Here is a 55,878-nt window from a genome sequence, read left to right as displayed (position 1 = left end):
ACGATCGTGGCGAGGGCCCCTTCCCAGCCGTAGTCCTCGCCGCCGAAGGTCAGCCGCCAGTCCACCAGCCAGCCCGTTCCCGCCATCGGGGAATGCGGGGCGCGCTTCATCATCTGGGCCGGGTCCATGTTGGACCCGTACGCGGCGTACAGAGGCACGCCCAACAGGGTAGCGATCGACAGCCCGGGTGGCGGTGCGGACTACGTCACGAATGTGGGTGGGGGTCCCGGCCCGGGCGTACCGCGCGGCCCTGTCCGGAACGCCCGGAGTGGTCTGCGCCACGATGGTCAACTCGCGCGGCACCACCCGAAATGCCTGGACTCGTCGCAGCGTACGGTGAGTTCGGCGCCCACAAGGCAGGCGGACCGAGGAGGAGCGCGAAGTGACCCGCATCGTGATCATGGGAGGCGGCCCCGCGGGCTACGAGGCGGCGCTGGTCGCGGCTTCGAACGGGGCGGATGTCACGCTGGTCGAGCCGGAGGGCCTCGGCGGTGCGTGCGTGCTCTACGACTGCGTCCCGTCGAAGACCTTCATCGCGTCCGCCGGCGCGCGCTCCGCGTTCCGGGACGCCCGTGAGCTGGGCATCCGCACCAAGACCGAGGACTCCGACGTCGACGTCGCGGTGGTGCACGGCCGGGTCAAGGGCCTCGCGCTCGCGCAGTCCGCCGACATCCGCTCCAGGGTCCGCCGCGAAGGCGTGAAGATCCTGCCGGGCCGTGCGCGGTTCACCAACCCGACCAAGGGCATGGCGGTCCACCACATCGGGGTCGATCTCGCCGACGGCAGCTCCGAGGAGCTGTCCGCCGACGTCGTGCTGATCGCCACCGGCGCCACGCCCCGGATCCTCAAGGACGCCGAGCCCGACGGGGAGCGGATCCTGACCTGGCGGCAGCTCTACGACCTGCCCGAACTGCCCGAGCACCTGGCCGTGATCGGCTCCGGTGTGACCGGTGTGGAGTTCGCCTCCGCCTACACCGAGATGGGCGTCAAGGTCACCATGATCTCCAGCCGCGACCGGGTGCTGCCGCACGAGGACGCGGACGCCGCGGCGGTGCTGGAAGAGGTGTTCGCCGAGCGCGGTACCGAGGTCGTCAAGCACGCCCGGGCCGAGAAGGTGGAGCGCACCGACTCCGGGGTGCTGATCCACCTCGCCGACGGGCGGCAGGTCGAGGCCAGCCACGCGCTGATGACCGTCGGCTCGGTGCCCAACACCACCGACATCGGCCTGGAGCGGGTGGGGATCGAGCCCGACCGCGGCGGCTACATCCCGGTCGACCGGGTGTCGCGGACCTGCGTGCCCGGCGTCTACGCGGCCGGCGACTGCACCGGTCTGCTGCTGCTGGCTTCGGTGGCGGGCATGCAGGGCCGCATCGCGATGTGGCACGCGCTCGGCGAGGGCGTCACGCCGATCAAGCTCAAGACCGTCGCGGCGAACGTCTTCACGCACCCGGAGATCGCCACGGTCGGCATCAGCCAGCAGGCGATCGACTCCGGGGAGGTGCCCGCGCGGACCGTGACGATGCCGCTGGCGACCAACCCGCGGGCGAAGATGGAGGGCCTGCGGCGCGGCTTCCTGAAGGTCTTCTGCCGGCCGCAGACCGGTGTGGTGGTGGGCGGCGTCGTGGTGGCGCCGAACGCCAGCGAGCTGATCCTGCCGATCGCACTGGCGGTGCAGAACCAGGTGACCGTCGACAACCTGGCGAACACCTTCTCGGTGTACCCGTCGCTGTCGGGTTCGCTGACCGAGGCCGGCCGCCTGCTGATGCGCCACGACGACCTGGACTGACCCGCGCTGGCCGGCTGATCCGTCGGCCCGAACGCCGGCGCAAGCCTCGCGAGGCGGTTCACCGTGTGCCGACCGCCTGGCCGCGTCCATTGTTGGAGGCGACCGGCGGACCGGCGGAAAGGGGCGTGCGAGGCATGGCAGACCTGCCGGTGCTCATCTACGACGGCGACTGCGGATTCTGCACGCGCAGCGTGCGGCTCGCGGAGCGGCTGCCGGTGCGCATGCGCATCCTGCCGTGGCAGGAGGCAGATCTCGCCGCACTGCGGACCACATCGGACCGGGCCCGGCACGAGGTGCTGTGGGTGGCCAGGTCGGGCCGCGTGTTCGGCGGCGCGGCCGCGGTCGCGGAGCTGCTCAAGAACTGCCGCACGCCGTGGCCGGTGCTCGGTCTGCTCATGTCCGCCCCGGTGCTGCGGCTGCTGGCGGAGTGGGCTTACCGATGGGTCGCGGCGAACCGAGACCGGCTGCCGGGCGCCACCCCGGCCTGCCAGCTGCCGCCTGCGGAGCGTCCCGGCCATTCGGCTCGTTCCTGACCGCCGCCGACCTCGGCCAAAAGTACTAGAAGCGCTGCCTCCTTACTGGCCGATCGGTTGACCCGGCCTGCCAATTCGGCCGAGCCGCCGACCCCTCGCGACGCAATAGCTTTGGAGTCGTTCGGGGGTTCGGAGTGGCCCGCCCTCCGCTTCAGGGGATCGGCGGAGGGCGTGGCCGCAAATCAACTTTGGTGCGTCTTGAGCACCAACGCGGTGGAAAGGCCAGGTGGCTCGAGATGTACGGCAAGGCATTCGCTCCGGAGTACCAGGGGAAGCTCCGAGACATGTCGGTGAACGCGGCCCTCGGGGATGTGCTGGCGGCAGCGTTGGAGCGCGAGTCCCAGGCGGCGGAGGAGGGCGTCGGCCTGGCGCTCGCCCAGGCGCGGCTGGCGGTCGCGGAGGCGTACCGGCGCCTCGGCCGGCTCGACGAGGCGGATGCGGCGTGGCGGGCGAGCTACCGGACGGCCCGCAGCGCGGGGGAGCGGGGCGCGATGGCGTGGGCGCTGTGGAGCGGCGGCACCCTGGCCCGGCAGCGCGGGCAGATGGCCGCAGCGGTGCGATGGCTCAGCTACGCACGGGACCTCGCGAAGCAGTCCGGTGAACTGATCGCGTACGGCTACTCGGTCGCCGGGATCGCCGAAACGCTGCGGATCCGCGGGGATTACGAGGAAGCGCGCGAGCTGCACGTGCAGCTGCTGGCCGAGGCCCGCAAGCGGGGCGAGTGCCGGCACACGGTGTGGGCGCTGGAGGGCCTGGCGCAGCTCGACCGCAACGCGGGCGACCTGGGCTCCGCGTGGGAGCGGTTCGCGGAGGCCGCCGAGATCGCGGAGGAAGGCGGGGACGAGCGCGGCCTGGCCTGGGCCCTCAGGGGGATGGCGGACGTCATGTCGTTGCGCGGGGAGCACGACGAGGCGCTGCAGCTGTTGTCGCGAGCCGAGAGGATCTGCCGCCGGATGGACCTGGCCAGCGCGCTGGCCTACAACCGCAAGATGCGTGGCAACGTCCTCTTTCGCGCGTGCTGGTACGGGGAGGCCGCACGCACGTACCGGGACGCGAAGCAGATGTTCCAGTCCATCAACGAACCGCGCGGCGGCGCGCTGGCCGAGCTGGGTCTGCTGAAGAGCCTCGACAAGCTGGGGCGGCCGCGTCCCGCCACCGAGCACGACCTGTGCGCCTTGCGGGACCGGTTGGACAGCCGGGAACTGCGGCACACCAGGCGAATGGTGGAGGAGGCGATCAGCGAAATGGCGGAGATCGCAGCCTGAGCAAGCGCCTTCGGCGCGCAGCCGCTCGAGCCCGGCCGAACAGCGGCCTACACCGACGCTGTCGCGTCCTTCGGGCGCGGGGTCTGGGAACGAAAGCTGTGCCCCAGTTCCCGGCCGAGCCCGAAGTAGTGGCGGAAGTTGTAGATCAGGGGACTCCACGCCGTCGGGTCGATGTGGTTCGTGCCGGCAACGACGATGCGCGGATCGCAGTGCACCCGCAGAATCTGCGCCTCGATGATGCGGAAGCTTCCGGTCGCATCGGCTCGAACCCGCGTTGCGCGGGCCTCCAGCTGAACCGGGCACTCGGCGACGCGGGGCGGGCGCACCAGCTCCGAAGGCTCCGGGCGCAGCCCGGCGGCACCGAACTTGTCCGGTTCGAAGCGGAACACGCCGCGCTTCTGGTCCGGAACCGGGTTCCGGCCGGTCAGGGGTGCGAGGCGTTCAACCGCGGGCCACTGCTCGGGCGACGGGAAGTTGATCACGAGGTCGGGCCGGGCTTCGAGGTTGGACGCGGTGTGGGAGCCGCCGCCCATCCCGAGGACCATCACGTCGCCGAGGGCCCAGGCGGACGACATCGGCGCGAGGTTCGCGGTGCCGTCGGAGTTCTCGGTCGACAGCAACGCCACCGGCGTTCCGAAGTACAGGACGCTCGGCGCGATGGTCACGTGGTCGGCATCGGCACCGCTGCTGGTTCGGATGTCATTGCTGGGCGACGTGGTTTCCATGGGTGAAACGGTAAGGAGGTGTTGCTTCGGTGAGGAGCGAAGTGTTGTGGACTACGCCGTGAGTTGCTTCGCCGCCGTGCGAAGCCCGGAGCCGGCGTTGCCGATGATCGGCTCCCCGTGGCCGAAGCAGGCGACCTCGGTGTCGAGTTCCGCGAGGCGGTGGAACGACTCGATGGTTCGCGCGCGATCAACGTTGAACGTGCCGAGCATCAGCCGGCCGACGTTGGCGATGGTGTCTCCGGTGAAGAGAATTCGGCTCTTTGACAAGTAAACAGCGATGCTTCCATCGGTGTGCCCCGGGATGGGGAGAACCCGTGCGCCACCGCCGAAGTCCAGCACGTCGCCGTCGGCGAGCTCCTGGTCGACCGGGCAGGGCGGCGGAGGCGGGAGAGTCGGAGCGATGCGCGCGAAGCGGGGACGTTCCCAGTCGAGCAGCACCGGATCGGCCTGCTTCCGCTCGCCGCGCACGACGGGCGCGTCCGCGCCGTGGGCCAGCACGGGCGCGCCGGTCGCGGCACGGAGTTCGGCCGCGGAACCGGTGTGGTCCTCGTGCCCGTGGGTGATGACGATCCGGTCGAGCTCGGCGTCCAGTTCGGCCAGCAGCCCGGTGACGGCCGGGCCGGACCCGGCGATCCCGGTGTCGATGAGGGTTGCCGAGCGGCCCTCGCGCAACAGGTACGCCTGCCCGAACTCGAGCTGCAAGAAGTACAGGTTCGGCACCACTTCGGTCACGCCCATGCCGTCAACGTAAGGCACTTCTCGGTCGGCTCCCGCTGCTTTCGTTGCGGGCGAACAGGTTTGAAGCGCGAACCGAGGCGCAGCACGTGCGCTGCGAAAATCGGCGCGACATCAGTCGGGGCGGTCCGTTATCCTCGGCGCATGGCCCACGTGCAGTACTACCTCTGATCAGGACGCCGCGACGGCGGCGATCCCCGGGCGGCTACACCGCCTGGTTCCACCGCACTTCGGTGCGCATCATTCCCAGTCCGGGAATTCACCGCTCGCAACCTCCGAGCGCTGACCGCTGGTGTCCGGCCGTCCGCGCTCAGGTGTTCGGTGCGAGGCGGTTGCATGCGACCGGTGCGGCGATCCGATTACCTTTCGCGCTCCTCGCTGCGGCGAGGGCGTTCCTGATCAGGAGTAGAACAAGATGGCCGACACGGCTCAGAACAGCCACCGCACCAGGCCCGCGCACATCGCGTTCATGTCGATTCCGGCGCACGGGCACGTGAACCCGGGCCTCGGGCTGGTCGCCGAACTGGTGACCCGCGGGCACCGCGTCACGTACGCGACGACCGATGACTTCGCGACGCAGGTGGCGGAGGCCGGCGCGACGCCGGTCCGCTACACCTCGATGCTGCCGGGCCCATCGGCGGAGACGCAGGAATGGCCGGAAGAACAGGTCGCGGCCCAGGAGATGTTCCTCGAAGAGATGATGGCCGTGGTGCCGCAGCTCGAACAGGCGTACGCGGCCGACCGGCCGGACCTCATCGTGTACGACATCGCGGCCTTCCACGCGCTCGTGCTGTCGGAGAAGTGGCAGGTGTCCCGCCTCCAGCTGTCTCCGACCCACGTGTACTTCGAGGGTGTCGAGGAGATCTTCGGCATTGAGTTGTCGCCGGAGGCCCTTGCGGTGCGGGCGAAGTACGACGAGTACTTCGCCCAGCAGGGCACCGGACTGGTCTTCCACGACGTGGAGGCGTCGAACCGCTGCGTCGTGACCATTCCCCGCTCCTTCCAGTACTTCGGGGAACGGGTCGCGGACTCCTACACCTTCGTGGGGCCGATGCTGACCGAGCGCGCGTTCCAGGGCGATTGGCAGGCGCCGGACTCCCGTCCGGTGCTCGTGATCTCCTTGGGCTCGGCCTACAACGGCCGGGTGGAGTTCTACCGCAAGTGCGTGCGCGCGTTCGCCGATCTCGACTGGCACGTGGTGATGTCGGTGGGGCGGTCGACCGATCCGGCGGAACTCGGTGAGATTCCGCCGAATTTCGACGTGCGCCAATGGATTCCGCAGTTGCGGATGTTGTCGCAGGCGAGCGCGTTCATCACGCACGCGGGCATGGGCGGCACCATGGAGGGCCTGTACCACGAGGTGCCGCTGATCGCGGTTCCGCAGGCGGCCGACCAGTTCTTGAACGCGGCCCGGATCGAAGAGCTCCAGCTGGGCACGCAGGTCGACTGCGAATCGGTGACCCCGGAGCAGCTGCGGGCCGCTTTGGAGCAGGTCACCTCGAGTGAGGCGATCCGGCTGCGGTTGAAGGAGATGCGGCGGGAGATCCTGGAGTCCGGTGGCTTGCGGCGGGCCGCTGAAATCGCCGAGTCCCAGCTCTGACGAGGGCGGCCGAGGTGGGCTGCCGAACAATCGGGCAGCCCACCATCCGCCGCCGGGCGACGAGACAGGGTGGTGTCGCGTTCCGCGAGCGCCGAAGCCCGCGCTCGGTGTCGAGCCACTGCTCGGTCCCGGCCGGGCAAAGCAAGCCCGGCAATGCCGCAGCACGGTCACGGCGGGCTCCCGGCGGCCCAGTCCTCCTGGGAGTGGTCCACCTGCGGGTGAAACCGGCGATCGGTCCTCCTCGCCGACCCGGTACCGCACGCCGGATGCGAAGTGAATCTTGGAATTCGCTGTTCCGGTAGCTATACCTGAGGGCACGGCGTTGCCGGGAGGAGCGCGGACGTGCCCGAAACGAGGTGGACGTGATGGCTGGGGCGATCAGGGGGATTCGGACCTACGACATCCGGTTCCCCACCTCCCGTGAGCTGGACGGTTCGGACGCGATGAACCCGGACCCGGACTACTCGGCGTCCTACGTCGTGATCGACACCGATGCGCCGGACGAGGCCGAGGGGCACGGCTTCGCCTTCACCATCGGCCGCGGCAACGACGTGCAGACCGCCGCGATCAAGGCCCTGGAACCGGCCCTGGTCGGCCGGGACGTCCAGCACACCCTGGACGACCTCGGCGGCATGTGGCGAGAGCTGGTGCACGATTCCCAGCTGCGCTGGCTGGGTCCGGAGAAGGGCGTGGTGCACATGGCGATCGCCGCCGTGATCAACGCCCTGTGGGACCTGAAGGCCAAGAGGGCCGGCAAGCCGCTGTGGCAGCTGCTCGCCGAGCTGACGCCGGAACAGCTGGTCGACCTCGTCGACTTCCGGTATCTCAGCGATGCCCTGACCCCGGACGAAGCGCTGGACATCCTGCGCCGGGCCGAACCGGGCCGCGCCGCTCGTGCGGCGGAGCTCCGCGATGGCGGTTACCCGGCGTACACCACGACGCCGGGGTGGCTCGGGTACTCCGACGAGAAGTTGCGCAGGCTCTGCCGGGAGGCGGTCGACCTGGGGTTCCGGCAGCTGAAGCTCAAGGTCGGTGCGGACCTCGCGGACGACGTCCGCCGGATGCGGATCGCCCGCGAGGAGGCCGGTCCGGACATCCGCATCGCCGTCGACGCCAACCAGCGCTGGGACGTGGGAATCGCGATCGACTGGATCCGGGAACTCGCGCCGTTCGACCCGTGGTGGGTGGAGGAGCCGACCAGCCCGGACGACGTGCTCGGCCACGCGGCCATCGCGCAGGCGATCGCCCCGGTCCGGGTCGCCACCGGCGAGCACGTGGCGAACCGGGTGGTGTTCAAGCAGCTGTTGCAGGCGAACGCCCTGTCCTACCTGCAACTGGACGCCGCGCGGGTGGCCGGTGTCAACGAGAACGTGGCGATCTTGTTGCTCGCGGCGAAGTTCGGGGTGCCGGTGTGCCCGCACGCGGGCGGGGTGGGCCTGTGCGAGCTGGTGCAGCACCTGGCCATGTTCGACTTCGTCGCGGTGTCGGGGTCGATGGAGGACCGGGTCATCGAATACGTCGATCACCTGCACGAGCACTTCGTCGATCCGGTGACGATCCGCGGCGGCAACTACCTGGCACCTGACCGCCCCGGGTTCTCCGCACAGCTGCGACCGGAAACGCTGGTCGAGTACGCGTATCCCGACGGCCCGGTGTGGACGTCGAACGGGAGGGGACGGATGCATGAGTGAATTCGCCGGACGGACCGCCATCGTCACCGGGGCCGGTTCGGGCATTGGGCTGGCGGTTGCCACCGAGCTGGCCGCGCGTGGTGCCTCCGTCGCCGCCCTGGACCTCGATCCCTCCGGAGCGCCGGCGGACGTGCTGGGGTTGCGTTGCGACGTGACGGACGAGGAGTCGGTGTCCGCCGCCGTCGAACAGGTCGTGCAGCGGCTCGGCGGCGTGGACGTCCTGGTCAACAACGCCGGAATCGGTGCTCAGGGCACGGTCGAGGCCAACGCCTACGACGAGTGGAACCGGGTATTCGACGTCAACGTCCTGGGCATCGTGCGCACGACCCGGGCGTGCCTGCCGCACCTGCGCCGGTCCTCGACCGCGGCGATCGTGAACACCTGCTCGATCGCGGCCACCGCAGGACTGCCCAACCGGGCGCTCTACAGCGCGAGCAAGGGGGCGGTGCTGTCGCTGACCATGGCGATGGCCGCCGACCACGTGGCGGAAGGAATCCGCGTCAACTGCATCAATCCGGGCACCGTCGACACCCCGTGGGTGCGCCGGCTCCTCGAGGCGGCCGACGACCCGGAGGCGGAGCTGCGCGCGCTGCAGGCCCGCCAGCCCACCGGGCGGCTCGTGTCGGCGGCCGAGGTCGCGGGGGCCGTCGCCTACCTCGCCGGTCCGGCGGCCGGGGCGACCACCGGCACGGCGCTCGCCGTGGACGGCGGGATGCAGGGCCTGCGCCTGCGGAAGAGCTGAGGAGAAGCCGGAGATGCAGCGAATCGCCTTGCACACCAAGCTGAAGCCCGGCAAGGAAGCGGAGTACGAGCAGGTGCACGCGGTGATCCCGGCGGACCTGGATGCGGCTCTCCGCGCCGCGGGCGTGCACAGCTGGCGGATCTGGCGAGACGGCCAGGACCTGTTCCACGTCGTGGAGGTCGAGGACTACCAGGCGATGCGGCATGCGCTGCGCGACCATCCGGCGAACGTCGCCTGGCAGGCCACGATGTCCGAGCTGCTGGACGTTGAGGACGACTACTCGGGCACCGACACCGGCCTGACGCAGGTGTGGGAGCTGCCCGGGAGCGGGGGCGCATGAAGTCCGTTCGGCTGGGCGGATCGGCGGTTTCGGTCTCGGCGTTCGGATTCGGCGGCGCGGTGATCGGCAACCTCTACCGCGCGGTGGACGAGGACACCGCGTTCGGCGCGGTGCATGCGGCGTGGCACGCGGGCATCCGCTTCTTCGACACCGCCCCGCACTACGGGCTCGGGCTGGCCGAGCGCCGACTCGGCCGGGCCCTCGCCGGGCGGCCGCGGGACGAGTTGGTCGTGTCGACCAAGGTCGGCAGGCTGCTCGTGCCCGATCCGCGCGGCTCGGCGTGGCGGGACGACGCGGGCTTCGAGGTTCCTGCCGACCACCGGAGGGTGTGGGACTTCAGCGCGGACGGGGTGCGGCGTTCGCTGGACGCCAGCCTGCACCGGCTCGGCCTGGACCGGATCGACGTCGTGCTGATCCACGACCCGGACGACCACTGGGAACAGGCCGTCGGCGAGGCGTACCCGGCCCTGCACGAGCTCCGGTCGCAGGGCGTGATCGGTGCGATCGGCGTCGGCATGAACCAGTGGCGGATGCTGGAGCGGTTCGCCGCCGAAACCGACGTCGACGCGGTGATGCTGGCGGGCCGGTACACCTTGCTCGAACAGTCCGCAGTGGACACCATGCTGCCGACGTGCCTCCGGCGCAACGTGTCGGTGCTCGCGGCCGGCGTCTTCAACGGCGGGGTGTTGGCGACCGACGAGCCCGGCCCGGAAGCGATGTACGACTACGCCCCGGCCGCGCCGGAGGTGCGGGAGCGCGTGGCGCGGATGGCCGAGGTGATCCACCGGCACGGCGCGAGCGTGCCGCAGGTCGCGATGGCTTTCGTCGCTTCGCACCCGGCGGTCGCGAGCGTCGTGGTGGGCGCTCGAACCGCGTCGGAGGTCCGTGGCAACGCCGAACTGTTCGGCCGCGCGGTCCCGGCCGAGCTGTGGGGCGACCTGATCGCGGCGGGCCTGCTGCGCCCGGACTCGGTGCTTCCGGGCTGACGGCAATTCCGGGTTATTCAATTGACCTCGAGCGCGGTGGAGGTTCTAACTTGGGAAGTGATCACCGATCGCTCTGAGGGGATTTCTTCATGACCGTGTTGGTAACCGGTGCGACGGGGAATGTCGGGCGGCGCGTGGTGGATCGCCTGCTGGCCGCCGGGACTCAGGTGCGGGCGTTGACCAGGCGTCCTGAAGCGGCCGGGCTGCCGGGTGATGTCGAGGTGTTCCGGGGCGACCTCACCGATTCGGATGCGCTGGTGAAGGCGCTGGCCGGGGTCGGCAGCGTGTTCCTGTTCCCGGTGCCCGAAGGGATCGAGGCGTTCGTCGAGCGGGCGAAGGCGGCGGGTGTCCGACGTGTCGTCGTGTTGTCGTCGAAGGCGGTGGAGTTCGCCGACGGCAACGCGATCGGCGAGCGGCACCGGGTGATCGAGGAGGCCGTGGAAGCAGGCGGCTTCGAGTGGACGTTCTTGCGACCCGGCGCGTTCGCGACCAACACCCTGGCCTGGGCCGGCTCGATCCGCGCCGAAGGAGTCGTCCGCGAGCCGTTCGTCGATGCCCAGCAGACGCCGATCCACGAGGACGACATCGCGGCGGTGGCGGAGACCGCCTTGCTGGAGGACGGGCACGCCGGAGCGGCGTACGCGCTGAGCAGGCCGGAGGCGCTCACGGTGCGCGAGCAGGTGCAGGCGATCAGCGCCGCGATCGGTCGCGAGATCGGGCTTGAAGAGCAGACGCTGGAGCAGGCCCGCGCGCACATGATCGCCGAAGGCGTGCCGGAAGCCATCGTCGACGCACTGCTCTCCTACAGGGCGCGGAACGTCGAGAACGCGGAGCCGCCGGTGCGGACGGTTGAGCAGGTGACCGGGCGCCCGGCACGCACGTTCGCCCAGTGGGCCGTCGACCACGCGGACGACTTCCGTTGATGCGGCCCGGAAAACCGGTCGCCGATGGTGTTCCGGAACACCTAATCTCCTGATATGGCGATTGTTTCGGTTCCTTACCACCTTGACGAGCGGTTGCCGGAGCCCGGCCTCCCGCTGCCGTCCGACGCTACGACGGTGGAGATACCGCTGCCGGACGGCGACATGTGGCAGCGCCTCGGCGCGCTGTACTCCGTTGCCGTCGACGAGGTTGCCAGGGTCGCCGGCCGAGGCGAAGTGCCGACCGTGGTCTCCGGGGACTGCATGGTGTCGCTCGCCGTGCTCGCCGGACTGCAGCGCGCGGGAACCGACGCGGCGATCGTCTGGTTCGACGCGCACGGCGACGTGCAGACCGTCGAGACCACGGAATCCGGTTACGTCGGCGGGATGCCGCTGCGGATAGCGGTCGGCTACCGCCCCGAGCTGATCGCGGACCGGCTCGGGCTCCGCCCGCTGCCGGAGGACCGTGCGCTGCTGGTGGACGCCCGGGACCTGGACCAGGCGGAGGTCGAGTACCTGGCGACCTCGGACATCGCGCGGTGCGAGGTCGATGAGATCACCGAGGACGTCCTGCCGGACGGGCCGCTGCTCCTGCACATCGACGTGGACGTGATCGACACCGTCGACTTGCCCGGCATGAGCTTCCCGGTCGGCGGTGGGCCGTCGCGTTCGGCGGTGCTCACCGCGATCCGGCGGATCATGGCAACCGGGAGGGTCCGGGCATTCGACGTCGCCTGCACCTGGCGGCCCGACGAACAGCACGGCGAGGCCAGGGCACGAGTCCTGGAAGACCTGTTGGCGGTGAGCGAAGCGCCGCGCTAGGTCTTTCGCTGGACCGGCAACGATCTTCGTCCGGGTGCGGCCAGCCGCACCCGGGAGAGCCACACCGCCACGTCGCGACGCGTCGCCCCTCGACCGGCGCGCGGCGGTGCCATGAGCCGGGTGGTGCGTTCGGCGCGCACTACCCGGCCGCAAACCCATCCCGCAGGGCGGCCGCGAACCAGGGCCTCGGTGCGGTCGCCGCCGGTCTGGGAATGGCCTGCGGATCGTTGGTTTCTCACTCCGGGTGTTCGGTCGCGTACTGCTTGCTTATCGGCCATTTGGCCCTGGAGTGGGATTCGTCACTCGGCCCCGATACGCTGTTTTCCCAGCGGAGAAGGGCAATCGGACATCACATGCGCCTTTCTCGCATTTGCTGCCAGGCGTGGCGCGACCATTCAGCGGTACCGGACGCCGCACGGGAATGTGGCACCGTCGATGAGAGCACAGCGATGCGCACGCAGACGTGAGGAGGAAGATGAACAGCAGGAAAGCGTCCGCGCTGGCGGTGGCGGCTCTGGTCGCGGGCGGCGTGCTGGCCGGCGGGGTGGCCACCGCGCAGGCCGCGGGCGGCAGTCCGAGCCCTTGCCGGGCGAGCGCCAAGGCGTGCGTGAGCCTGTCGACCAACCAGGCCTGGCTCCAGAAGGACGGAAGCACCAGCTACGGCCCGGTTCCGATCACCAGCGGCAAGCCGGGTTCGGAGACCCCGACGGGCATCCACCGGGTGCAGTGGAAGGACGCCGATCACCGCAGCCGGGAGTTCAACAACGCGCCGATGCCGAACTCGGTGTTCTTCACCAATACCGGCGTCGCGTTCCACGAGGGCAGCCTCCGGGCCCAGTCCAACGGCTGCGTGCACCTGTCGACAACGGCGGCGAAGCGGTTCTTCGACTACCTGAACCCGGGCGACGAGGTCCAGGTCGTCCCCTGACGGCCCGCATCCGCAGCATCCTGCCTGGCGGACGCCTCTGAAAGTCCATTGTGGACCACAAGTGTCGCCCCTGCGGAGGAATGCGAAGGTTCCGGGGCGGGCTCCCGCCATCGATTCGAAGGATGTGCAGGTTCGGGCACCGGCCGGAACCGCAGCGGTGAACCGGTCACGGTCCACGCCGCGGTGGACCGGCTCGTCCTGCAGTTCGGAGTCGATCGTGCTTACGTCTTCGACGCCCGCCTCCGGGTGCGATTCTCCAGCAAGAGCCGGCTGAATGCGCCAGGGCGCGGGTGTTCCCGAAAAACCGCACTGCGGGCGGTCGTTGCTCGCTGCAGGGTGGCTTGCGCTGCTGTAGCGCCCGCCGAATTTCCCTTCGCCCTTTCGCATGATCTCCGACTGCCGAAGCGCACTGCGCGCTCTGGAACAGGCCACCCAGCCGAACAACTGAGTTCCAAAGGATCTGCTTGCGAAGAACCCCTGCTTCCAGGGAAGACTTCCCCTGGTCTTTGCGGAGGTCGCGAGCGTTCGACCGCCGTCACCGGCCCCGGCTGGACGAGTTCGGGCGCACGCGTGTGATCGCGGGTGCGCCCTATGATCCACAGGACCGCCAGAAGTCGCGTACCGAACCGGCTTGCTCCCTGCGCGCTCGACGAATTTGAGGAGCCTCGGTGACGGACCTCGCGGACTCGATCGAATCGATGGAACAGCTCGCGGTGATCTGGCGCGACATGGTGCTCGACCGTGATCCGGGTGCCGATGTGCGAGACCTCCCGGGCATCGCCGTTCGCTGGGCCGACTGCCGGTTCCTCTTCTGGAACTGCATCACGTTGACCGAGGTCGGCGCGGACGCGGAACTCGTCGGGCAACGACTGGGCCAGGCAGCGGACATCATGCGCTCGAAGCAGCATCCGGGCTTCCTGTGGATCTTTGAAGACCTCCTCGCCGATGACGCACACGCGGAGCTGGGCAAAGCAGCCGAGCGAGCGGGCCTGGCGCACGCCTTCCCCGGAACCGGCATGGCCGGAGACCTGCTCCCCATCCCCGAGCCCAGCCACCCCGACCTGACATTCGCGCGCGTGACCACCGACGAACAGCTGCGCACCTACGCAGATCTCAACTCGCGCGCCTACGGATTCCCTTTGGAGGACGGCCGCGACGGGCTCGTCGGCTCGGCGCTGTGGAAGAACCAGGTGCACGCCTACCTGGGCCTACGAGACGGAGTGCCGGTTACGTGCGCTGCGACCGTGGAAGCAGCGGGCCGTCTCTTCGTCGCTCTCGTCGCCACCGCCCCGGAGTGGGAGCGCAGGGGATACGGCGAGGCGGTGACGCGGAAGGCGCTGCACGAGGGCGGCCGGGCCACCGGACTGACCCGCGCCACGCTGCACGCGACCGTCGCTGGGGCACCTGTGTACCCGCGGATCGGCTTCAACCCGAACTCGCCGATGCACTTCTACAGCCTGAAGAACTGATCCCAGCCACGCCGCGCCTCGCGTTCCGGAAGTGTGCGACCCTCGGTGCAGCCCAAGTGCGCTAGGCAGGCTCGGGGCTGTGTTCCTGACGACGGTCGATAGGAAAGTCTGATGCTCGTCCGCCGCGCCTACATCCCCGAAGCGCAACGCCCGGAGTCGTTGGACACCTGGCCGTACACGGTGCCGTGCGTTGCAGAACTCGCCGAGCGCGGCCTGACCTTCACCGCGCCGGTGACCATGCTCGTCGGCGAGAACGGGTCCGGGAAGTCGACGTTGGTCGAGGCGATCGCGGAGGGCTTCAAGCTCGATTCGCACGGCGGACGGGCCGGCCGCAAGTACGGCAACGACCGGCCCAGGACTCCGCTCGGGGACGTGCTCAAACTGGAGACCACTTCGACCGGGAGCCGGATGCTGACCGGGCCGAGGTCGCGGCGCAAAGGTTTCTTCCTGCGCGCCGAGACCGCCTTCGGGCTGCTGAACACCGTGAGCGGCGTGTACGGCTATTGGGATGAGGACACCTCGACCATGTCCCACGGCGAGGGGTTCCTGACGGTGTTCGGGGCGATGTTCCAGGACCGCGGGTTCTACGTCATGGACGAGCCCGAGGCCGCGTTGTCCTTCGAGTCCTGCCTGAAGCTGGTGGGGTTGATGCACGAGCTCGGCAAGTCCGGCGCGCAGATCGTCTGCGCGACGCACTCGCCGATCCTGGCCGCCACGCCCGGCGCGGACATCATCGAGGTGGGCGAGCACGGAACCCGCCGCGTGAAGTGGGACGAGCTCGACCTGGTCGACCACTGGCGCCGGTACCTGGCCGACCCCGGCCTCTACCTGCGGCACATCACCGGATGAACCAACACCATCAAGGCCATTCGCGCTATAGATGGGGTTACCGCATGACGGCTGTGTCGCGGTCGCAGTGAACAGGCACGAGGACTCCGACCAGAGGTTTGGCGATGCGATCCCGTTTGGTGCATGATCTGCCCCCGCTCCGAGCGTGGCGGAGGCGGGGTCGATCAGGCGAGCAGGCCGGTTCTGGTGTCCGGGCCGCTTGCATTGCCGACTCCAACAGTGGAAAGGGACACGAGTGATTGGCTACGACGGTGAAGTCTGGGATCCATTCGGCACGTTGCGCCACGCGTTGTGGATCGGCGGCGGGCAATGGGCGGGCAAGTCCACCGTCGCGCGACTCCTGGCCGTTCAATACGGTCTTACCGCCTATCACTACGACTACCACGACGCTCGTGCCCACAACGATCGCCGGATCGCCCGCCGCATCGAACTTGGTGAGCCGTCCGCCGAGCCCGACCCGGACACCGTGTGGGTCCACCCCACTCCCGAGGACATGGCCGCCCAGACCCTGGCCGGATTCCCGATCCGATTCGAGTGGGCTCTGGACGACCTGCGGGCACTCGTCTCAGGACGCCCGATCATCGCCGAAGGATGGGGACTGCGGCCCGAGCTCGTCGCACCCATCACCGACTCACCGCGCCGGATGGTCGTCATGGTGCCCACGCAGGAGTTCCGCCAGTATCAGCTGCACGCACTACCTCGGGCCGCAGCCTTCGGGCATCAGGTCAGCGACCCCACCCGAGCGCAGCAGAACCGGCTCGCCCGGGACCGCCTCGTTGCTGACGAAGCTGTCCGCACGGCGCGGCGACTCGGCATCCGCGTGATCGAGGTCGACGGCTCCCGCGACGCCGAAGTCGTTGCCAACAGCATCGCGGACCACTTCGCCCCTTACCTCCCGCCGCCCGAGCCGGCGCATTCCTGATCACTCATGCGATCCCATAACACGGCGGCGTGACCCGTCACCAAGCTGATCTGCGAGGTGCCGGTCACGCCGCCGCGGTGCTGCTCGCGCGAAAGCGCCTGTCCTACAACCGAGAAGAGCTCACTCGACCCAGTCGAAGGTCTTGGTGACTGCCTTCTGCCACTGGTGGTACTGCTTTTGGCGGAGTTCCGCCGGCATCGCCGGGTCCCACTGCTTGTCCTTGGCCCAGTTCGAGCGGATGTCCTCCTCGCTGGACCAGAAGCCGACCGCGAGGCCCGCCGCGTAGGCCGCGCCGAGCGCCGTGGTCTCGGCGACCACCGGGCGGATCACCGGGACGCCGAGGATGTCGGCCTGGAACTGCATCAGCAGTTCGTTCTGCACCATGCCGCCGTCGACCTTCAGCGACTTCAGCGGGACGCCGGAGTCGGCGTTCATCGCCTCGATCACCTCGCGGGTCTGGAACGCCGTCGCTTCCAGCACCGCGCGGGCCAGGTGGCCGCGGTTGACGTAGCGGGTGAGGCCGACGATCGCGCCGCGCGCGTCGGAGCGCCAGTGCGGGGCGAACAGCCCGGAGAACGCAGGCACGAAGTACGCGCCGCCGTTGTCGTCGACGGAGCGCGCGAGCTGCTCGATCTCCGGGGCCGTGCCGATGATGCCCAGGTTGTCCCGCAGCCACTGCACCAAGGAGCCGGTGACGGCGATGGAACCTTCCAGGCAGTAGACCGTTTCCCGGCTGCCGATCTTGTAGCCGACCGTGGTCAGCAGGCCGTTCTCGCTGATCACGCGCTCCGTGCCGGTGTTGAGCAGCACGAAGTTGCCGGTGCCGTAGGTGTTCTTGGCTTCGCCGGGCGACAGGCACGCCTGCCCGAAGGTGGCGGCCTGCTGGTCACCGAGGATGCCGGAGATCGGGATTCCCGCGAACACGCCGCGCTCCCGGAACTTGCCGTACACCTCCGACGAGGACCGGATCTCGGGCAGCATCGCCATCGGCACGCCGATCTCGGCGCAGATGTCGGCGTCCCACTCCAGCCGTTCCAGGTCCATCAGCAGCGTGCGGGACGCGTTGGTCGGGTCGGTGATGTGCAGGCCGCCGTCCGGGCCACCGGTGCAGTTCCAGAGCACCCAGGTGTCCATGTTGCCGAACAGCAGCTCGCCCTTCTCGGCGCGCTCCCGGGCACCGTCCACATTGTCCAGGATCCACTTCACCTTGGGACCGGAGAAGTAGGTGGCCAGCGGCAGGCCGGTCTTGCTCTGGTACCGGCTCTGGCCACCCTCGCCGGTGGCCAGCTCGCCGACGATCTCGTCGGTGCGCGTGTCCTGCCAGACGATCGCGTTGTAGACGGGCTTTCCGGTGGCCTTCTCCCACACCACGGTGGTTTCCCGCTGGTTGGTGATGCCGCAGGCCGCGATGTCCGAGGACACCAGGTCGACCTTGGCCAGCGCGCCCGCGCAGACCTGCCGGGTGTTGGCCCAGATCTCGTTCGGGTCGTGCTCGACCCAGCCCGCCTTCGGGAAGATCTGCCGGTGTTCAATCTGGTCGGCCGAAACGACCCGACCGGAGTGGTCGAAGATCATGCACCGCGTCGAGGTGGTTCCCTGGTCGATGGCGGCGACGTACGAGGACATCTCGTTCTACCTTCCTAAGTGGACCGTTCGGTCAGCTGATGGGGAGGGCCAGGGCCAGCAGGCCGGCCAGCACACCGCCGATGATCGGGCCCGCGATCGGAATCCAGGAGTAGCCCCAGTCGGCCGAGCCCTTGCCGCGGATCGGCAGGATCGCGTAGGCGATGCGCGGCCCGAGATCGCGAGCCGGGTTGATGGCGTACCCGGTCGGGCCGCCGAGCGAGTTGCCGATGCCGATCACGATGAAGGCGACCGCGGCGTAGCCGAGCGCGGAGTTGCCGAACGACGGCACGCCGGGAGTTTCACCGACACCCGCCTGCGGGCTGAGGATGATCCAGAAGACCAGCACGAACGTGCCGATGATCTCGGTGACGAGGTTCCACGGAGCGTTCGGCACGGTCGGGCTGGTGGAGAAGATGCCGAGCGTGTTGGCCGGGTCGTCGTGGGTGTCGAACTGCAGCTTGTAGGCGGCCCAGCACAGGATCGCGCCCAGCGTGCCGCCGACGAGTTGCGCTGCGATGTAGACCGGGACCTCGGACCACGGCGTCTGGCCGTTCACCGCGAGCCCGAGGGTCACTGCCGGGTTGATGTGCGCGTTGGACGGCGCGGCGACGCTCGCGCCCGCGAAAACCGCGAAGCCCCAACCGAAGTTGACGAGCAGGAATCCGCCTTCGTAACCGCGGTTCTTGCGCAGCACGGTGTTTGCGACGACACCGCAACCTAACAGGGTGAGAATCGCCGTCCCCATCATCTCCCAGAGGAAGATCTCACCAAAACTCATGCTGCCGTTCCCCTCTTAATGCCGCCGTTGGCAAAGGCGGGTTCGCTGACTGTCCGAGATGGAGTGAGTCGGGACGGTACTGCCGCATAGCAACACGTGTCCACGAATGCCGCCACTCGTGGCAACAGGTTGGTCTGAACCGCCTAGTCCCACGTCTCGGCTGGTAGTAGCGGATGCCCGAACCGTCGATCGGTGATCTCGATCGACCGGTGGCGCGGGCCCGGTGGACGGCCCGCGACGGGGGCGTACCCCGGGCATCGTTGCGCATGGCAAGTCACATTAGACTTGTGAAAACAAACGTTGCAAGACAGTTCTGATGGTGTTTTTATCGAACTAGGTGATGATACCGCCCCGGCTCGGCGCTCGCGTCAGGCTGGTGGCAGCCGCGCACCGGTCGGCCGGAGCGCGATGACCAGGGATTTTGGAGGACGACGATGTCCGCTCGACGCCCGTCCGGGAAGCAGCAGGACCGGCGGCGCAAGATCACCGAGCTGGTCATGGCGGAGGGCACCATGCGGATCGACGACCTCGTCGAGACCGTCGGCGCCAGCGCGATGACGGTGTACCGCGATCTCGCCGACCTGGAGTCCCAGGGCTTGGTGCATCGCAACCGCGGCTACGTCTCGGCGGCCTCGTCATTGCTCTACGAGGCCGCGTCGGAATACCGGTTGCAGCAGAACACCTCGGAGAAGGAGGAGATCGCGCAGGCCGCGGCGGAACTGATCGAGCCGGGGCAGGCGCTGGTGCTCGACGACTCGACGACCGGCGTGTACCTGGCCCGGCTGCTGCCGGAGCGCGCGCCGCTGACCGTCGTCACCAACCACCGCGGGGTGTTCGGCGAACTGGCCGGCGCGTCGGGCATCAGCCTGATCTGCGTGGGCGGCGACTACCTGCCGTGGGCCGACGCGTTCGTCGGCGGGATGGCGTTGGACGCGCTGCGGAACCTGCGCGTCGATCTGGCGATCATGTCGGTCTCCGCCGTGACCGACGGGATTTGCTGCTACCCGCAACAGGAAATGGTGCAGATCAAGAAAGCCATGCTGGCCTCGGCGCGGCGTCGCGTGCTCTACGTCGACCACACCAAGTTCCGGCGGCGGGCGCTGCACGCGGTCGCTCCGGTCGAGGACTTCGACGTCGTGATCGTGGATTCGCAGACGACGAGCGCCGATATCGAGGTGCTGCGCGACCGCGGCGCGCGGGTCGAGCAGGCGGGAAATGCGCGGAGTGCCGTGCCGAGCACGAAGGGTGCAGGTCGGGCATGATGACCACCGCAGGACGGACTGGCGCCGAGTCCGGTTCCGCGTCGGCGGGGTGGTCAGCGGTGGGACGCGATTCGAGCGAGGAGGACGCCTGGTGTCCAAGGACAAAATCGAAATCGACAGCCGGTTGAAGGGCACGTTGGGCCCGGCGGAGCGGGCGGAGAACTGGCGTCGGCTCGGTTCCGAAGAGTTCGACGTGGTGGTGATCGGCGGTGGCGTGGTCGGCGCGGGCGCGGCGCTGGACGCGGCGACCCGTGGGCTGCGGGTGGCGCTGGTGGAGGCGCGCGACCTGGCGGCCGGCACCTCCAGCCGTTCCAGCAAGCTGTTCCACGGCGGACTCCGCTACCTGGAGCAGCTGGAGTTCTCGCTGGTTCGCGAGGCACTTCGGGAGCGCGAGCTGATGCTCACCCGGATCGCGCCGCACCTGGTGAAGCCGGTCCCCTTCCTCTACCCGCTGACCCGCCGGGTCTGGGAGCGCCCCTACACCGCCGCGGGCCTCTTCCTCTACGACACGATGGGCGGCGCCCGCTCCGTGCCGGGGCAGAAGCACCTTTCCCGCGCGGGCGCGCTGCGGATGGTGCCTGCGCTGAAGCGCAACGCGATGATCGGCGGGATCCGCTACTACGACGCCCAGGCCGACGACGCGCGGCACACCATGATGGTGGCCCGCACCGCCGCCCGCTACGGCGCCGTGATCACGACGTCCACCCAGGTCACCGGTTTCCTGCGGGAGGCCGACCGGGTCGCCGGCGTCCGGGTGCGCGACGTGGAGTCCGGTGACGAGGTCGAGGTCCGCGCGCAGGCCGTGATCAACGCGACCGGCGTCTGGACCGACGAGCTGCAGAAGCTCTCCGGCGGGCGCGGCCGTTTCCGGGTCCGCTCCAGCAAGGGCGTGCACATCGTGGTGCCCCGCGACCGGATCGTCGCCGAGGCCGGGATGATCCTGCGCACCGAGAAGTCGGTGCTGTTCGTCATCCCGTGGGGAAACCACTGGATCGTCGGCACCACCGACACCGACTGGCACCTCGACCTGGCGCACCCGGCGGCCACCAAGGCCGACATCGACTACCTGCTGGAACACGTCAACTCGGTGCTGGCGACGCCGCTGACCCACGACGACATCGAAGGCGTGTACGCGGGGCTGCGGCCGCTGCTGGCCGGCGAGAGCGAGGAAACCTCGAAGCTGTCCCGGGAACACGCGGTCGCACGCGTCGCGCCCGGGCTGGTGGCGATCGCCGGCGGCAAGTACACGACGTACCGGGTCATGGCGGCCGACGCCGTCAACGCCATCTCGCCGGACATCACCGGGCGAATGGCGTCGTCGATCACCGACCGGGTCCCGCTGCTCGGCGCCGACGGGTACCACGCGCTGATCAACCAGGCCGATCAGCTGGCCGCCGCGCACGGCTTGCACCCGTACCGCATCCGGCACCTGCTGGACCGCTTCGGTTCGGAGATCCACGACGTGCTCGCCCTCGGCGACGACCGGCCCGAGCTGCTCAAGCCGATCCCGGCGGCGCCGAACTACCTGCAGGCCGAGGTGGTTTACGCGTGCAGCCACGAAGGCGCGCTGCACCTGGAGGACGTGCTGACCCGGCGCACCCGGATCTCCATCGAGTACGCGCACCGCGGCGTGGACTGCGCGGAACCGGTCGCGCGGCTGATGGGGGAGGTGCTCGGCTGGGACGACGCGCGCGTCGCCCGCGAGGTCGAGGTCTACGCGAAGCGGGTCGAGGCGGAGCGGGATTCGCAGACGCAGCCGGACGACCAGGCGGCCGACGCGAAGCGTTCGGCGGCGCCGGAAGCACGCGAGCGCATCATCGAACCGGTGGTGTGAGGACGTATTCGGCTCGGTGAGTCCCTCGGGGTGCATGTCATCCCGAGGGACTCACTGGTTTTCGGACACCTCGGCGAGCAGTTCCTCGACGTGGCCGATCAGGCGCCGGGTGTCGACCGGCGCGACGGTGCTCCACACGTCACCGGACGGCGATTCCCGCCGCAGCTGGGCATAACGGCCGTGCGCGGTGTCGAAGAATCCGATGACGTGGTCGGCGCGGATGCGGCGGCCGTACCGGTCCCGGGCCGCGGTGCCGAACTGCCCGCGCGCCTCGACCCCGGCCACCATGCTCATCAGCGTTTCGGCGTCGTCCGGGCGGATTCCACGGCGCTGCAACGCGTTCTGCAGCCGCTCGATGTTGTCGCCGGCCTCCTCGGCGGCGCCGTCGAGATCGCTGCTGGGCACGGACACCGAACGGCCCGGGCCGGGTGGCAGCGTCGGCAGCACCGAAACCGCTTCGCGCGGCAGCCCGGTCGCCGCCGCGGCCCGCAGGCTCAGGGCGTCCTGGTCCTTGACGACCAGCGCCGCTCGTTCGGTCTCGGCGTCGGACGCCGCGAGCACCCGCACGCTGCGACCCATCCAGATCCGCCCGTCGACCTCGCGGCCGGGGCGCGCCAGCAGCCGCAACATCCATTCGAGCTCGGGATCGAGTCCGGTCGGGCGGCCGAGGTCGCGGGCCCCCAGCGATCGCCACGCCGATTCCACCAGCTTCGCGCGCTCGGTGTGGGTGCGCCCGGGCGACGGGACCTTCAACACCAGCGGCATGGTGTCCAACCCGAGGTGCTCGGTGAGCACGTCGAACTCCAGCGCCGACAGGGTCAGCTGCCGGCCGGTGTCGGTGACCGTCATTGGCCGGGCTCGCCGCCGATCACCGGGCGGGACAGGGTCTGCGGTTCGTCGAAGAACCCGCCCGGGCGGCCGACCTGCTCGGTCACCTTCCGGTCCATCCCCTCGTCGCGGTCCTTGCGGCCGCGCTTGCCGGCCGCACGGCCGTCACCGCCGCGCACCGGCCCACCGCCACCACCCGGCCGTCCCGACCGCTGCTCGGGGAGCCGGCTGGAAAGCGTCGACTGCGTCGTCGCGATCCGCGTCGCGGGCGCGGAGGTGCTGCCCCAGCTGATGGTCACGTTCTGCTGCCCGCTCGGTGTCCCGGAACCACCGGTGACCGGGGCGTCGACCACCACCTGCGGCGGCTGGGTGAACGATGCCAGCGACGTGGTGTTGGCCTGCGTCGACGCCTCGTACGTGCGCATCACGTCGAAGGCCCGCTGCTCGGCGGCGTTCTGCTTGGCCTCCTGCAGCTCGTAGTCGGTCTGCCCGCCGAAGAGGTGCGTCAGCACCGTTTCCGCGGTGCTCGGCTCCTCGGTGGTCACCTGCACCGGCGGCGGCATGTCCTGGCGGGCCTTGCTGATGAACTCCGCCTGCTGCTCGGCCCGCTCCCGCATCACGGTGGTGGCCTGCTGGGCTTGGGCCGCCCAGTTGCCCAGCGGACGCACGCCGCCGTGCGCGCTGTCCGCGGCGATGCCCTGCCAGCCGGCCATCGCCGACGACAAGGCGGACGCCAGCCCGGCGTCGATGTCGCCGAGCGCGCGGGCGAGTTCGCTCCAGCGGCGCACGCTGTCGATCGAGCCGTTCGCGCCCGGGCCCTCGTGGATCTGCGCGAACAGCTCGGGGTGGCGGTATCCCTGCCAACGGTGGTCGCTCATCGGGATCAACAACCTCCGCCGATGCCGTACGCGCTGTCGCCGTCGATCCGCTCGTACTGGCGGTTGGCGAGCCGCAGCGACTCGGCGGCCGCCTGCAACTGGTCGCGGTAGCCGCACAGCGCGGTCAGCGCGTCCTCGCCGCCGCCGACGGAGCGCCGGTTGAACTCCTCGGCGGCGTCGGCGCTGATCGGATCGCCGGCCCAGGGCCGGATGCGCAGTTCGGTGATGGCGTGCTCGATCTGCAGGCCGACCGCGTCGAGCGATTCCTGCAGCGCGTTCACCAGCCTCGGGATGGAGGCTGGCTCGACTTGCACCGAGCCACCCGACATCCCGGGCAGGGCGCTGGTCGAGCTGTCGCCCCACGGAGCAGTGAGCGGCACGTTTTCCCCTCCCACAGGTAAGGGCCCGGGTTAGCGGGTGCAAGGCCCTTGTGCCCGAACGCCCGGGCGGATGCAGGGCGGCGGGGCCCTGACCGGGTGTTCGCGGGCACCCGGCGGTTGCGGGGGCCCGAGCGCTCAAGCTACTAAACGTCCGCCGAACACTGTAGTCAGTGAACATCACGCTGGGGAGTGCTCCAAACGCGGTGAGTATCGCTCATCCGGTTGCAGAGCGTGAACATCGCAGGGCGTGGCGCGGTTTCGCGGTCCTCGTGGCGGCCGAAGACGTGATGTTGCCGACCCGAGCGGAGCAGCCGCGGCTACTGGGGCGCTGTCTGCCGGGGCTTGGTCGTCTGGGTCGGCGCGGACGTTTCCGGTGCGGCCAGGCTCGCGAGGGCGTCCTCGGCGACCCGCTGGGCGCCGGCGCAGAGCTGATCGACCGGCGGCGGCGGTTGGCCGCCGTCGTCGCGGTAGAGGACGTCGAGGTGCTGGAGCTCGGCGACGTCCACCGCGACGTTGCAGGAGAGGTCCAGGCCCGGGGTCTTGATCACCAGCGCCGGGAAGCCGCCGATCACCACCGGCGAGGCCTCCACCTGCGCGGTGTCGTCGGTCCACACCCCCATGCTCTCGGTGGTGATCAGCGCCAGCCGGGCGCCGACCTTGGCCGTGGTGTTGCGGTAGCTGCAGGTCGCCGCGTCGCCGAAGCCCGCTTCGGAACCCGGCAGCGGCTCCCGGTCGAAGCCGAGCTGGCTGCGCTGGTCGTCGGTGAGCAGCTCGCACGGGTCGACGCCGTCGAGGGCGAGCTCGAACGGGCGCGGCGGCAACGGAGGGGGAGCGCTCGTCGTGGGCATCGGCGGTGGTAGCGGGGCCCTGGTCTCCGACGTCGGCTCCGACTGCCACAGGCCGCACCCGGCGAGGGTGAGCGAGCCGGCGGCGAGCAACGCGCTCAGCCGCCACGCCCCGGGGATCCGCGAGCTGTGCATGGCCTCACCGTAACGAAACGTGGCCGGTCGTGACGGTGGGCGGCGATCAGCGCCGCCAGGAGAACCAGAGGACGGCGATCAGCGGGAGCAGCAGGACCAGGGCCAACTGCCGCGCGACCACCAGCAGGAAGACGACCAGGACGACGGCGCAGACGACCAGCACGATCTTCCCGGCGGCTGGTGGCGGGGCCGCCGCGCGGATCGCCGGGGCGACCGGGCGCGGCGGCTCGCTGGGCCGCGGCTCGGGCAGGTCGTCGAACAGCGGGGTCAGCTCGGAGCGGAACCGGGCGGCCGCGACCAGGCGGCAGCGCTCGTCGTACTCGGTGACGTCGAGGCGCCCGGCGGTGAAGTGCTCGCCGAGCAGCCGCATGGCGTCCTCCCGCTCGGGGTCGCCGATCCGGAGGTCCTTGCCCCGTCGACCGTTGTCCACGCCCCCATCCTACGTTCGGCGGACCTCCGGTCGGGGCGGTCGGCACCGGATTCCGGACCGCGTGAAAACTCCGCCAACAATGCGGAAATCCGGCGTTCAACGAGGTGAACGCCGGATTCCCGGTGGTGCTGCGTCAGGCCTTGACCAGGTTGCTGTCGTCGTCGATCAGCGGGGTGCTCGGCTTGGCGAGGACCTCGTCGTCGAGCAGGCCCTCGCTGCGGGCGACCACGACCGGGACCACGATCTGGCCCGCGACGTTGGTGGCGGTGCGCGCCATGTCCATGATCGGGTCGACCGCGTAGGCGATGGCGATGCCGGTGGCCACGACCTCGGGCGGGAAGCCCAGGGCGCCGACGGTCAGCGTCAGCATGGTGAACCAGCCGGTGACGCCGGCCGTGGCGATCGAGCCGAACACCGCGACGGCGATGATCGTCAGGTACTGCACCGGGCCGAGCTGGATGCCGAAGAGGTTCGCGATGAACATCGAGCCGACGGCCGGGTAGATCGCGGCGCAGCCGTCCATCTTGGTGGTGCTGGCCAGCGGCACCGCGAAGTTCGCGTAGGACGCCGGCACGCCGAGGTCCTGGGTGGTCTGCCGGGTCAGCGGCAGGCTCGCCCCGGAGGACCGGGAGACGAACGCGAACTGCAGCACGTTCCAGGACTTGGCGAAGAACTTGACCGGGCTGACCTTGGCCACGAACGCCAGCAGCAGCGGGTACACCGCGAACAGCACCAGCGCGCAGGCCACGTAGGTCGAGCCGATCAGCTTCAGCAGCGGCACGAAGAACTCGTTGCCGTAGGTGGCGACCGCGTTGCCGATCAGGCCGAGGGTGCCCAGCGGGGCGAGCCGGATGATCCAGCCGAGCACTCGCTGGATGACCTCGAAGGCGGCCTTGTTGAACTCGACGAACGGCGCGGCCTTCTCGCCCAGGCTGTAGGTCGCGGCGCCGATGATCAGCGCGACGAACACCACCTGCAGCGTCTCTCCCTCGGCGAACGCGCTGATCAGGTTGCTCGGCACCAGCCCGGTGATCAGGTCCAGCCAGGAGCCTTGCGTCTTCTCGCCGATGGAGGCCAGCTTGTCCGGGTCGGGCTCGATGACCAGGCCCTTGCCGGGCTGGAACAGCCCGCCGATCAGCAGGCCGATCACCACGGCGATCAGCGAGGTGATGCCGAACCACAGGGCCGTCTTGCCGCCGAGCCGGGCTGCGGTCCGGCCGCCGCCGACGCCGCGCAGGCTGTTGATGCCCACCACGATCGCCGTGAAGATCAGCGGCAGCACGGTGAAGGTGAGCAGCTTGGTGAAGGTGCTGCCGACGGTCTTCAGCGTGGTGACGAGCCATTCCGCGTCGGTCTGCTTGGCGACCCAGCCGAGCAGCGCGCCGAGCACGAGGGAGGCGATCACCGCCACGGCGAAGACCTTGGGGTTGAAGCGCAGGCGTGATCGGCCGGCGGAGGTGGACACAGGGATCTCCCGAGGTGTCGAAGGATGGATTCGGAGGTGGCGGCGGTTCCGGGCTCGTTCGCGCAGCGGCGCTGGACTCGCGCTGTGCGCGTGGTCGGAGGAGGCGGTTTCGCTTGCCGGGGGCAGCCGCTATCGCGGCGCCGAGCGTCCGATCAAAGACAGACGGAGCTGGCCTGCCGTCGCAGATCGACGTGCAGGCGCGAAGTCAGGTACAGCCGTCGGAGGGTTCCCATCGCGAATATTTGTAACCAGGCGCGCGGCGAAACCCATCCGTGGGTAACCGAATTGTGTTCGTATTCACTCAGATGCGGAGATCTGGTGTCACCTCGTGATCGGCGTGTTCCACAACGTCACGACGCTGACGCCGATCTCGGCCAGCAGCTTGCGGGTCAGCGGCAGGCTGATGCCGAGCACGCTCGACGGGTCGCCGTCGACGCCTTCGATGAACCAGCCGCCGAAGCCTTCGAGCGTGAAACCGCCCGCCACGTGCAGCGGCTCGTCGGTCGCCAGGTAGGCGTCGAGCTCGGCCTCGGTGGGCGTGCCGAACCGCACGGTGGTGCTGAGGTGCCCCTTCGTGCGCGCGCTGATCTCGCCGTCCCGCAGCCGGACGACGGCGTGCCCGGTCAGCAGTCGCCCGTCGTTCCCGGCGTTGTGCGCCCACCGCTTCGCGGCGGCCTCGCGGGTGCCGGGCTTGCCGACGATCTCGCCGTCCGCCATCAGCAGCATCGAGTCGCACCCGACGATCACGGCGTCCGGTTCGGCCGCGGCGATGTCGGCGACCACGGCCTCGGCCTTGGCCTGCGCCAGTGCGGTGACCAGCTCGGCCGGGCTGGGGTCGGGCAGGGCGGCGGCGACCGCGTCCTCGTCGACGCCGGAGACCTGCACCAGCGGCTCGATCCCGGCGGAGCGGAGCACGGACAGGCGGGCGGGCGATGCGGAAGCAAGCACGAAGCGCACGCCCCGATGTTAGTGCCGCGCCGGGAGGCACCGGGCCCGCGGCCGGGGGCCTTGGCGATTTCGCGCGAAATCGCCATCGGCCGGCGGGGGCTGGGCGCGATCGAAGCGTCTACATAGGACGGAGTCCGTGGGGCTTCGGGCATGGCAGCCCGAAGACCCACGGCCCCGTCGGGTCAGTCGCGGTTGAGCTGGACGTCCGGCCGCGCCGGGACGCGGTCCGGGCGGACCTGCGGCGACCTGTTCTCCGTCGCGTCGACTCCGGCGGACGTCACGGCCGGCAGGCCGCCGACGACCGGCAGGGTCACCGAGGTCTGCGCCAGGTCCAGCCCGATCTGGCCGGGCTGCCGGGGCGCGACGATGAACGCGCTGTCCGTGCCGCCGATGATCAGCGCCAGCTGATGGCCGGCGGGGACCACGTGATCGGTGGTGGCCAGGCGGAACGTCATGGTGTACGGCTTGCCCGGCTCCAGCGGCCGCTCCGCCGACAGCGACTCGTGGTTGGCCAGGTCGGCCCAGCCGCGCGCGATGATCTCGAAGTCCACGTCGGTGGTAGTCGCTTCGGTGTCCTTGTAGCAGGCGTCGTCGCCGGGACGGCTTTCGCCCCAGCACGATTCCGTCTGCAGCGTGCGGATTCCCTCGCCCTGGCCCAGGTAGTCGCGGGTGGTCGCGGGGCCGTAGTCGACGAGCATCGCGGACAGGTGTGCCGTCGGCGTGCTCGGCACCGCCGTCACGGTGACCGACCCGGTCCCGGCCAGGCGCAGGTCACCGCCCAGCGGGGCGGTGCTGAACAGCGTGCGGGCGGGGGACTGCTGATCGGGCCGGGCGGCCCAGTCGTACTCGTCCAGCGAGGGATCGTCGGTGAACGAGGCCGTCCCGCCGGGCGCAGGCTCCGTGCCGAGCCCGTCCTCGCGCGGGTGCAGCGTCGTGGCCTGCGCCTGCTCGCCGGACCAGCCCGGTTCGTCGGCCCAGGTGTCGGGGGCGCGTTCGATGCTGGCGGCCGGTTCCTCGGTGATCCCGTTGTCGATGCCGAGCAGGAAGTGGTCGAACCAGCGGTGCAGGGTGTCGACCCACTCGGCGCGGCGGAAGTCGAACGGGTCGACGTGCCCGGTCTGGCTCAGCCACAGCTTGCGCGGCACGTCCTTGGCGGCCAGCGCGTCCCACCACTGCCCGAAGTGAATGGTCTTGACGTTCAGGTCGCCCAGGCCGTGCACGGCGAAGACGCTCGCGGTGACCCGGTCTGCGGTCGGCACGTAGTCCCGCTCGGTCCACAGTGGAGTCACGTCGCCGTTGGCCGGGGCGCCGGCGATCAGTTCCTGCTTGACCTGGCGGCAGTCGGGGCGGCCGCCCTCCTCGACGCTCTGGGCGAGGCCGACCGGGTCGAACCCGAAGGACACGCCGTCGGAGCGGTAGTAGTCGTACCAGGAGCTGATCGCGCCGATCGGGACGATGGTGCGCAGGCCCTCGACCCCGGTGGCGGCGACGCCGTTGGCGATCGTGCCGTCGTAGGACTTGCCGATCATGCCGACGTCGCCGGTGGACCAGCCGGCGCCGACCGGGTTCCCGCCGGTCGCCGCGTCGAAGCCGGTCGCGCGGCCGTTCAGCCAGTCGATCACGGCCTTCGCGGAGGTGATGTCCGACGGCCCGCCGATGTCCACGCAGCCCTCGGAGCGGTTGGTGCCCGAGAGGTCGACGAGCACGGTCGCGTAGCCGCGCGGCACGAAGTAGTTGTCGTAGAACAGCGGGAAGCCGAGCGGCCGCCCCTGGTCGTCGTAGGTCTTGAACTCGTTCTCGTTGCCCCGGCCGCAGCACGAGTAGTACGGGCTGGCGTCCATGATCACCGGCACCGGCCGGTCGGTTCCGGCCGGCCGCGCGATGTCGGCGGCGACCCGGTCGGTCACGCCATCGCCGTCGCCGTCCAGCCCGGTCTCGACCCACACGGTCTCCCGCACCGGCTCGGCCGCGAAGACGGGCTGGCTCCGCCCGTCCCGCACCTGCTCAGCGGCGGCGACCGGTGCGGCACCGGCCAGCACCAACGCCGCGCACGGCAACGCCCACCAGCGACTTCTCCCCACAGCGTCCACCTCCGAGAAGATCTCGAAGGCGAAGCCTAGGATCCAAGATCAATCCTGGGCACAGCCGAAAGTGGGGAGCGCCTCACCGGCTCTCGACGGATCCCAAGATCGCCCGAATCTGCGGCAACAACCGCGGAATCTCGCGGTCGACGACGTTCCAGACCGTACCCATGTCGAGCTCGAAGTACCCATGGGTGATTCGATTGCGCATGGCGATCATTTGACGCCACGGCACCTGCGGGTGTGCGCGCTGGACATCTCGATCCACGCCGTTCGCGGCCTCACCGAGGTTCTCGACTCCAGTGCAGCAATGCCGTTTGGAGAACTTCGTCGCGGTCGAATGCGCACCGATCCTTCGGCGCACGGTGCAGGATCTTCTCGGCGTACTCGATCATGTCTCGCAGGCGTTCGGGCGTCTGCCGCTTCAAACCGGCACCGCCTCGGCAAGCACCTCGTCACGGATCCGCGGTTTCAAGCCGTTCGGCGTTACGACCTGGGTGAAGACGTCGAGCAAGTCCTCGACGTCCAGCGCGAAGCCGGACATGTCCCACAAGCTGGTGTCGGGGGCGACGTCGATCAGCAGGTCCAGGTCGCTGTCGTCGTCAGCATCGCCACGGGCGACTGAGCCGAAGACGCGCACGTTGTCGATGCCGTAGCGCTCCGCGATTTCGTAGATCCTGTCGCGGTGGGCCCGGACCTCGTCGAGGGTGACGCGGCGGTGCGGGGCGTCGACGACCGAGGTCATGGTGGCTCCTTCCGGCGTTCCGTCGTCCCAGCTCAGTGTCCGTCATCATCCCAGCTCTGCGTCGGGTCGGTCCAGTTGCGGCTTAGGCTGAGGGCGTGGGTGTTCCGGTTTTGTTGGACGGTCCGCGGTTGCGGGCCAGGTTGGTCGACGACGGGCCTTATGCCGCGCTGGACGTGGTGGTGAGCACCGGGTCCACCAATACCGATCTGGCGGCCGCCGCCGGGCGCGGTGCCGCCGATCGGACCGTGCTCATCGCCGAGGAGCAGCTGTCCGGGCGCGGGCGGATGCAGCGGCAGTGGACCTCGCCGCGCGGGCACGGGCTGTTCGTCAGCGTGCTGCTGCGCCCCGAGGTGCCGCCGGTCGCGATCAGCTGGCTGCCGCTGATCGCGGGGGTCGCCCTGGCCGAGACCGTCGAGCGCACGACCGGCGTGCGCGCCACGCTGAAGTGGCCGAACGACCTGCTGCTCGGCGACGGCGACGAGTGGTCGAAGGGCGCCGGGATCCTGGGCGAGGCGGTGACCGGGCCCGATGGCGTGGCGATCGTGCTCGGCATGGGCATCAACGTGTTCCAGAAGCGCGAGGACCTGCCGCGCGGCGCCGGCGGCCTGCCCGCCACGTCGTTGGCGGCCGAGGGCGCGGAGGTCGACCGCGAGGAGTTCGCAGTGGCGTTGCTCACGGCGTTCGCCGAGGTCGACGACCGGTGGCGGGCCGCGGGTGGCGACATGGTGGCGTCCGGCCTGCTGGACCGGTACCGGCGGTTGTGCGGCACCCTCGGGCAGCAGGTGCGGGTCGAGCTCGGCGGCGATGACCAGCTGCTCGGCGTCGCGACCGACATCGACGAGACCGGGCGGATCGTCGTCCGCACCCCCGACGGCCGGACCACCGCGGTGTCCGCGGGTGACGTGGTCCACCTGCGCGGGGCTTGACCGGCGGTGGCGTGACCGGACGGCCCCAGCCGGTAACGTGATCGGCGACCTGCGAAGAGGCTGAGGAGGGATCCGGTGGCCTACCCAGACGGCCTGCTCGGCGTGGACGAGCACGTGGTCGTGCACAAGCACCCGCACTGGAAGATGCTGATCGTCCCGGTGCTGGTCCTGTTCGTGGTGGTCGGCGGCGGTTCCTACCTGGGGGCGCTGGCCGCCCCCACCGGCTGGCACGTGCCGGTCTGGATCGGGCTCGCCGTCGTCGGCGCGGTCCTCGTCGTCTGGTTCACGCTCGCCCCGCTGGTGCGCTGGCGGACCACGCACTTCGTGGTCACCACGCACCGGCTGATGGTGCGCGAGGGCGTGTTCACCCGCAGCGGCGTCGACATCCCGATGTCCCGGATCAACTCGGTGCGGTTCCGGCACGGCCTGCTGGACCGGATACTCGGCTGCGGCACCCTGGTCGTCGAATCCGCCTCGGACGAGCCGCTGGAGTTCGACGACATCCCGCAGGTGGAGCGGGTGCACACCTTGCTGTACCGCGAGGTCAACGACGACCTGCGGGACGACCGGGACTACCGCGCCAGGGAGGACTACTGATGGGGCCGCGTGAACTGGGACTACCGATGCAGGTGGCCTCGCCGGAGCCGGGCGAGCTGCCTACCGAGGTGACGATCTGGGAGGTCGGCGCCCGCGACGGGCTGCAGAACGAGAAGGAAGTCGTCCCGCTCGACGTCAAGCTGGAATTCCTGCAGCGGATGGCCGACGCGGGGCTGGGCGTGCTGGAGGCCACCAGCTTCGTCCGCCCGGAGTGGGTCCCGCAGCTGGCCGACGCCGCCGAGCTGCTGGCCGGCCTGCAGCAGGTGCCGGGCGTGCGGTACCCCGTGCTGGTGCCGAACGCGCGGGGCCTGGACCGGGCGCTGGAGTCGGGCGTGCGGGACATCGCGATCTTCGCGGCGGCGACCGAGACGTTCACCCGGCGCAACCTCAACCGCGGCCTGGACGAGCAGTTCGCGATGTTCGACCCGGTGGTGCAGCGCGCGGTTGGCGAGGGGCTCGCGGTGCGCGGCTACGTCTCGATGTGCTTCGGCGACCCGTGGGAGGGCGCCGTGCCGGTCGAGCAGGTCGTCGCGGTGGGCAAGCGGTTGCTGGGGATGGGCTGCTGGCAGCTGTCGCTCGGCGACACCATCGGCGTGGCGACGCCCGGGCACGTCGAGTCGCTGCTGCGCGCGTTCGTCGCGGCCGGGATCGGCGTGGACCGGCTCGCGGTGCACTTCCACGACACCTACGGCCAGGCGCTCGCCAACACCTACGCGGCGCTCCGGCACGGCGTGTCCACAGTGGATTCTTCGGCCGGCGGGCTGGGCGGCTGCCCGTACGCCAAGTCGGCCACCGGCAACCTCGCCACCGAGGACCTGGTGTGGATGCTCGACGGCCTGGGCCTCAAGCACGGCGTCGACCTCGGCAAGCTGGTGGAGACCAGCGTGTGGATGGCCGAGCGGCTCGGCAGGCCGAGCCCGTCGCGGGTGGTCAAGGCGCTGGGCGCCGCCGAGGCATCGGGTTCGTGAGCGCGCCCTCCGCGGCGCTGCACGTGTTGCGCGGTCGTCCGGTGCTTGCCTGGCGCTGCGCTCGGCCGTGGCTGGCGATCTCGTCCGCTGCTCGCGGCGGCGGGATCGGCCCGCGGTCGTGGGTGCTGAACGCGACGGTGATGACCGACTACGACAACCCCGATCCGGCCGCGCACGTCGACGAGATGGCCGCCGAGCTCGGGCTCTGCGGTGACGGCGTCGGGTTGCTCACTGCGGTGGACGTGCGGCACGAGGTGACGGCGGTCGACGGCGGGGTGCGCGCGAGCGTGACCACCGGCGTCGGCTGCCCGATCTGGGCGGCGGCCCGTGAAGAAGCGGTGACGTCCTGGAAGCCGGGCACGATCAACGCGGTGTGCTGGTCGCCCGTGCGGCTCAGCGAGGCGGCGCTGGTGAACGCGGTCGCGACGGTCGCCGAAGCCAAGGCGCAGGCCCTGCTGGAATCGGGTGTCGCGGGGACCGGCACGGTCACCGACGCGACGGTGGTGCTCTGCCCGACGGACGGCGAAGCCGAGAGCTACGGCGGCCCGCGCTCCCGCATCGGCGCGGGACTGGCGCGGGCGGTGCACGCGGCGGTCACGGCGGGCCTGCGCGTCCAGAACCCCCGCCACGGCGAAGATCCCGATTTTGCCTGGTAGTTGAACGTGCACTTTTCCTGCTGCGCCAGAGGCTGCTTGAGGCGCGGTGCCGTGCATTCGCGCAGGTGAGGTGAACGGCCTGTTCGCCTCGTCTATCGGGACGAACGGTCCGTTCACTCCACTTCAAACGGCGAGGGTGCGTCGCACGAAGCCTGGCCGGCGGAAACCTCAGGACTCGTCGCGGGTGCCGAACATCGCCACGAAGGTGAAGCGCAGGACGCGCTCGTCGCCACGGTCCGCCGTCCTGGTGATCTCCACCAGGCCCAGGTTCGGCTTGGTCTGCGACCGGCGCTGGCTGTTGACCTCCATCTTCATCCGCAGGACGTCGTCGGGGAACACCGGCGCGAGCCAGGCCAGCTCGTTGCCGCCGGGAGAGCCCTGCGAGGTCGAGTCCGCCACCACGTTGTCGACGTAGCCGCGCATCCACAGCGATGCCGTGAACCAGCCCGATGCGCACAGCCCGCCGAGCACGGAGTTGCGGCCCGCTTCCTCGTCGAGGTGGAACGGCTGCGGGTCGAAGCGCTCGGCGAAGGCCAGCATCTCGGCTCGGTCGACCTTCACCTCGCCGAGGTCGAAAACCCGGCCCGGCGTGAGGTCTTCGTACGCGATCGTGCCCATCGACCCATCGACCCATCGTCGCAGCGGGCCCCGCGAATCCGCGCGGAGGGTGCTCGCGAATCGTGATCGGCCTTTCCGGGGCGGATCGGACATTCCGGTGCCGCTGGTCGGCCGGGCGGAAATTCCCGGGGCCGACATGGAACCATCAGCGCAGCGGCGTGCGTCCAAGTCGCGACGTGCAGTCTGCGGGTCGCCGGCCCGCGGACGACCGCTTTGCCGTTGCCGACCGGGCGCGGGCGCCGCGCGCCTGCGACGGATCCGCCAGCGAACAGGAGGGGAGCGGCTGTGTCGACTGACCACCGTGCCCAGGTAGACGAGCTGATGGCGGACTACCGGCGAAGTCGGGACCGGCTCGCCGAGACGCACCGGGACCTGTCCGCGATCGCGGAAACCGCCCGCTCCAAGGACGGCAGGGTGCAGGTCGTGGTCGGCCCGCAGGGCGTGCTGCGCGAGGTGGTGCTCGCCGACGACGTCTACGAGCGGCAGCGCCCGGCCCAGCTCGCGGCGCTCATCGTGCAGCTGGCCTCCGCGGCGGCGCAGGCCGCGTCGCGCCGGGCCGCCGACGTGCTCGCCGAGGTGCTGCCCGCCGGTGCCGATCCGGAGCTGCTGCTGGGCGGACACGCCGAGATCCCGGCGGATCCGGCACCGCGCAACGAACCGCGCCGCATCGACGACAATGTCGACGAAGACGAGGACTTCTCGGATGCGAGCTGGTTGCGGCAGGGCCCGGCGGAACGGAAGTGGTGACGATGAGCGGCTTCCGGAGTGACATCGGGCAGCTGACCAAGCACGCCGGCGAGTTCGACGGCCTCGCCGGGGAGGCTCGGCGCATCGCCGACACCCTGCGCCAGGCGTTGGATTCAGCCGGTGATTGCTGGGGCGGCGACGACATCGGTGAGAACTTCGCGCGCACCCACTGCGGCCGGGCCGACCAGGCGCTGGACGACCTGGGCGCGTTGTCCGGGCGGCTGAGCGAGATGGGTGCGAAGTTCGCCGCGACCGCCGCGACGACGGAGCGGGCCGACATCGGCGGCGCCGAGGACTTCGGCCGGCTAGCCGGGCGGGGGTGACCTGCGGATGGGCATCGAACTTCCCGCGGAACTCCGGGATGTCGCGGCGCGCGCGGGCGCGAAGTGGCCGGAGGCCGACGAGGACAAGATGCGCGAGTCGGCGTCGGCCTGGCGTGACGCGGCGAAGTCGATCGACGCGCTCACCGGGGTCGCCGACGGCACCGCGCAGGGCGCGCTCGGCGCGATCGACGGCGAGGCGGCCCAGGCGGCTCGCCATGACTGGGACGAGCTCGCCTCGGGGGATGGGGTTCTGCCCGCGTCGGCGCAGCAGTGCCGGGCCGCTGCGGACCGCCTGGACCACGCGGCCGAGCAGGTCGGCGCGGCGAAAGTGCAGCTGGTGCGGGAACTGGTGACGCTGGCCAAGCAGACCGATGCGGCGGAGCAGGCGGCCGCCGCAGGGCATCCGCAGGCGCTGGCGGCGCTGGATTCGGCGGTGAACGGCGCGGCGGCGAGCGTGGCGCAGGTGCACAACACGCTGACCTCTGCCGTCGACCTCGACAGCGGCGTGCTGGTGGAACCGGGAGGTTCGCCCGGCCTGCTGTCGACGGTCGGCGGCGCCGTGCAATCCGGCACCGACCTCGCATCGTCCACTGTGGACAGCGTTGCGTCTGGCGAAGTGACGGGTGTCGCCGATGATCACGGCAAGACCGCGCACGAGACCGTCGGCGGTGTTGCGGAAGGGGTTGGCCGCGCGGCGCACGCGACTGTTGGTGGCGTTGCGGAAGGCGTTGACCGAGGAGCGCACGAGGCCGTTGGTGGCCTCGGCCGGGCGGCTCGCGAGGCCGCCGGTGATGTCGGGGGCGTGGGCGAAGGCCTCGGCCGGCCCGCGCAGGAGACCGTTGGGGGTGTGGCAGCAGGTGCGCACGGCGCTGTCGAAGAAGTTGCACGAACCGCGAACCCTTGGCAGGGCGATGCCGAGCACACCGGCCCGGTCAAGGTCGATCCCGGCGGCTGGGCGCCCGGCCTCGCCGATGCCGGCACCGGCCCGATCCCGGTGATCGGCGACTCCGCCCGCCCGGGCTGGACGCCCGACGGCGGCGACCCCGCCTCCAGCACCGCGCCGCACGCCGTGCACTCCGCCTGGGCTTCGCCACAGGCTCCGCAGGCTCCGCCGCTGCCCGGCGCGGCTGCGCCGCCGCAGGGCTTCGCCCCGCCGCCTCCGGCGGCGCCGGGCGGCCACTTCGCGGCCCAGCCCGGTGTGCCCGGCGCTCCACCGCCGTCGGCTGCTCCGCCTCCGGCGGCCGCAGTGCGTCCGCCGATGCCGCCAGCCGCTCCGCGTGGCCCGGTGGCCTTCGGCGGGCCTGCTCCGCAAGCCCCGCCTGCGCCGGTGAACCAGCCGATGCAGCGCGCTCCGCTGCGCCCGCTGCCGGCTCCGGCGCAGCCGCCGGTTCCGGTGCCGCAGGAGGCTCCGCAGCGGCCGTTGCGGCAGGCCAGCCGGAACGCGGACGTGGTGGCGTTCGTGCTGCACCAGTTCCCGATCGGTTACATGCCGGTCGCGGCGAGCAAGGCGAGCAGGCAGTTGCCCGTTCCGGAGGTGGCCGAGGAGGGCAGGCCGGGCCTGAACTTCCCGCCGCAGGACCACCCGCAGTCCCACCTGGTCCACGACAGCGATGCGCTGGGGCGGGTGCGATCGGCCGAGGCGTATGCGGCAGCGCGGCGTTATCGGGACGAGCGCCGCGAGTCCGAGCAGCTGCCCGCGGAGATCGCGGTGGACCACGAGCCGTTCGGCGAGCTCGGCGAGCAGGAGTGGCAGCGCGAGTTCCTGCGGCGCGACGGCGAGTTCGCGTGGCCGCCCGCGGAGCGGTTCCCGGAGGGCGGCGTGGAACCGGCGGAGCCGGTGGTGCTGGAGCCCGACACGGTGCTGGACTGCCTGGGCAGCGGCGATGGGCGGATTCTGTTCGCCGTGGCAACGCCTTTCGCGCAGCGTTCGCTGCCCGCCGCCTACGACGAGCGCGACTACCGGCGGTATCGGGTCATGCGCCCGTTGCCGGTGTGGCAGGCGGTTGCGGCACCGTGGTTCGCGCAGCCCGGCGGTGGGATGCGCTTCCGCGCGACCTACTCGCTCGCCGACCTGGTCGGGCTCGGTTACCTGGTGGAGTTGACCAAGGCGCGGGAGATCGCCGAGGCGGCGACGCTGCGCATCGCGCGCGAGGAGACGGAGGAGGACGGCGATGTCGTGCTGTCGCCTCTCCAGATCACCCGCGAGTCCGACGACGATCCGGAAGCCGAGGACGAGTCCGGGGCGAAGGTGGCGCAGACGGTGCGGATCGTGCGCGACGGGGGAACGACTGACGGCGGGACGACTCAGGAGGCCGCGAAGTGAACACCGAGTCCGTGCTCGGCTGGTTGGTGGCGATGGGCGTCCCGGAGGAGCTCGTGTCCCTCGGGGCCGAGGCCGACGACGCCTGGTGCCTGATCCGCGACGAGGTCGACGGCGCACCCGCCTGGGAGGTCTTCTGGCGGGAGCAGGGCAACCGCTACGACTGGGCCCGGTTCAGCAACGAGCAGGTGGCGTGCTTCTACCTGTTCGGGCGGCTGACCTGGACCCAGGCGCTGCGCGGGGTCGTCGGGCCGCTCGACGTGACGAGCACGCCGCCGAAGGGCACCCCGGCGCAGCGGGTCTGAGCGCCGAGCACATCCGCACCAAGCTGTGTTCCCTGGTGAGTAGTGCTACCGATGCCTAATGGGTGGTGCGCCCTCAGACTTGGGATCATGTCGCAACCACAGCCCGGCGAAGCGCTCCAGTTGGTCGCAGGCGAGTTGCAAGCCATCGGCCAGCGACTGACGTACTTGGGCAACCTGGTGCAGGCGCAGCTGCAAGCGCCGCAGCAGTTCCCGCACTACCAGGACACTCCTACGCAGCAGCAGTACCAATCTGTGCCGCCGCAGCAACCGGCCGTGACGCAGCAGCAGCAAGTCGCACCTGATCAGCAAGCCGCTGCCGAGCAGCAGACCGAGCCGGACCGGCAGCCGACCGGTCCCGAAGCGGGATTCGCTGCCGCGCAGCAGCAGGATTCCGCGCAGCAGGTAGGCGCGCCGTATCCGCAGCCGTATCCGGGGCTGTCGCAGGTTCCGGCACCGAGCGCCCGGCCGGCCGGCGCGGGCCTGGAGCCGAGCCGCGTCCTGGCCTGGGTCGGTGCCGGGGTGACCTTGCTCGGCGTGGTCTTCCTGCTGGTCCTCGCGGTGCAGCAGGACTGGCTGGGGCCGGGCGCGAGGGTCGCCGGTGGCGCGGTGCTCGCCGCGCTGCTCGTCGCGGCCGGGTGGTGGACGCACCGCAGGTCCGCGCCCGAGCAGCCGGGAGCGGCGGGGCGGATCGCCGGATTCGCCCTGGCCACAACGGGTTTCGGCGCGTTGTTCCTGGACGTGGTCGCGGCCACCGCGCTTTACGACTACCTGTCTGTGCCCGCCGGGCTCGGCGTCGGTCTCGCGGTCAGCGTCGCGGGCCTGGCGCTCGCGGACCGGTGGCGCGCGCAGCCGCTGGCCCTCGGCGTCGTGCTCAGCTCGGCGATCTGCGCGCCGCTGATCACGTGGACGGTGGATTCGCTGCTGGTGAGCTTCCTGGTGTTGCTGCAGGTCGCGGCGACGCCGGTGCAGGTTCGGCGGGGCTGGGCGGGCCTCGCGCTGGCGGCCGGAATTCCCACCGTGCTGGCCACCCTGGCGGCGAGCGTGCGCGGGATGTGGGTCGACGACAGCACTCTCGTGGCCGCGATCTTCGTCGCCGCGGTGCTGGGCGTGGCGGTCGCGGCGATCACCGCCGCCGCTCGGCCGGCCGCGGACTGGACGGCGATCGGCCTGCTCATCGCCGCGCCGACGCCGACGTTCCTGGCCGGGCCGCTGATGCTGGAGCGCCCCGCGGCGGGCACGATCGGCGGCGGAATGACCGTGCTGCTGCTGGCGATCTGGGCCGTCGGGCGGTTCACGCCTGCGTTCCGGAGCCGGTTGTCGACGAGGTTCGTCGCCGCGGTCGGCGGGATGGCCGCCGTCGCGGCGGTGCAGACGACGCTGGTCTTCCTGGATTCGTCGAGCTGGGGAACGGCCTTGCTGTGCGAGGCGCTGCTGCTGAGCGTCGGCGCGTTCGTGCTGCGCAGCGGGGGAGTGTTGCTCGGCGCGACGTGCTACGCGACATTCGGCTTCCTGCTGACGTTCATCTACGAGCTGCCGATCACCGTGCTGCTCTGGTACCACGGCGGCACCGGAGTCCGCGGCCTGCTGGCCGGGCTGCTGATCGCGCTGGTGGCGGTGGCCCTGCCGGTCGCGGCGGTGCGCATCGGAAAGCTGGCGGGCCTGCCGGAATCGCTGCTGCCGTGGGCGGCTTCGGGACTGGCGCTGCTGTACGGAACGGCGAGCGCGACGATGGCGGCGTGCCTCCTGGTGCACGACGCGCGGGCGGGATTCCTGACCGCGCACATCCTGATCACGCTGAGCTGGGTGGTGGCGGCGATTGCGCTGCTGCTGCGCGGAGTCCGGGTGAAGCACCTGCGAATCGCGGGCATGGTGCTGATCGCTGTGTCGCTGGCGAAGCTGCTGCTGTTCGACCTGGCGACCCTGGACGGCGTGGCCCGGGTGATCGCCTTCCTCTGCGCGGGCCTGATCCTCCTGGCGGCGGGCTCGGCCTACGCCCGCCTCCTGGCCAAGGCCAAGCCGGCGGACTGAACGGCCCGCATCCGCAGGCAAGAGCTCGTGAGTACTTTGGAGCGCTACAGCAGCCCAAAAGTACTCACGAGCCCTATGCAGGCCGAAAGCGGCGCCGCCGGGTCGTGAGCGCTGCCGGCTCAACGCTGGTAGCGGCGAGCAGACCCGGGCTGCGAACCGCAGAAGCGTCCACAGTGGATTGAATTCATCGGTGAGCGCGGCTTTGCCGCTCGGTGCCGGGCTTTCTGCTGGGCGGCGCGTGATCCACGAGTTCGCCGGGTGCCCTGCTCCGTTGGCGATCCCAGACCGGATCGGCGCGCCTCGCGGCCGGCCGCCGGAGCCTACTTCTGCAGCAGTCGCAGTGCTTCCGAGTGCAGGTGGCCGTTGGTCGAAAGCGCGCTTCCGCTGTCGTAGCGGGGCTCTCCGGACAGGTCCGTGAACTTGCCGCCCGCTTCTTCCACCAGGACCTGGGCCGCCGCCACGTCCCACGGGTTGACGATCGGTTCGGCGGCGATGTCGATCACGCCCTCCGCAACCAGGCAGTGCTGCCAGAAGTCGCCGAACGCCCGGTTCTCCCAGCAGGCGTCGATCAGCCGCAGGTAGGACTCCCGCGAGTGGTACTCCACCCAGGTGCCGAGGTGGGTCGTCGACACGTACGCGTCGGCGAGGTCGCGCACCCCGGACACCCCGATCCGCTCCGGCTCCGCGTCGCCGGTGCGGCACCAGGCGCCCGCCCCGGCCGCCGCCCACCAGCGCTTCCCGAGCGCCGGCGCGCTGATCACGCCGACCACCGGACGGCCGCCGTCGACCAGCGCGATGAGCGTCGCCCACGCCGGGACCCCGCGCAGGAAGTTCTTCGTGCCGTCGATCGGGTCGAGCACCCACGCCCGGCCTTCGCCGGCGGTGCCGCCGCGCTCCTCGCCTGCCACCACGTCGTCCGGGCGCTGCGCGGCGAGCACCTCGCGCACCGCGTCCTCCACCGCGAGGTCCGCGTCGGTGACCGGCGTGCGGTCGGGTTTGCGGTCCACGCTCAGATCCCTGGCCCGGAACCGGGCGCCGGTGATCCCGTCCGCGACGTCGGCGAGGTGCAGTGCGAGATCGAGATCGCTGGTCACGCCAGGAACCCTAGTCCGCCTCCCCGGGCGATCCGGCAAGGGCCCGCGACCAGCCGGGTCCGGCGAATCGCCCATGACGCCGGACGTGATCATCCGCGCCCTCTAGGCTGGAGAGCGTGAGCGTGGTGCTGCTGGCAGAAGACGACCCGGCCATCGCTGTGCCGCTGTCCCGGGCGTTGCAGCGCGAGGGTTATTCGGTGCAGGTGATCGAGGACGGCCCATCGACGCTGCAAGCCGCGGCTTCCGGTGGGATCGATCTCCTGGTGCTGGACCTCGGGCTGCCGGAGATGGACGGCCTGGAGGTGTGCCGACGGCTGCGGGCGCAGGGCCGCGGCCTCCCGGTGCTGATGCTCACCGCGCGCACCGACGAGGTCGACTTCGTCGTCGGCCTCGACGCGGGAGCCGACGACTACGTCGCCAAGCCGTTCCGGCTTGCCGAGCTGATGGCCCGGATCCGCGCCCTCCTGCGCCGCGGCGCCCCGGAGACCCTGGAGGCCTCCGGCGTCCGGCTCGATCTGACCGCCCGCCGGGTGCTGGTCAACGAGCACGAGGTGCAGCTGGCGAACAAGGAGTACGAGCTGCTGCGGGTGCTGATGCAGCACGCCGGTCAGGTGGTGACCCGCGAGGAGATCCTGGAAGAGGTCTGGCCGGAGTCCGACCGGAAGGGCAGCAAGACGCTGGACATGCACATCTCGTGGCTGCGCCGGAAGCTCAGCGACAGCAACGGGCGGCTCGACGAGACCCGGATCGCCACGGTGCGCGGCGTCGGTTTCCGCTTCAACTCGGACTGATCCACGATGCGCCGCCGAATCCTGCAGGCCACGCTGCTCGCCGTCGCGGTGACCGCGGTCGTCCTCGGCCTGCCGCTGGGGTTCAGCGCGCTGAAGCTCGTCCAGGACCTCACCGCGGGCGATCTGTCCACCCGAGCCCAGCAGATCGCGACGCTGCTCGACGAGCAGATCGCTTCGCAGCGCGCGATCGACCTCAACGCCGCCCGGCTGGCGGTGCCCGACGGCGCCCGGCTGATCGTGCGCACGCAGGCGCACGACTACACCTACGGCCCGGATCCCGGGGAGAAACCGCTGGTGGAGAGCGTGCCGATGGTGCAGAGCGGCACGGTCACCATCGCCGCGCCGAGCGGCCCGGTGCGCACCCAGCAGCTGCAGGTGGCGGGGTTGGTGCTGATGCTGGTGGTGCTCTCGGCGGGCACCGGGATGATCGTCGCGACTCTCACCGCCCGACGGCTCTCCGACCCGTTGAAGCACGTCGCGGCCCGCGCGGCCCGGCTCGGTGCCGGTGACTTCCGCGCCGACCCGCAGCGGCACCAGGTCCCGGAACTCGATCGCGTCGCCGACGCGCTGGACGCCTCCGGCGCGGCGCTGTCGCAGCTGGTGCAGCGCGAACGCGACCTCGTCGGCGACGTCTCGCACCAGTTGCGGAGCAGGCTCACCGCGCTGCACCTGCGGCTGGAGGCCCTCGCCGCGACGGACGACCCGGAGATCACCGAGGAGGCCAACGCCGCCCTTGAGCAGGCCGAACGCCTCTCCGGCGTGCTCGACGACCTGCTCGCGGCGGCCACCGCGGCCCGATCCCGGGACGCCGAACCGCTGGACGTGTCGAGCCTGCTCACCGATGTCGCGGGGGAGTGGCGGGAGCCGCTGAAGGCCGAGGGCCGGACGCTGCGGTTGAAGGTGTCGGAAGGCGTGCTCGCCCGCGCCACGCCCACGCGGCTGCGGGAGACGATCGGCGTGCTGCTCGACAACGCGCTCCGGCACGGCGAGGGAACGGTAACGCTGGCGGCCCGGCAGGGCGCCGGGACCGTGGTCGTGGAGGTCGGCGACTCCGGCCACGGCGTGCCGGATGCGCTGGTGCCGTACGTCTTCGAGCGCGGCTTCTCCGGGCGCGGCTCGACCGGCGTCGGCCTGGCGCTGGCCCGCGCGCTGGTCGAGGCCGACGGCGGCCGACTGGAACTGAGCCAGGCTCGCCCGGCGATGTTCGAGGTGTACCTGCCGATCGCCCGCGCCGACGACATCCTCGGCGTCTCCTGGAACCGCGAGTCCACCCCGCGCTGACCTCCCGGCACCCCCGCCGCGCAGGCGTCCGCGCGCTGGTGCTCGCGCGAACGCCGCAATTTCCATTGAAATCGAAGGTTCGATTGAGCGTTTTTCATCCTGGTCGGCCCGCAGCCGCGGGTCGCAAAGCCGCACGTCGATGGGCTGTCGCATGCGCCGCAGGCGCATAGCCCACCTACGACACCTGCACCGCCGCGGGTTCACGGTGCGCACCCCTCCGGGGTTCCCTCGGCGAGGACGGCCCCTCCGCCGTGTATTGGACATACATCAGGAGGGGCACCCACAGACCAGGGAGCCTCTGAGGTTCCGCTACCCGCACCGCCACGCAAAACGAGGTTGGAAAAACCTCATTTCAATGGAGATTGCGGTGGAGCGTTTAGCGGGTGGAGATGCGGTCTCGGGGGGCGGGCCGGCGGTCGGCCTGCTCGGCGGGGAAGACCCACTTGCGGAACGCCCACCACCGGAACGCCATGCCGACCAGCAACCCGATGATCTGCCCCGACGTGAAGTCGGCGATCTCCTCCACCAACCGGCTGGTGAAGGGCGTCTGCAGGTGCAGCAGATACCGCGAGACCCACAGCGGCGCCGAGTACATCCCGACCGCGATGCCGCTGATCACGAAGTACAGCGTCGCCTCGTGGTGCCGCCGCCGGCCGCCGCGGGTGCGGAACGACCACTCCCGGTTCAGCACGTACGACACGATCGTCGCGGCCAGCACCGCGATCATCTTCGAGGTGACCGGCTTCGGCGACAGGATCGTCAGCTTCAGCGCGTAGAAGATGCCCGTGTCGATGAAGAACGTGATCGCGCCGACGACCCCGAACTTCAACAGCTCGCGATGCCGGATCGCGAGAGACCGGTACGGCTGCGGGATGCGAGCGAGTACCGAATCGACAGCGGACACAACTTCGAGTCTACGGAGCTGCTCCGACCGGGCGAGCTCAGTTGCCGAATTACCTCGGTCGGTGCGGCTGTGACGTTGACCCCGTCGTCGAACTGCTCGGCGGTGCCGAACTGGTCGTGGTGGGCGGCGTCGTGCTGCTGGTCGGCGGTGCAGTGCTGGTCGGTGGCGTGGTGCTGCTCGGCGGCGTCGACGTGGTCGGCGGAGTGGTGGTCGGTGGCGTCGTGGTCGTCGTGCTGGTCGGCGGCACAGCCGTCGTCGGAACAGGCGAGTCCGGCAGCAACGGGTTCGCCGGCGGCCACGGCCACCAGCAGTGCGGCGGGCGCTGGCCCCATTCCCACGGCGGCCGGTCGCCCCAGCCCGGGTGCGGCGGCCACGGGCACTCCGGCGTGGCGCTGGTGGTCGGCGCCGGCGGTTCCGGCTCGGGCGGCGTCGGCAGCCACGGGAACCAGAGCCGCACGGTCACCGGGTCGCTGTCGTCGGCCGATCCCAGCGCGGCGGCCACCGGGATCGTCACCTCGCGGATGATCCAGCCGTCCGCCGGAACCGGACCGGCCGGCTCCGGCGCGAGCAGGCCCACCGGCCGCGGGAGCTCGGGCCACGGGAATCCCGGCAGCGCGGTCACCCAGGCCTCGCTGTGGAAGGACTTGCCGGGCGCCAGCTCGGCGGCGCACCGGATCCGGCCCGGCTCGAAGTCGCACATCGGCGACAGCCCGGTCGCCTGCACGCCCGGCGGCAGCTCGGCCACGGCCTCGGCGCGCCCGGTGCTGGTGCCGGTGTTGCGCACATCGATCGCGATCCGGCTGCACAGCCAGGGCAGGTGGCCCGGGGCGTCGTGGCCGTCGCAGAGCCGCAGTCCACCCGAGTTCCAGGAGTAGGTCCGGACGTCCACGCCGTCGACCGGCGTCGGCGGCTGGACCACGACCGGGACCGTCGGCAGCCGCAGCTGGATCTCGGTGCCCGCGCTGATGTTCGCGGTGATCTCGCCGCCGGTCGCGGACTCGTCGGCCTGGATGCGGTAGTCGAAGACGAACGACTCGCCGGGACGCAGGCCGCGATCGGTGGCGCAGGTGATCGAGCCGGAGCCGTGCGTGCAGCTCACCGAGGGCGCGTCCGGGGCTTGCGCGCGAACCGGGATCGACGACGCGACCCAGCTCTGCGGGCTCGTCGAGGCGGGCCCGGACCGGATGGCGTTCGGCAGCTGCGCGGACACGCCCGGCGGCAGCTTCAGCGTGGAGACGACCGGCTCGGACGGCCCGGAGCCGCTGTTGTTCACCTTGATCGGCAACGCGGCCGGATCGCCGCCGGCGACCAGCTGGATCGGCTCTGCGGGCCCCGAGGCGTTCAGCACCGGCGTCGCCGCAGGCGGAGCCGGTGGCGGCGGCGCGGGTGCCGGCGCCGGTTGCGGCGCAGGTGGCTGGGGAGCCGGGGCCGGTGGCTGAGCCGCCGGAGGCTCCGGAGCCGGAGGCTGCGGTGGCGGCTGGGCGGCGGGCGGCGGCGCAGCCTGCGCGACCGGCACGGCCTGGTCGGTGCCGGAGGCCAGGGCGAGGGCGACGGCCGCGGCCAGCACCGCCGTGGCCGCCCCGGCGGTGACCGCCTGGCGCGGCCCGGCGCTGGCGGCGCCCGCCGCACCGGAGGCGCTGCCCGCGGCGACTGCCGCGCCGCCGGCCGCTCCGCTGGAGGACGAGAGGGCGAGGTAGCCGGTGACCGACCCGCCGAGCACCAGCGGCGCGATGATGACGCGCAGCGCACCGTTGACGTCGGCGAGCTCAGCGGCCAGCGCGCGGCAGCGGTCGCAGCCGTCGAGATGCGTCTCGACCTGGGTGGTTTCGCGCTTGGACAGCCCGCCCCGGGTCCACGCACCGAGCCGGTCGACGGCGGCCCGGCACTGCTCGACGCCCGCCTCGGCGGCGTCCAGCTGCCCGAGGTGCACCTGCAGGTAGGCCTGGCGGAGCCCTTCGCGGGCCCGGTAGGCGAGCGCGGAGACGCCGTTGGGCGTCAGGCCGAGCAGCGGCGCCACCTGCGCCGGCGTCTGGCCTTCGATCTCGATGTGCCACAGCACGGTCTGCCAGCGTTCCGGCAGCCGGGTGAACGCCTGCGCGGCGAGCGTGCGCTCCAGCCCGGCGACCGCGGTGTCGGTGAACGGCACGCTCACGTCGGCGCCGGACACCTCCGCGACGTCGTCGGCGAGCTGCACCTTGCGTTCGCGGCGGGTCCGGTCGTACGCGGTGTGCCGCAGGGCGGTCAGCAGATAGGCGCGGAACGCGGTGTTCGGGCCGCGCCCGTCGCGAAGCGTGTCGAGCACCTTCGCGAAGGCCTCGGAGACCAGGTCGTCGGCCTCGGCCGGCGACTTCGCGACCTGCCGCGCCATGTTGTACGCCGCGCCGACGTGCCGCTCGTACAGCTGCGCGTAGGCCGCGGACGAGCCGCTGCGGACCTCTTCCAGCAGCTCGGTGTCGCTGGGCCCTTGCACTTCCGCCGGTACTGTCGCCACGCCGCACCTTCCTCCCCGCAGGGCGTTCGCCGATCCCGTTCGTAGTAGGGAGTCATCTTCGGCCGATGTGATGACGTGTGAAAGCTGAAGATTATTGTGATCTAGATCTTATTGCCCGCGCCATCGACTCCACCGTCATGGGCGACGAATTGCTCCGTCCCCTTGACAGGCGTTGAAAAGAAGGGGCGTTGAGCATGAGGGAGTGGCCGCTTAGGTGTGACGCGACGACGGTGGACGGGCGTCGGCGTGCGCTGCGATCCCGCTGGCGCACGGCCAGCCTTGCCGCAGGTTGGCCGTTTCCGAGCGATTGGGCATCGGAGGCGGTGGATGTGGTGTGCGCGGCGGTCGTGGCGGGGGACAGCTTGGCGGAATCGCTGGCCGATCTCGGCGCGTCCCGGGCAGAGGCGGGCGTAGGGCTGGCCGGGACGTTGCAGGACCTCGCCGCGCTGCACGCGGTGTCGGTCGGCTCGCGCGACGGGCTGGTGTCCGCCGATCCGGACGCGGTGCCGACCGCGATGGTGCGCGCCACGGCGCTGGGCTGGTCCGACGTGGTGGCCCGGATGTCGGTCGGGCGCGAGGTGGAGGACCCGCTCACGGGCCTGACCACCGCGGGCTACCTGCGCACCCGGCTGCACGAGGTGTACCGGGCGGCCCGCGCCGAGGGGCACCCGGCCGGGAACGGGCACGTGCTGGTCACGGTCTCGCTCGGCGCCACCGCCGACGACTACCCCCGGATGATGGCGATGGTGCTGATCGCCGACGCCCTGCGGACCGTGTTCGATGGCGGGGAGACGACGTCGCTGCTGCGGTCCGCGACGGCGGTGGTGCTGGCGCAGCGCGACCGCCTGCTGCCCGCCCGCTGCGTCCAGGCGCGCTGGACGATCCAGCACCGCCTGGCGGCTGATCCGGCCCTGCGCGGTTGCGGCCCGGTGGTCCTGCGCGAGGACGTCCTGCCGGACGGTCACGACGATGCCTGCGAGCTGCTGGCGTCCCTGTGACCGCGGTTTCGATTGAAACCGCGGAAGTCTCCGGGCCCGTCGCCGCCCGGGACACCGGTGTCCTCCAGTTTCAATTGAAACTGGAGGACCGATTTCCGCGAGCCTCGAGGCTGTGAGGTGGGTCGCGTCGGGAGGTCCCGGCGCTGGTGCGGGCTGGTCGCCGCTCTAGGCTGACGGCGTGGACCACCGCACCGGAACCCCAGTCGTCGGCATGATCGGTGGCGGGCAGCTCGCGAGGATGACCCACCAGGCCGCGATCCCGTTGGGGCAGTCGCTGAAGGTGCTGGCGACCTCGGCGGACGACGCCGCGGCACTCGTTGCGCCGAACGTCGAGATCGGCCACCACGCCGACCTCGAGGCGCTGAAGAACTTCGCGCAGGGATGCGACGTGGTCACCTTCGACCACGAGCACGTGCCCGGCGAGCACCTCCGCGCGCTGGCCGCGTCCGGTGTCTCCGTGCAGCCCGGGCCGGATGCCCTGCTGCACGCGCAGGACAAGCTCGTGATGCGCCGCAAGCTCGCCGAACTCGGCCTCCCGGTGCCGCCGTTCGCCGAGGTCACCTCGGTCGGCGACGCGCTGGAGTTCGGCGCGGAGCACGGCTGGCCGTGCGTGCTGAAGACCGCCCGCGGCGGCTACGACGGGCGCGGCGTGTGGGTGCTCGACACCCCGGACAGCGCCAAGCGCACCGTCACCGAGCTGCTGGAGAGCGGTTCGCAGCTGCTCGTCGAGCAGTGCGTGCCGCTGCGCCGGGAGCTCGCCGCGCTGGTCGCGCGCTCGCCGTTCGGGCAGGGTGCGGCGTGGCCGCTGGTGGAGACGGTGCAGGAGGACGGCATCTGCGTGCAGGTGCTCGCCCCGGCCCCGGACGCCTCGGCGGAGCTGATCGAACAGGCCCAGGACCTCGCGCTGAAGATCGCCGAGTCGCTCGACGTGACCGGCGTGCTCGCGGTCGAGCTGTTCGAGACCGCCGACGGCCTGATGATCAACGAGCTCGCGATGCGCCCCCACAACTCCGGGCACTGGACCATCGAGGGCTCCCGCACCTCGCAGTTCGAGCAGCACCTGCGGGCCGTGCTCGACTACCCGCTGGGCAGCACCGAGCCGACCGCGCCGGCCGTGGTGATGGCCAACCTGCTGGGCTCGCCGACCGAGCTGAAGATGGGCGTGGACGAGCGGCTGCACCACCTGTTCGCCCGCTACCCGCACGCGAAGGTCCACCTGTACGGCAAGAGCGAGCGCCCGGGGCGCAAGCTCGGCCACATCACCGTGCTCGGCGACCGGATGGACGAGGTGCGGGAACAGGCGCGGCTGGCCGCGCACTGGCTGTCGCACGCCGAGTGGCTCGACGGCCACGAGATCCACTGACCCAGCACCCGTACGACGCAGCGAAGCGAGAGGTCCGAGCGTGGCAGGCGAGAATCCACTGGTCGGCTTGATCATGGGCAGCGACTCCGACTGGCCGGTGATGCAGGCCGCGGCCGACGCGCTCACCGAGTTCGACGTGCCGTTCGAGGCCGGCGTCTACTCCGCGCACCGCACGCCGCAGCGGATGCTCGACTACGCCCGCACCGCGGCCGACCGCGGCATCCGGGTGATCATCGCCGGGGCGGGCGGCGCGGCGCACCTGCCGGGCATGGTCGCCTCGGCGACGGTGCTGCCGGTGATCGGCGTCCCGGTGCCCCTGAAGTACCTCGACGGCATGGACTCGCTGCTGTCGATCGTGCAGATGCCGGCCGGCGTGCCGGTGGCGACGGTGTCGGTGGGCGGGGCGCGCAACGCGGGCCTGCTCGCGGTCCGGACGCTGGCGGCGGACTCCGGCGAGCTGGGCGCCCGGCTGCGCGCGGACATGGCCAAGTTCCAGGCGGACCTGGAGACGATGGTCCTCGGCAAGCACGACGCCCTCCAGCAGAAGGCCCACGGCTGACCTCACGCCCACCCGGGTCGTCCGCAATTTCCATTGAAATTGCGGGAGTTGTCCACAACCTTCGGCGTGTCGGGTGGCTGGCACGCCGAAGATCCGCAATTTCAATGGAAATCGGACCTTCGATTTCAATGGAAATTGCGGACCGCGGTTCGCTCCTGGGTGGGGGAGCCGTGGTGGTCAGCCCAGTTGGTTGACCATCACCGCCTCGTGGGCGTTGCCGATCGGGCCGCGCTCGTCGTACAGGCGGGCACTGGCCACGCCGATGCCGGTGGGCTGCACCTCCCGCCGGATCTCCATGCCGAGCCATTCACCTTCGAACGGCCGGTGCAGGTAGAGCGTGATGTCGGTGTTGATCCACGGCCCGAAGATCGGCCCGATCGGGCTGGCCGCGCTGATGCAGTCGACGAGCACCGCGACGTGACCGAGCGGGCTCAGCGGCTCGCCGGGCAGCAGCGGTAGCGGCATCCGCATCCACGCCCGGCTGGCGCCGGTCGCGCTCTGGTCCGCGATCCACCGCACCTGCACCACGTCGTGCACGCCCCAGCGCAGGCCGAGTTCCGGCGGCAGCAGGTGGCCCTCGGCGATCCCGGCCGGGCCGGGGAACGGCGCCGCCTCGTCGGGTTCCGGTCCGTCCACATCGGAATGGCGCAGCAGCTGGGCGGTGGCGTGCGCGACGTCCTTGTCGCCTGCGGTGAGGGTCGTCTCGACGACGTGCAGCCGCTTTCCGGTCCGAAGTGGATGAACGGAGGCGGCGAGCGGGGTGCGGGGCACCGGCCGCATCAGGTCGACGGTGAGCCGGGCGACGAACAGGTCGGGGTCATCGGTGTGCCGCTCGACGGCGCGGGCGAGCAGCCCCGCGATCGGGCCGCCGCCGGTCAGCTCGCCCCACGGGTTGCCCGCCGCTTCGCTGGGGACGAACAGCTCGCCGTCGAGGTGGAAAAGGGCCTGGTTGTCGCACATTCCCCGATGTTACCCGTCGGTAGCAACGGGGTGGTACTGGTCGTTTGCCAGTTTTCTGGCGAGTTGTCGCGGAATGGTTCCACGTTGCGGGATGCGTGTGAGCATCTTCTCGACGGGGATCGTTGTTTGAAGCTTCATGTACATTCTTGGTGACGGATACCGACCTTGAAAGGTTCCCCCATGCAGCACAGCCTTCGTGACGTGACGATCCTGGTCGCGCGCCTCGTCGTGGGCGCGACGTTCCTCGCGCACGCCTACCAGAAGTGGGTGCTCTACGGAATTGACAACGTCGTGACTTCGTTCGGCAAGATGGGCCTGCCCGCGGTCGCGGCGTGGTTCACCGCGCTGGTCGAGCTGCTCGGCGGCCTGGGGCTGATCCTGGGCGTGCTGATGCCGGTCGCCGGCACCCTGCTCGCGGCGGTCATGGTGGGAGCGCTGTTCACCGCGCACCTCAGCGGCGGGTTCTTCATGTCGGACGGCGGCTTCGAGTACGTGCTGGTGCTCGCTGCTGCCAGTCTCGCGCTCGGCTTCAGCGGCCCGCGCTTCACGCTCACCGGCCTGTTCGCCGGCAAGTCGGCGGCCAGCCGCGAGAAGGCCGCGGCCTGATCGAGGCGAAAGGGCGCCTCCGGCGATCGCGGCCGGAGGCGCCCTTCGTCGAGAGCTTTGATCTTCGCATTCGAAGCGGCGTAGCCGCTTGGCCCACCGTCTCTAGGTCAGGTCGACGGTGATGCGCTCGTCGGCGCGGCGCTGCTCCAGCTTCTGCGGGTCGGGATTGGTGCAGTGCACCAGGGATGCCCGCGCGGACAGCACGGTGAGCAAGCCGTCCACGACCCCGCCCGGCAGCTGCCATTCCAATGTGGACAGAACGCGGTCGTCGCGGCCGATGTGCAGCGCCTCGGCGCGCCGCCGGGCCTCGGCCAGCAGGTCCTCGACCGACAGGTCCAGCAGCGCCGGGTCGTCGCCGCCGACCGGCGAGAGCGGGCTGAAGTCGTCGCCGTGCACGCGGATGTCCGACACGTAGTCGGCGACGCCGCCCGGCAGGCCGCGCACCGGCGCGCCGAGCGCGTCCAGGCCCACGGCGGCGATGGTGTGCGCGCCCTTGCCGCTGTCCAGGTCGGATGCCGGGACGAACGCGACCTCGGCGCCCTGCGGGTCGTCGGTGATGTGCGCCCCGCACCACCAGGCGCCCAGCAGCACCCCGACGGTCTGCCAATGCGCGGGCAGCGCCACCAGCACCGGCGCGCCCGGCTCCAGGTCGAGCTCGTCGACCAGCCAGTTCGCCGTCTTGGCCGCCCAGTTCGCGGTGGTCGCGCGGGACAGCTCGATGCGCGCCCCGGTGGCGTCGTCGTAGTGCGTGATCAGCGGTTTCGGCGCTCCGCCGGCCAGCAGCGGACCGAGCAGTGCCTGGGTAACGCTCATGCCGCGAGCCTAAGGGGTGGTTGCACTCGTTTTGCGTGGCGGTGCGGGTGGCGGCCCCCTGCGGGAGTTTCGGTCCCCGGTTCGTGCACGACCAATACGCGGCTTCGGGGACTGGCCCTGTAGCACCCGCGGCGGTGCGAGTCACGGTTCGAGGTCGAAGCCGCGCAGCTGCCCCCGGCTGGCGATGCCGAGCTTCGGGAACACCTTGTGCAGGTGGTATCCGACGGTTCGGTGGCTGATGAACAACCGCGCGGCGATATCGCGGTTGCTCAGCCCCCGGGCGGCGAGCGCGGCGACTTCGCGCTCCTGCGCGGTCAGCGCGGCGACGTCGCCGCGAGGCGCCGACCCGCCGCACGCGCGCAGCTCGCCGCGGGCCCGCTCCGCCCATTGCCGCGCTCCCAGGCTCTCGAACAGGTCGATGCCGACCCGCAGTTCGGCGCTGGCTTCCGCGGGCCGCCGTTCGCGGCGCAACCACTGGCCGTGCAGGAGCGAGCCGCGGGCCCGCTCGAACGGGAAGTCATCGACGTCCGATGTGGACAGGCGGTAGTGCTTCTCCGAATCATCGGCAAGCGCCCGGCAGCGGTGCAGAACCGCTTGCAACCACGGCGGATTCGCCGGATCGATCGAGGTCTCGACGACCCGCTCCACGCGCCCCGCCCGGACATGAGCCTCGACGGCGTCGGCGGCGGCCAGTCGGGCGATGTGCTCGTGGGCCTGCGGCAGGCCCGGCGCGGACAGCGCGGTCAAGCGGTCGCTCGCCTGCTCGACGTCGCCGGATGCCAGCTCCGACACCGCCAACGCCCAGGTCGCCTGCGCGGCGGCGAGGCTGTTGTGCACCGGAATGGCTCGCTCCAGGGCGAGTTGCGCGTGCCGTCGGCAGCCCGAGGTATCACCGCGCCACGCTGCTAGCAGCGCGAGCTGGGACAGGAAGTCGGCCTCGCGCGGCCGCTGGCCGGTGTCGCGGGCCAGGTGGAGGCCCTCCTCGGCGTGCTCCGCGGCGTCCGCCCACAACCCGAGCCGCAACTCCAGCTCCACCAGCCACGGCAGCGCGATCGCCGAGATGGCCAGCATCCCCGTGGTGCGCAGTTGCTCGTGGGCGGCAAGCCCGAATTCCCTGGCCGCCCAAGGCTCCCGGCCGAACCGGTTGAGCAGCATCGGCAGCAGCCAGCGGTGCGCGCCCGAACGGCGGACCGGCTCGGGCGCGGCGTCGAACACCTCCCACGGCTCGGCGTCGACGACCCGCAGCTCCAGCACGTCCGCGAGCCACCGGCCGTAATCCCGGAACCCGGGCAGGTCGGCCAGCTGCCGTGCCAGCCGGCGGGCGTCGCCGAGCCGGTCGGCGTGCAGCGCCGCATCGGCGGCCAGGAAGAACAGCTCCCCGGCCTGGTCCGGCAGTTGGGCCGCCCGCGCGTGGCGGCGCAGGAAGTGCAGCGCGGTGACCTGATCGCTGCTGTAGAGCTCGACGAGGCCGCGGGTGCGCACCTGAGTCGGGGTGTTCTCCCTGATCCGCGACAGCAGCGTGCGCGCCAGCCCGACGTGACCGGACTTCCAGGCGACGTGCGCAGCCGCCGCGGTCCGGCGCTCCTGATCGGCCTCTGCCGGGCTCAACCGCGCTGCGTGCAGCAGAACCGAAGCGGTCGCGGCAAGACCGCCGCGCGCCTCCGCGTCGTGCGCGTCGGTTTCGAGCTCGGCGGCGAGCGCCTCGTCCGGCCCGGCCGTCGCCAGGCAGCGGTGCCAGCGGGCGCGAGGCGGATCGGTGGCAGCCAGGGCGGCAGCGATCCGCCGGTGCGCCCGGCCGATCTCGCTGCTGGTCGCAGACGAGTAGGTCGCCGCGCGGGCCAGCGGATGCGCGAAGCGCAGGCGACCGCCGGAGACCTCGATGAGTCCGGCCCGTTCCGCCGGATCGAGCGGGCCGCCGAGGCTTTCGGCCAGGTCGAGGCGCCCGGTGTCGTCGGCCGCGGCGATCAGCAAGGCCGCTTGCGTCTCCACTGGGACCGCCTGGAGCTGGGCGGTGAACGCGGCTCGCAGCGCCGCGCCGACCGGCACGGTTCCGTCGAGCGCCAGCCGGTCCCGGTCCGCGCTGCGCCCCAGCGTGGTGAGCGCGAGCGGGTTCCCGGCGGTGGCGGCGACGAGCCGGTCGCGGGTCGGGCCGTCGACGGGCGTGCCGAGCGCGTCGAGCAGCCGCGCCGCGCTTTCGCCGTCCAGCCCGGAAAGCCGCAGCTCGGCGAGCCCGGCGCTGTCCACCGCGCGCGGAGCGGGATCGCGCACCGCGAAGAGCATGCCGATCGGCCGGTCCGCCAGCCGTCGCGCGGCGAAGAGCAGCGCGGTCACCGAGGCGCGATCGACGTCATGCGCGTCGTCCACGACGACCAGCACCGGAGCCCGCTCGGCGAGCCGGTTCAGCAGCCCCAGCACTCCTGCGCAGACCAGCCGATCCGTCGTCTCACCGGATTTCGTGCCCAGGGCCCGGCGCAGCGCATCCGCCTGCGGGTCGGGCAGCCCGCCGATCTCGTCCAGCACCGGGAGGAGGAGTTGGTGCAGCCCGCTGAACGCGATCTCGACCTCGGATTCCACCCCGTTCGCGCGGAGCACCCGGTCCGGCGCGCCGGACACGACCTCGGCCAGCAGAGAGCTCTTGCCGATCCCGGCTTCGCCGCGGATCACCAGCGCGCCTCCGGTCGCGATGCCGCCCACCACGCGCAGTTCCTCGTCCCGGCCGATCACGCCACCAGCTTAGGAGCCGCGGCGAGCGGTCAAGACGGAATGCCGGGCGGCATCCGCATCTTGCCGCCCCGGCTCGGCCCGCCGCCGACCTCGACGGACGAGCCCGTCATGTAGCCGAAGTCGTCGCCGGCCATCGCCAGCACCGCCCGCGCGATCTCCTCCGGCGCGGCCATCCGCTCCAGGGCGCTGACGTTGAGCGGCCCCCACGCGTCCCGGAACGCGGGCCACACCGCGTCCGGGATGCCCGGCGGCCGGACGAACGCGGTGTCCGTGGTGCCGGGCAGGATCGCGTTGACCCGGATCCCCCGCGTGCCGTAGTCCAGCGACGCGGCCTGCACGATGCCCTCGATCGCGCGTTTGCTCGCGGTGTAAGCGGTTCCGCCTGGCCGCGTCGAACCGGACGAGGTGCAGATGATCACGCCGCCACCGCGGGCGAGCAGGTGCGGCACCTCGTACTTGATCGACAGGAAGACGCCGCGCTCGTTGGTCAGGTGCACGTCGTCGAAGTCCTCCGGCCGCATCTCGTGCAGCGGCGCGGTTTTCGTGATGCCGGCGTTGTTGAAGGCGATGTCCAGTCCGCCGAAGCGGCGCGCGGTCTCGTCGACGAAGTGCTGCAGCTGCTCGGGAATCCGCACATCGGCGGGGAGGTAGACGGCCTCGCCCCCGGCCGCGCGGATCTCCGCCTCGACCTGCCTGCCCAGCTCGGTGCGCCGGCCGCAGAACGACACCCGGGCACCCTCGGCGGCGAAGGCCAGCGCGGTGGCCCGCCCGATGCCGGAGGTCCCGCCGGTGATCAGCACGGCCTTGCCGGCGAACCGCCCGCTGGGCGCGGCGGCGGGAGCGGGCCGGGTGGCGGGCCCGGCGAGGTAGGCGGGCAGCGCCGAGCCGGTCACGGTGCCGACGGCGCCCACCGCGGCTCCGGCGGTGGCGATGCCGAGCAGCGCGCGGCGGCTCCGCCGCGCCGGTCGGGTGGTGGTTTCCTCTTCGGGGACGGGGGAATTAGTCATGATGCCGGTGCTGGACCTTTCCGGGAAGCGATGTCGCCACCAGCTTCCCGGCGGAGCCCGCCGCCGCCATCTGTCACAACGACCAGTCCCCGGGCGAGGGGCCGTGCTCCTCGCCGCGACCGGCCGGGAGTCTGCTGGGCGCGGGGGGGGGGGGGGGGGGCGACACCAACCACCACACTTCGGGTAGCCGGCGGCAGGGGGGGGTATGCGGGGGCGCCATCGTCGGTGGGGTACTCTGTTTTTTGCCTGGT

The 55,878-nt window shown here is 71.1% G+C and carries 55 protein-coding genes (1 of these 55 only partly in view); 31 read left to right on the top strand and 24 right to left on the bottom strand.

The genetic code is table 11. The features are described 5' to 3' along the window. Positions 1 to 158, bottom strand: partial view of a gamma-glutamylcyclotransferase family protein gene (locus tag AC07FN_RS19745; RefSeq protein ID WP_132485273.1) — the 5' portion only. Its footprint begins 295 nt before the window's first position; only the first 158 of its 453 coding nucleotides appear in the window; its start codon is at positions 156 to 158; its stop codon lies beyond the left edge, outside the window. A gap of 224 nt (positions 159 to 382) precedes the next feature. Between AC07FN_RS19745 and AC07FN_RS19740 the strand changes: the two genes are divergently transcribed. The 3 genes from AC07FN_RS19740 to AC07FN_RS19730 all read left to right on the top strand — a co-directional run bounded on the left by AC07FN_RS19740 (position 383) and on the right by AC07FN_RS19730 (position 3,584). Further along, on the top strand, positions 383 to 1,786 hold the full coding sequence (locus tag AC07FN_RS19740) for an NAD(P)H-quinone dehydrogenase (protein WP_478396919.1): 1,404 nt from the start codon (positions 383 to 385) through the stop codon (positions 1,784 to 1,786). Between the two features lie 134 nt (positions 1,787 to 1,920). Next, a complete protein-coding gene (locus tag AC07FN_RS19735) occupies positions 1,921 to 2,319 on the top strand; it encodes a thiol-disulfide oxidoreductase DCC family protein (RefSeq protein WP_478396918.1) in 399 nt (132 codons plus the stop codon). A gap of 236 nt (positions 2,320 to 2,555) precedes the next feature. Then, positions 2,556 to 3,584, top strand: coding sequence for a tetratricopeptide repeat protein (locus AC07FN_RS19730; RefSeq protein WP_478396917.1), 1,029 nt, complete (start codon positions 2,556 to 2,558; stop codon positions 3,582 to 3,584). 47 nt (positions 3,585 to 3,631) lie between these two features. On the opposite strand, the gene AC07FN_RS19725 is transcribed toward AC07FN_RS19730, so the two are convergent. Together AC07FN_RS19725 and AC07FN_RS19720 are read right to left on the bottom strand one after the other, a co-directional pair. Continuing rightward, positions 3,632 to 4,309: a flavin reductase family protein gene (locus tag AC07FN_RS19725; protein WP_478396916.1), complete on the bottom strand. Its 678-nt coding sequence runs from the start codon at positions 4,307 to 4,309 to the stop codon at positions 3,632 to 3,634. Between the two features lie 51 nt (positions 4,310 to 4,360). Beyond that, positions 4,361 to 5,047 carry an MBL fold metallo-hydrolase gene (locus AC07FN_RS19720; protein WP_478396915.1) on the bottom strand — a complete coding sequence of 229 codons (687 nt, stop codon included), beginning with the start codon at positions 5,045 to 5,047 and terminating at the stop codon, positions 4,361 to 4,363. A 412-nt stretch (positions 5,048 to 5,459) separates the two neighbouring features. On the opposite strand from AC07FN_RS19720, the gene AC07FN_RS19715 reads away from it, so the two are divergent. The 11 genes from AC07FN_RS19715 (at position 5,460) to AC07FN_RS19665 (ending at position 16,313) form a co-directional block, all read left to right on the top strand. Beyond that, positions 5,460 to 6,644, top strand: a complete 1,185-nt coding sequence (locus AC07FN_RS19715) for a macrolide family glycosyltransferase (protein ID WP_478396914.1) — start codon at positions 5,460 to 5,462, stop codon at positions 6,642 to 6,644. A 365-nt stretch (positions 6,645 to 7,009) separates the two neighbouring features. Then, on the top strand, positions 7,010 to 8,335 hold the full coding sequence (locus tag AC07FN_RS19710) for an L-fuconate dehydratase (RefSeq protein ID WP_478396913.1): 1,326 nt from the start codon (positions 7,010 to 7,012) through the stop codon (positions 8,333 to 8,335). Next, positions 8,328 to 9,077, top strand: coding sequence for an SDR family NAD(P)-dependent oxidoreductase (locus AC07FN_RS19705; RefSeq protein ID WP_478396912.1), 750 nt, complete (start codon positions 8,328 to 8,330; stop codon positions 9,075 to 9,077). The genes AC07FN_RS19710 and AC07FN_RS19705 overlap by 8 nt, the downstream gene beginning before the upstream one ends. A 13-nt stretch (positions 9,078 to 9,090) precedes the next feature. Continuing rightward, positions 9,091 to 9,417, top strand: a complete 327-nt coding sequence (locus tag AC07FN_RS19700) for an L-rhamnose mutarotase (RefSeq protein ID WP_478396911.1) — start codon at positions 9,091 to 9,093, stop codon at positions 9,415 to 9,417. Beyond that, on the top strand, positions 9,414 to 10,403 hold the full coding sequence (locus AC07FN_RS19695; protein ID WP_478396910.1) for an aldo/keto reductase: 990 nt from the start codon (positions 9,414 to 9,416) through the stop codon (positions 10,401 to 10,403). Before AC07FN_RS19700 ends, AC07FN_RS19695 begins: the two co-directional genes overlap by 4 nt. Positions 10,404 to 10,492: 89 nt before the next feature. Continuing rightward, positions 10,493 to 11,326 carry an NAD(P)H-binding protein gene (locus AC07FN_RS19690; RefSeq protein WP_478396909.1) on the top strand — a complete coding sequence of 278 codons (834 nt, stop codon included), beginning with the start codon at positions 10,493 to 10,495 and terminating at the stop codon, positions 11,324 to 11,326. A gap of 54 nt (positions 11,327 to 11,380) precedes the next feature. Continuing rightward, positions 11,381 to 12,145 carry an arginase family protein gene (locus AC07FN_RS19685; protein WP_478396908.1) on the top strand — a complete coding sequence of 255 codons (765 nt, stop codon included), beginning with the start codon at positions 11,381 to 11,383 and terminating at the stop codon, positions 12,143 to 12,145. 475 nt (positions 12,146 to 12,620) lie between these two features. Beyond that, a complete protein-coding gene (locus AC07FN_RS19680) occupies positions 12,621 to 13,073 on the top strand; it encodes a L,D-transpeptidase (RefSeq protein ID WP_478396907.1) in 453 nt (150 codons plus the stop codon). Between the two features lie 668 nt (positions 13,074 to 13,741). Next, complete coding sequence (locus AC07FN_RS19675; protein ID WP_478396906.1) at positions 13,742 to 14,542, top strand: GNAT family N-acetyltransferase; 801 nt, start codon at positions 13,742 to 13,744, stop codon at positions 14,540 to 14,542. A 111-nt stretch (positions 14,543 to 14,653) separates the two neighbouring features. Then, positions 14,654 to 15,391, top strand: coding sequence for an AAA family ATPase (locus AC07FN_RS19670; RefSeq protein ID WP_478396905.1), 738 nt, complete (start codon positions 14,654 to 14,656; stop codon positions 15,389 to 15,391). Positions 15,392 to 15,626: 235 nt separating this feature from the next. Continuing rightward, positions 15,627 to 16,313: a hypothetical protein gene (locus AC07FN_RS19665; RefSeq protein ID WP_478396904.1), complete on the top strand. Its 687-nt coding sequence runs from the start codon at positions 15,627 to 15,629 to the stop codon at positions 16,311 to 16,313. 120 nt (positions 16,314 to 16,433) lie between these two features. Here the strand turns inward: AC07FN_RS19665 and glpK are convergent, their stop codons facing one another. Together glpK and AC07FN_RS19655 are read right to left on the bottom strand one after the other, a co-directional pair. Then, entirely contained in the window at positions 16,434 to 17,939 is a 1,506-nt protein-coding gene (gene glpK, locus AC07FN_RS19660) for a glycerol kinase GlpK (protein ID WP_478396903.1), read from the bottom strand. 31 nt (positions 17,940 to 17,970) lie between these two features. Further along, positions 17,971 to 18,717, bottom strand: a complete 747-nt coding sequence (locus AC07FN_RS19655; protein ID WP_358579448.1) for an MIP/aquaporin family protein — start codon at positions 18,715 to 18,717, stop codon at positions 17,971 to 17,973. 434 nt (positions 18,718 to 19,151) lie between these two features. Here AC07FN_RS19655 and AC07FN_RS19650 point away from each other — a divergent pair, with 434 nt between their 5' ends. Next, entirely contained in the window at positions 19,152 to 19,979 is an 828-nt protein-coding gene (locus AC07FN_RS19650) for a DeoR/GlpR family DNA-binding transcription regulator (protein WP_358579450.1), read from the top strand. Between the two features lie 91 nt (positions 19,980 to 20,070). After that, a complete protein-coding gene (gene glpD, locus AC07FN_RS19645; protein ID WP_478396902.1) occupies positions 20,071 to 21,813 on the top strand; it encodes a glycerol-3-phosphate dehydrogenase in 1,743 nt (580 codons plus the stop codon). 51 nt (positions 21,814 to 21,864) lie between these two features. Here the strand turns inward: glpD and AC07FN_RS19640 are convergent, their stop codons facing one another. The 11 genes from AC07FN_RS19640 to AC07FN_RS19590 all read right to left on the bottom strand — a co-directional run bounded on the left by AC07FN_RS19640 (position 21,865) and on the right by AC07FN_RS19590 (position 30,548). Continuing rightward, positions 21,865 to 22,662, bottom strand: coding sequence for an ESX secretion-associated protein EspG (locus AC07FN_RS19640; RefSeq protein ID WP_478396901.1), 798 nt, complete (start codon positions 22,660 to 22,662; stop codon positions 21,865 to 21,867). Further along, positions 22,659 to 23,519 carry a PPE domain-containing protein gene (locus tag AC07FN_RS19635; protein ID WP_478396900.1) on the bottom strand — a complete coding sequence of 287 codons (861 nt, stop codon included), beginning with the start codon at positions 23,517 to 23,519 and terminating at the stop codon, positions 22,659 to 22,661. The genes AC07FN_RS19640 and AC07FN_RS19635 overlap by 4 nt, the downstream gene beginning before the upstream one ends. Positions 23,520 to 23,524: 5 nt before the next feature. Beyond that, positions 23,525 to 23,899, bottom strand: coding sequence for a hypothetical protein (locus AC07FN_RS19630; protein ID WP_093267047.1), 375 nt, complete (start codon positions 23,897 to 23,899; stop codon positions 23,525 to 23,527). A gap of 317 nt (positions 23,900 to 24,216) precedes the next feature. Further along, a complete protein-coding gene (locus tag AC07FN_RS19625) occupies positions 24,217 to 24,879 on the bottom strand; it encodes a DUF3558 domain-containing protein (RefSeq protein ID WP_478396899.1) in 663 nt (220 codons plus the stop codon). A 46-nt stretch (positions 24,880 to 24,925) separates the two neighbouring features. Next, positions 24,926 to 25,309 (bottom strand): DUF1707 SHOCT-like domain-containing protein, encoded by a 384-nt coding sequence (locus tag AC07FN_RS19620; protein WP_478396898.1) that lies wholly within the window; start codon positions 25,307 to 25,309, stop codon positions 24,926 to 24,928. 133 nt (positions 25,310 to 25,442) lie between these two features. Further along, entirely contained in the window at positions 25,443 to 26,774 is a 1,332-nt protein-coding gene (locus AC07FN_RS19615; RefSeq protein WP_478396897.1) for a dicarboxylate/amino acid:cation symporter, read from the bottom strand. Positions 26,775 to 26,926: 152 nt separating this feature from the next. Next, entirely contained in the window at positions 26,927 to 27,007 is an 81-nt protein-coding gene (locus AC07FN_RS19610) for a putative leader peptide (RefSeq protein WP_350942021.1), read from the bottom strand. An 88-nt stretch (positions 27,008 to 27,095) separates the two neighbouring features. After that, complete coding sequence (locus AC07FN_RS19605; RefSeq protein WP_478396896.1) at positions 27,096 to 27,731, bottom strand: Maf family protein; 636 nt, start codon at positions 27,729 to 27,731, stop codon at positions 27,096 to 27,098. Positions 27,732 to 27,904: 173 nt separating this feature from the next. After that, on the bottom strand, positions 27,905 to 29,803 hold the full coding sequence (locus tag AC07FN_RS19600; protein WP_478396895.1) for a Xaa-Pro dipeptidyl-peptidase: 1,899 nt from the start codon (positions 29,801 to 29,803) through the stop codon (positions 27,905 to 27,907). A gap of 82 nt (positions 29,804 to 29,885) precedes the next feature. Next, positions 29,886 to 30,167 (bottom strand): HepT-like ribonuclease domain-containing protein, encoded by a 282-nt coding sequence (locus AC07FN_RS19595; RefSeq protein ID WP_478396894.1) that lies wholly within the window; start codon positions 30,165 to 30,167, stop codon positions 29,886 to 29,888. Between the two features lie 60 nt (positions 30,168 to 30,227). Further along, positions 30,228 to 30,548: a nucleotidyltransferase family protein gene (locus AC07FN_RS19590; protein ID WP_358308690.1), complete on the bottom strand. Its 321-nt coding sequence runs from the start codon at positions 30,546 to 30,548 to the stop codon at positions 30,228 to 30,230. A gap of 95 nt (positions 30,549 to 30,643) precedes the next feature. Between AC07FN_RS19590 and AC07FN_RS19585 the strand changes: the two genes are divergently transcribed. The 4 genes from AC07FN_RS19585 (at position 30,644) to AC07FN_RS19570 (ending at position 33,695) form a co-directional block, all read left to right on the top strand. Then, positions 30,644 to 31,474, top strand: a complete 831-nt coding sequence (locus AC07FN_RS19585) for a biotin--[acetyl-CoA-carboxylase] ligase (protein WP_478396893.1) — start codon at positions 30,644 to 30,646, stop codon at positions 31,472 to 31,474. Between the two features lie 75 nt (positions 31,475 to 31,549). After that, positions 31,550 to 32,071, top strand: a complete 522-nt coding sequence (locus tag AC07FN_RS19580) for a PH domain-containing protein (RefSeq protein ID WP_478396892.1) — start codon at positions 31,550 to 31,552, stop codon at positions 32,069 to 32,071. After that, positions 32,071 to 33,039, top strand: coding sequence for a hydroxymethylglutaryl-CoA lyase (locus AC07FN_RS19575; protein WP_478396891.1), 969 nt, complete (start codon positions 32,071 to 32,073; stop codon positions 33,037 to 33,039). Before AC07FN_RS19580 ends, AC07FN_RS19575 begins: the two co-directional genes overlap by 1 nt. After that, positions 33,036 to 33,695: an adenosylcobinamide amidohydrolase gene (locus AC07FN_RS19570; RefSeq protein ID WP_478396890.1), complete on the top strand. Its 660-nt coding sequence runs from the start codon at positions 33,036 to 33,038 to the stop codon at positions 33,693 to 33,695. The genes AC07FN_RS19575 and AC07FN_RS19570 overlap by 4 nt, the downstream gene beginning before the upstream one ends. Positions 33,696 to 33,863: 168 nt before the next feature. Here AC07FN_RS19570 and AC07FN_RS19565 read toward each other — a convergent pair whose 3' ends face one another. Beyond that, positions 33,864 to 34,313 carry a MaoC family dehydratase gene (locus AC07FN_RS19565; protein ID WP_478396889.1) on the bottom strand — a complete coding sequence of 150 codons (450 nt, stop codon included), beginning with the start codon at positions 34,311 to 34,313 and terminating at the stop codon, positions 33,864 to 33,866. A gap of 285 nt (positions 34,314 to 34,598) precedes the next feature. Here AC07FN_RS19565 and AC07FN_RS19560 point away from each other — a divergent pair, with 285 nt between their 5' ends. From AC07FN_RS19560 to AC07FN_RS19540, 5 genes are all read left to right on the top strand, one after another. Then, positions 34,599 to 35,060 (top strand): YbaB/EbfC family nucleoid-associated protein, encoded by a 462-nt coding sequence (locus tag AC07FN_RS19560; protein ID WP_478396888.1) that lies wholly within the window; start codon positions 34,599 to 34,601, stop codon positions 35,058 to 35,060. Between the two features lie 2 nt (positions 35,061 to 35,062). Next, positions 35,063 to 35,383 (top strand): WXG100 family type VII secretion target, encoded by a 321-nt coding sequence (locus tag AC07FN_RS19555; protein WP_478396887.1) that lies wholly within the window; start codon positions 35,063 to 35,065, stop codon positions 35,381 to 35,383. A 7-nt stretch (positions 35,384 to 35,390) separates the two neighbouring features. Next, the gene (locus AC07FN_RS19550; protein ID WP_478396886.1) at positions 35,391 to 37,706 is read left to right on the top strand and encodes a TNT domain-containing protein; all 2,316 of its coding nucleotides are present in this window, start codon (positions 35,391 to 35,393) and stop codon (positions 37,704 to 37,706) included. Then, a complete protein-coding gene (locus AC07FN_RS19545; RefSeq protein ID WP_452617910.1) occupies positions 37,703 to 38,008 on the top strand; it encodes a hypothetical protein in 306 nt (101 codons plus the stop codon). Before AC07FN_RS19550 ends, AC07FN_RS19545 begins: the two co-directional genes overlap by 4 nt. Positions 38,009 to 38,095: 87 nt before the next feature. Then, positions 38,096 to 40,036, top strand: a complete 1,941-nt coding sequence (locus AC07FN_RS19540) for a DUF2339 domain-containing protein (protein WP_478396885.1) — start codon at positions 38,096 to 38,098, stop codon at positions 40,034 to 40,036. Between the two features lie 320 nt (positions 40,037 to 40,356). Here AC07FN_RS19540 and hisN read toward each other — a convergent pair whose 3' ends face one another. Next, the gene (gene hisN, locus AC07FN_RS19535) at positions 40,357 to 41,130 is read right to left on the bottom strand and encodes a histidinol-phosphatase (RefSeq protein WP_478396884.1); all 774 of its coding nucleotides are present in this window, start codon (positions 41,128 to 41,130) and stop codon (positions 40,357 to 40,359) included. 116 nt (positions 41,131 to 41,246) lie between these two features. On the opposite strand from hisN, the gene AC07FN_RS19530 reads away from it, so the two are divergent. Together AC07FN_RS19530 and AC07FN_RS19525 are read left to right on the top strand one after the other, a co-directional pair. Next, complete coding sequence (locus AC07FN_RS19530) at positions 41,247 to 41,921, top strand: response regulator transcription factor (RefSeq protein ID WP_132485343.1); 675 nt, start codon at positions 41,247 to 41,249, stop codon at positions 41,919 to 41,921. 6 nt (positions 41,922 to 41,927) lie between these two features. Next, positions 41,928 to 43,202: an ATP-binding protein gene (locus tag AC07FN_RS19525; RefSeq protein ID WP_452617907.1), complete on the top strand. Its 1,275-nt coding sequence runs from the start codon at positions 41,928 to 41,930 to the stop codon at positions 43,200 to 43,202. 376 nt (positions 43,203 to 43,578) lie between these two features. On the opposite strand, the gene AC07FN_RS19520 is transcribed toward AC07FN_RS19525, so the two are convergent. Beyond that, positions 43,579 to 44,106 (bottom strand): GtrA family protein, encoded by a 528-nt coding sequence (locus AC07FN_RS19520; protein WP_478396883.1) that lies wholly within the window; start codon positions 44,104 to 44,106, stop codon positions 43,579 to 43,581. A gap of 49 nt (positions 44,107 to 44,155) precedes the next feature. Beyond that, on the bottom strand, positions 44,156 to 46,597 hold the full coding sequence (locus AC07FN_RS19515; RefSeq protein ID WP_478396882.1) for a sigma-70 family RNA polymerase sigma factor: 2,442 nt from the start codon (positions 46,595 to 46,597) through the stop codon (positions 44,156 to 44,158). 347 nt (positions 46,598 to 46,944) lie between these two features. On the opposite strand from AC07FN_RS19515, the gene AC07FN_RS19510 reads away from it, so the two are divergent. The 3 genes from AC07FN_RS19510 (at position 46,945) to purE (ending at position 49,517) form a co-directional block, all read left to right on the top strand. Continuing rightward, positions 46,945 to 47,595, top strand: a complete 651-nt coding sequence (locus tag AC07FN_RS19510) for a hypothetical protein (protein ID WP_478396881.1) — start codon at positions 46,945 to 46,947, stop codon at positions 47,593 to 47,595. Between the two features lie 178 nt (positions 47,596 to 47,773). Beyond that, complete coding sequence (locus AC07FN_RS19505) at positions 47,774 to 48,958, top strand: 5-(carboxyamino)imidazole ribonucleotide synthase (protein ID WP_478396880.1); 1,185 nt, start codon at positions 47,774 to 47,776, stop codon at positions 48,956 to 48,958. 73 nt (positions 48,959 to 49,031) lie between these two features. Next, entirely contained in the window at positions 49,032 to 49,517 is a 486-nt protein-coding gene (gene purE, locus AC07FN_RS19500) for a 5-(carboxyamino)imidazole ribonucleotide mutase (RefSeq protein ID WP_132485442.1), read from the top strand. 177 nt (positions 49,518 to 49,694) lie between these two features. On the opposite strand, the gene AC07FN_RS19495 is transcribed toward purE, so the two are convergent. Then, the gene (locus AC07FN_RS19495) at positions 49,695 to 50,477 is read right to left on the bottom strand and encodes a thioesterase family protein (RefSeq protein ID WP_478396879.1); all 783 of its coding nucleotides are present in this window, start codon (positions 50,475 to 50,477) and stop codon (positions 49,695 to 49,697) included. Between the two features lie 180 nt (positions 50,478 to 50,657). Between AC07FN_RS19495 and AC07FN_RS19490 the strand changes: the two genes are divergently transcribed. After that, positions 50,658 to 51,083, top strand: coding sequence for a DoxX family protein (locus tag AC07FN_RS19490; protein ID WP_478396878.1), 426 nt, complete (start codon positions 50,658 to 50,660; stop codon positions 51,081 to 51,083). 102 nt (positions 51,084 to 51,185) lie between these two features. Here the strand turns inward: AC07FN_RS19490 and AC07FN_RS19485 are convergent, their stop codons facing one another. From AC07FN_RS19485 to AC07FN_RS19475, 3 genes are all read right to left on the bottom strand, one after another. Continuing rightward, positions 51,186 to 51,896: a TIGR03089 family protein gene (locus tag AC07FN_RS19485; protein WP_452617900.1), complete on the bottom strand. Its 711-nt coding sequence runs from the start codon at positions 51,894 to 51,896 to the stop codon at positions 51,186 to 51,188. 141 nt (positions 51,897 to 52,037) lie between these two features. Beyond that, entirely contained in the window at positions 52,038 to 54,620 is a 2,583-nt protein-coding gene (locus AC07FN_RS19480; RefSeq protein ID WP_478396877.1) for an AAA family ATPase, read from the bottom strand. 29 nt (positions 54,621 to 54,649) lie between these two features. After that, entirely contained in the window at positions 54,650 to 55,627 is a 978-nt protein-coding gene (locus AC07FN_RS19475; RefSeq protein ID WP_478396876.1) for an SDR family NAD(P)-dependent oxidoreductase, read from the bottom strand. Positions 55,628 to 55,878: the final 251 nt, after the last annotated feature.

This window comes from Saccharopolyspora sp. NPDC045941, from assembly GCF_056431445.1.
Note: the sequence above shows the minus strand (reverse complement) of the source record. Positions and strands in the feature narration are given on the sequence as shown.

What these genes read in the sequence shown, in the direction of transcription:
- AC07FN_RS19715 (WP_478396914.1), top strand. Translation starts at nt 5,460, where the DNA reads ATGGCCGACACGGCTCAGAACAGCCACCGCACCAGGCCCGCGCACATC.
- AC07FN_RS19590 (WP_358308690.1), bottom strand. Translation starts at nt 30,548, where the DNA reads ATGACCTCGGTCGTCGACGCCCCGCACCGCCGCGTCACCCTCGACGAG.
- AC07FN_RS19650 (WP_358579450.1), top strand. Translation starts at nt 19,152, where the DNA reads ATGTCCGCTCGACGCCCGTCCGGGAAGCAGCAGGACCGGCGGCGCAAG.
- AC07FN_RS19635 (WP_478396900.1), bottom strand. Translation starts at nt 23,519, where the DNA reads ATGAGCGACCACCGTTGGCAGGGATACCGCCACCCCGAGCTGTTCGCG.
- glpK (WP_478396903.1), bottom strand. Translation starts at nt 17,939, where the DNA reads ATGTCCTCGTACGTCGCCGCCATCGACCAGGGAACCACCTCGACGCGG.
- AC07FN_RS19670 (WP_478396905.1), top strand. Translation starts at nt 14,654, where the DNA reads ATGCTCGTCCGCCGCGCCTACATCCCCGAAGCGCAACGCCCGGAGTCG.
- AC07FN_RS19625 (WP_478396899.1), bottom strand. Translation starts at nt 24,879, where the DNA reads ATGCACAGCTCGCGGATCCCCGGGGCGTGGCGGCTGAGCGCGTTGCTC.
- AC07FN_RS19565 (WP_478396889.1), bottom strand. Translation starts at nt 34,313, where the DNA reads ATGGGCACGATCGCGTACGAAGACCTCACGCCGGGCCGGGTTTTCGAC.
- AC07FN_RS19490 (WP_478396878.1), top strand. Translation starts at nt 50,658, where the DNA reads ATGCAGCACAGCCTTCGTGACGTGACGATCCTGGTCGCGCGCCTCGTC.
- AC07FN_RS19495 (WP_478396879.1), bottom strand. Translation starts at nt 50,477, where the DNA reads ATGTGCGACAACCAGGCCCTTTTCCACCTCGACGGCGAGCTGTTCGTC.
- AC07FN_RS19475 (WP_478396876.1), bottom strand. Translation starts at nt 55,627, where the DNA reads ATGACTAATTCCCCCGTCCCCGAAGAGGAAACCACCACCCGACCGGCG.
- AC07FN_RS19685 (WP_478396908.1), top strand. Translation starts at nt 11,381, where the DNA reads ATGGCGATTGTTTCGGTTCCTTACCACCTTGACGAGCGGTTGCCGGAG.
- AC07FN_RS19690 (WP_478396909.1), top strand. Translation starts at nt 10,493, where the DNA reads ATGACCGTGTTGGTAACCGGTGCGACGGGGAATGTCGGGCGGCGCGTG.
- AC07FN_RS19525 (WP_452617907.1), top strand. Translation starts at nt 41,928, where the DNA reads ATGCGCCGCCGAATCCTGCAGGCCACGCTGCTCGCCGTCGCGGTGACC.
- AC07FN_RS19610 (WP_350942021.1), bottom strand. Translation starts at nt 27,007, where the DNA reads ATGGGAACCCTCCGACGGCTGTACCTGACTTCGCGCCTGCACGTCGAT.
- AC07FN_RS19540 (WP_478396885.1), top strand. Translation starts at nt 38,096, where the DNA reads ATGTCGCAACCACAGCCCGGCGAAGCGCTCCAGTTGGTCGCAGGCGAG.
- AC07FN_RS19735 (WP_478396918.1), top strand. Translation starts at nt 1,921, where the DNA reads ATGGCAGACCTGCCGGTGCTCATCTACGACGGCGACTGCGGATTCTGC.
- AC07FN_RS19710 (WP_478396913.1), top strand. Translation starts at nt 7,010, where the DNA reads ATGGCTGGGGCGATCAGGGGGATTCGGACCTACGACATCCGGTTCCCC.
- AC07FN_RS19680 (WP_478396907.1), top strand. Translation starts at nt 12,621, where the DNA reads ATGAACAGCAGGAAAGCGTCCGCGCTGGCGGTGGCGGCTCTGGTCGCG.
- AC07FN_RS19725 (WP_478396916.1), bottom strand. Translation starts at nt 4,309, where the DNA reads ATGGAAACCACGTCGCCCAGCAATGACATCCGAACCAGCAGCGGTGCC.
- AC07FN_RS19485 (WP_452617900.1), bottom strand. Translation starts at nt 51,896, where the DNA reads ATGAGCGTTACCCAGGCACTGCTCGGTCCGCTGCTGGCCGGCGGAGCG.
- AC07FN_RS19640 (WP_478396901.1), bottom strand. Translation starts at nt 22,662, where the DNA reads ATGACGGTCACCGACACCGGCCGGCAGCTGACCCTGTCGGCGCTGGAG.
- AC07FN_RS19705 (WP_478396912.1), top strand. Translation starts at nt 8,328, where the DNA reads ATGAGTGAATTCGCCGGACGGACCGCCATCGTCACCGGGGCCGGTTCG.
- AC07FN_RS19720 (WP_478396915.1), bottom strand. Translation starts at nt 5,047, where the DNA reads ATGGGCGTGACCGAAGTGGTGCCGAACCTGTACTTCTTGCAGCTCGAG.
- AC07FN_RS19575 (WP_478396891.1), top strand. Translation starts at nt 32,071, where the DNA reads ATGGGGCCGCGTGAACTGGGACTACCGATGCAGGTGGCCTCGCCGGAG.
- AC07FN_RS19730 (WP_478396917.1), top strand. Translation starts at nt 2,556, where the DNA reads ATGTACGGCAAGGCATTCGCTCCGGAGTACCAGGGGAAGCTCCGAGAC.
- AC07FN_RS19695 (WP_478396910.1), top strand. Translation starts at nt 9,414, where the DNA reads ATGAAGTCCGTTCGGCTGGGCGGATCGGCGGTTTCGGTCTCGGCGTTC.
- AC07FN_RS19550 (WP_478396886.1), top strand. Translation starts at nt 35,391, where the DNA reads ATGGGCATCGAACTTCCCGCGGAACTCCGGGATGTCGCGGCGCGCGCG.
- AC07FN_RS19555 (WP_478396887.1), top strand. Translation starts at nt 35,063, where the DNA reads ATGAGCGGCTTCCGGAGTGACATCGGGCAGCTGACCAAGCACGCCGGC.
- purE (WP_132485442.1), top strand. Translation starts at nt 49,032, where the DNA reads ATGGGCAGCGACTCCGACTGGCCGGTGATGCAGGCCGCGGCCGACGCG.
- AC07FN_RS19655 (WP_358579448.1), bottom strand. Translation starts at nt 18,717, where the DNA reads ATGAGTTTTGGTGAGATCTTCCTCTGGGAGATGATGGGGACGGCGATT.
- AC07FN_RS19700 (WP_478396911.1), top strand. Translation starts at nt 9,091, where the DNA reads ATGCAGCGAATCGCCTTGCACACCAAGCTGAAGCCCGGCAAGGAAGCG.